The sequence below is a fragment of the Cellulomonas sp. HZM genome (assembly GCF_000708885.1).
GTDB lineage: Bacteria > Actinomycetota > Actinomycetes > Actinomycetales > Cellulomonadaceae > Cellulomonas.
Genome location: NZ_JEOE01000002.1, coordinates 1 through 57671, shown reverse-complemented (window position 1 = coordinate 57671; position 57671 = coordinate 1). Strand labels below are relative to the sequence as shown.

The following is a 57671-nucleotide window of genomic DNA, read 5'->3' as shown; positions in this document are numbered from 1 at the left end:
CGCCGCCTGAAGATCTCGGCCAAGGACGCAGCGACCGAGCGCATCGAGAAGGAGGACGTGCTCGCGGGGCTCACGGCCGTCGTCACGGTCCGCCTCGCCGAGCCGCAGTTCGAGGGCCAGACGAAGGAGGTCCTCGGCACCGCGCCGGTGCGCGCGATCGTCGGCAAGGTCATCGACGCCGAGCTGGCCGCGATCTTCTCGTCGCCGAAGCGTGACCACAAGGCGCAGTCCTCGCTGCTGCTCGACAAGATCGTCGGCGAGATGCGGGCGCGGCTGTCGGCACGCAAGCAGAAGGAGATCTCGCGCCGCAAGAACGCGCTCGAGACGTCGTCGTTGCCGGCCAAGCTCGCGGACTGCCGCATCGACGACGTCGAGCGCAGCGAGCTGTTCATCGTCGAGGGTGACAGCGCGCTCGGCACCGCCAAGCTCGCGCGCAGTTCGGACTTCCAGGCGTTGCTGCCGATCCGGGGCAAGATCCTCAACGTCCAGAAGGCGTCCGTCACGGACATGCTCAAGAACGCCGAGTGCGCCGCGATCATCCAGGTGGTCGGCGCGGGCTCGGGCCGCACGTTCGACCTCGAGGCGGCGCGCTACGGCAAGATCGTGCTGATGACGGACGCCGACGTCGACGGCGCGCACATCCGCACCCTGCTGCTCACGCTGTTCTTCCGCTACATGCGTCCGCTCGTCGAGGACGGCCGCGTGTACGCGGCGGTGCCGCCGCTGCACCGCATCGAGGTGATCGGCGGCGGGGGCCGCAAGAACGAGTACGTCTACACGTACTCGGAGGCAGAGCTCGCGGCGACCCTCAAGAAGCTCGACCGCTCCGGCCGGCGGTACAAGGACGACATCCAGCGGTACAAGGGTCTCGGGGAGATGGACGCTGACCAGCTCGCGGAGACGACGATGGACCCGCGCCACCGCACGCTGCGCCGCGTGACCGTGGAGGCCGCCCAGCGAGCCGAGGAGATCTTCGAGCTGCTCATGGGGTCCGACGTCGCGCCCCGCAAGGACTTCCTCATCGCCGGGGCGCAGAACCTGGACCGCAGCCGCATCGACGCGTGAGGGCCGGCGCCGGCATCCGCGCAAATCGGCTTGCCCGGGTGGCTGACGCCCGCGAGGGTGGCTGGCATGACCTCGACCCTTGCTGACCGCGTCGCAGCACCGCACTCGCTCGACGTCCCCGACGCCGCGCTCGGCCTGGCGTGGCGCCCGCTGGCCCCCGAGCACGTCGCCGAGCTGTTCCGGCTGGTCGCCGCGGTCGAGGACGCCGACCGGTGCCCGTACCGCACGTCGCGCGACGAGCTCGAGGAGTCGCTCGCGGACCCCGCGCTCGACCTGTCCACCGACTCCCTGGGCGGCTGGGACGAGACGGGGACGCTGAGGGCGTGGGCGACCGTGCAGCAGCCGCCCGGTGACACCACGACGGTGCGCGCGTTCCTCAGCGGCGGGGTCGACCCGGCCTGGCGTGGGCGCGGCGTCGGGACGGCGCTGCTCGCCTGGTCGCAGGGTCGCGGGCGCCAGCGCATCGCGGAGTCCGGCAAGGACGTCCCGGCGAGGATCGGCATCTACGTGGAGGACGACGCGACGTCGACCGTCGCGCTCGCCGCGCGGGCCGGCTTCTCGCCCATCCGCTACTACACGCAGATGCGGCGGTCGCTCGGGTCGGGCGTCCCGGTCGGGGGAGCGCCGTCGGGAGTCGTCGTGACGCCGTGGACGCAGGCGCTCGACGACGCGACGCGGCTCGCGCACAACGAGGCGTTCGCGGACCACTGGGGGAGCCAGCCCCAGACGGCCGAGCAGTGGGCGCAAGGACGCACGCTGCAGGTGCCGTCGTGGAGCTTCGTCGCGGTCGACGAGGCGTCGGGCGACGTCGTCGGCTACCAGCTCTCGAGCCGGTACGAGCAGGACTGGGACGTCGTCGGGTACACGTACGGGTACTGCGACCTGCTGGGTGTGCGGCCCGCGCACCGCGGACGGGGGATCGCCGTGGCGCTCCTCGTCGCGGGGATGCTCGCGTACCGCGAGGACGGCATGCAGTTCGCCGCGCTGGACGTCGACACCGCCAACCCGAGCGGTGCGCACGGGCTGTACGCGAGCCTCGGCTACGAGGTGACGCACGGGTCGCGCCTGATGACGATCGAGCTGTAGCCCCGGCGGGTCCCTGGCGGCGCGCGGTCGTGGACCGGCACGTTCCGGTGCCGGCCACGGGGCGCTAGCATCGCGTCCGCGTCGACGACGGGGTCGCGCAGCTGGTCCGGGCGCCGCCGCCGCGGACCGGGAGGGCGGGTCGTGGCAGCGATGACGAGCACGAACCGGGCCCCTGTCGCGGCCGCTCGCTGGGGAGCCTGCTTCGCGGTCGTCGCGCTCGTGCACCTCGGCGCGCTGCTCGCCGGCGCCGACGGTCTCGCGGACCTGACCCAGGTGCTGCTGCTGCCGCCGCTCGCTGCCGCGCTCTGGTCGGCCACCGCGGCGCCGCGCTCGCACCGCGTCCGGTGGACGCTCGCCGCGCTGGTCGCGTCGTGGCTCGGCGACTCGCTCCCACGCCTCGTGACGGGCGATGCGGCGTTCCTCGTCATGGTGGGCTGCTTCCTGGTGGCGCAGGCGGCGTTCGTCGTGGGGTTCGCACCGGACGTGCGGCGCAGCGTCGTGCATCGTCGTCCGCTGCTCGTCCTGCCGTACGCGGCGGTGCTCGTGACGCTCGTCGGCGCGTGCGCACCGGCCGCGGGACCGCTGCTCGTCCCGGTCGCGGTCTACGGTGGCGTGCTCGTCGCGATGGCCGTGCTCGCGACGGGGTGCGGGCCGCTCGTGGCGGCCGGGGGAGCGGTGTTCCTCGTCTCGGACGGCCTCATCGCTCTCGACCGCTTCGTCGACGCCTGGCACCCGCCCGTCCCCGGCTTCTGGGTCATGGCGACCTACGTCGCGGCCCAGTCGCTGATCGCGCTCGGTGTCGCGCGTGCGGACCTGCGCGCGCGCCGGGGCGTGCACGCGGGCAGGGACGACCTCGTCGTCGCCTGAGGCTCAGCCGATCGCGTGCACGGGGGCGCCGAGCGCGACGCCCGACATGTCGCGACGCTGGTCGACCGGCGGGAGCTCCACGGGCTGGCCGGCGGACCCGGTGGCTCGCGCCGGGGCGGGGCCGACCCACGCCAGGATGATCGCGTCCTCGCCCTTGAGGAACCGGTGCGCGCGCACCCCGCCGGTCGCGCGTCCCTTGCCCGGGTACGCGTCGAACGGGGAGACCTTGGCCGATCCTGCCTGCGTGCCGGGCAGCGCGGTCGACGACCCCGAGACCGTCACGACGACCGCGTCCGCCGCACTGCCCGCCGGCACGACGCCGAATGCGACCACGCGGCGTCCGGCAGCGAGCTTGATGCCCGCCATGCCGCCCGCGGCCCGCCCCTGCGGGCGCACGGCGGACGCACCGAAGTGCAGGAGCGACGAGTCGGAGCTCACGAGCACGAGCTCGTCGTCGTCCTCGGCGGGAGCGGCACCGACGACCTCGTCGCCGTCCTTGAGCGCCACGACCTCCCACGCGTCCCGGTTGCCGGGCACGTCTCCGCGTGCGACACGCTTGACCACCCCCTGCGCGGTCGCCAGCGCGAGCGTCGGCGCCTCGGCGGCGAGCGACGTCAGCGCGACGACGCGCTCGTCCCGCTCGAGCGTCACCACCTCGCCGACGGGGACGCCGCCCGAGAGCGATGGCGGACCGTCGGTGGGCGGCAGCGAGGGCAGGTCGAGCACCGAGACGCGCACGAGACGGCCGCGCGAGGTGACCGCACCGATCTCGGCACGTGCGGTCGAGACCACGCCGGAGGTCACGACGTCGTGCCGCGAGCGCCGCGCGCCCTCGTCGCGCACGAGCGGGGCGTCGTCGGCGGTGCGCGCGAGCAGCCCGGTTCCCGAGAGCAGGACGCGCGTGGGCGTGTCGGCGATCTCGAGCGGGGTGGCCGACGCGCGGGCCGCGGGGGCTCCCGTGACCGACGAGCCGCCCGCCGACTCGAGCAGGATCGTGCGGCGCGGCGTGCCGTACGTCGCGGCTACCTCGGCCATCTCGTCGGACACGAGCGTGCGCAGGCGGTGGTCGTCGGCGAGGATCGCGCGCAGGTCCTCGATCTCCGAGCGGAGCTGCTCCTGCTCCTTCTCGAGCTCGATGCGCGAGAACCTCGTCAGGCGCCGCAGCCGTAGCTCGAGGATGTACTCGGCCTGTGGCTCGGACAGGTCGAACACCTGACGCAGGCGGGTCCGCGCTGCGTCGGCGTCGTCCGACGAGCGGATCACCTGGATGACCTCGTCGATGTCGACGATCGCGACGAGCAGGCCCTCGACGAGGTGCAGGCGCTCGAGGCGCTTGGCCAGCCGGTGCTCGGAGCGGCGACGCACGACCGTGAGCCGGTGGTCGACCCACACCACGAGCAGCTCGCGCAGCCCGAGCGTGCGCGGCTGGCCCTCGACGAGCGCGACGTTGTTGATCGAGAACGAGTCCTCGAGCGGCGTGAACCGGTAGAGCTGCTCGAGCACCGCGTCGGGGTTGAAGCCCGTCTTGACCTCGATGACGAGCCGCAGCCCGTGCGTGCGGTCGGTGAGGTCGACCGCTGCGGAGATGCCCGAGAGCTTCTTGCTCTGGACGCCCTCCTTGATCTTCTCGATCACCTTCTCCGGACCCACGCCGTACGGGAGCTCGGTGACGACGATGCCCTTGCGCTTGGGCGTCACGTTCTCGACGCGAGCGGTCGCACGCGTGCGGAACGCGCCGCGTCCCGTCCGGTAGGCGTCGCGCACGCCGTCGAGCCCGACGATCTTCCCGCCGCTCGGCAGGTCGGGCCCGGGCACGAACCGCGTGAGGTCCTCGAGGGTCGCGTCGGGGTGCATCACCAGGTGGCGGGCCGCCGCGACCACCTCGACGAGGTTGTGCGGAGCCATGTTCGTCGCCATGCCCACGGCGATGCCGGCCGCGCCGTTGACCAGGAGGTTCGGGATCGCCGCGGGCAGCACCTCGGGCTGCGTCAGCTTGTTGTCGTAGTTCGGCACGAAGTCGACGACGTCCTCGTCGAGCCCCGTCGTCATCGCGACCGCCGCGGGCGCCATGCGTGCCTCGGTGTAGCGGGGCGCGGCCGGGCCGTCGTCCAGCGAGCCGAAGTTCCCGTGCCCGTCGACGAGCGGCAGGCGCAGGCTGAACGGCTGCGCGAGCCGCACCATCGCGTCGTAGATCGCCGCGTCGCCGTGCGGGTGCAGCTTGCCCATGACCTCGCCGACGACGCGTGCCGACTTCACGTACGGCCGGTCGGGTCGCAGGCCCATGTCGGCCATCTGGAACAGGATGCGGCGCTGCACGGGCTTGAGCCCGTCCCGCGCGTCGGGCAGCGCACGCGAGTAGATGACCGAGTAGGCGTACTCGAGGAACGAGCCCTCCATCTCGGCTGCGACGTCGATGTCGACGACGCGACCGACCGTGTCGTCGGGCGGCAGGTCGGGGGTCGCGGGGCGACGCGCCATGCGTGGGGCTCCTCGGGTGGTCCGTGCGGTCGTGCAGGGGACATTGTCGCCTGCCGGGGCGTGCGGCCGGCGACGGCGCGCGGGGCGCGACGACTAGCCTGGTCGCATGTCGGACGTCGACGTCGCGCCGGACCCTGCGAGCGGTGCGCCGCACGCGCCCGTGTACCCCGCGTCGTGGGAGGCGGACGTCGTGCTCTCCGACGGCTCGACGACGCACGTGCGGCCGATCCGCCCCACCGACGCGGACGCGCTGCAGGCCTTCCACGTCGCGCAGTCCGAGCGCTCCACGTACCTGCGCTTCTTCGCACAGCTCGAGCGCCTCCCGGAACGTGACCTGCACCGCCTCGTCAACGTCGACCACGTCGATCGGGTAGCGCTTGTCGCGGTCGCGTCGGACGAGCGCGGCGACGAGAGGATCGTCGGGGTGGCCCGGTTCGACCGCGTCGACGACGACGAGGCCGAGGTCGCGTTCAACGTCGCCGATGCGCGCCAGGGCCTCGGTCTCGGGTCGGTGCTGCTCGAGCACCTCGCGGCGGCAGCGCGCGAACGGGACGTGCGCAGGTTCGTCGCCGAGGTGCTGCCGCAGAACGGACGCATGATCGGAGTGTTCCGCGACGCCGGGTACGAGGTCCGCCAGCGCACCGAGGACGGCGTCGTCGCGCTGTCGTTCGACATCGACCCGACCGACAGGTCGCTCGCCGTGGTCGCCGACCGCGAGCACCGGGCCGAGGCGCGCTCGGTCCGGTCGCTGCTGAGGGCCCGTCAGGTGGTCGTCGTGGGACCGGGCGCCGACGGCTCCGCGCTGCACCGGCGCATGGCGGCCGTGGCGGCACGCAACCTCGTCGCCGGTTCCACGCAGGTCAGCGTGACCTGCGTGGGCGTCCCCGACGTGCCGCCGGGGGCGACGTCGTTCGACGCGTTGGCGCTCGTGCCCGGACCCGTCGAGCTCGCGGTCCTCGCGACCTCCTCGCACGAGGTCGAGGGAGTCGTGCGCGGCCTGGCCCGGCTCGGCGTGCACGGGGTCGTCCTGCTGTCGTCCGGGTATGCCGAAGACGGCGAGCAGGGCCTCGAGCGCCGTCGTGGGCTCCTGCGGGCCGCGCACGGCGCCGGCATGCGCGTGGTCGGTCCCGCGTCGTTCGGTGCGCTCGCGGCGACCGACGACGGATGGCTCGACGCGTCGCTCGCCGGGTCCGTGCCGCGCCGTGGCAACGTCGGCGTCTTCTGCCAGTCGGCGCCGCTCGCCGTGACGCTCCTGGGTGCCGTGCAGCGCCGCGGGCTCGGCGTGGCGGAGTTCGTATCCGCCGGGCACCGCGCGGACGTCTCCGGCAACGACCTCATGCAGTTCTGGTCCGACGACGACGGGGTCGACGCGGTCGGCCTCTACCTGGAGTCGATCGGCAACCCCCGCAAGTTCTCCCGAGTCGCGCGGCGGCTCTCGGCGACCAAGCCGGTGGTCGTGGTCGCGACCGGCCGCTCGGGCCACGCGGTGCCGCCGGGGCACGCGGTGCGACCGACGCACGCGCCGCGCCGCACGCTCGAGGAGGTCATGCGGCAGGCCGGCGTGATCCGCGTCGACAACACGCACCAGATGCTCGACGTGCTCCAGGTCCTGGCTCACCAGCCGCTCCCGGCAGGTCGACGGGCCGCGGTCCTCGCCAGCTCGACCTCCGTCGCGGCGCTGGTCGCCGAGGCCGCGGCGGCCTCGGGGCTCGTCGTCGCCGGGCGGCCGACGATCCTGGCCGAGGACGCCGGCCCGGACGACGTGCAGCGTGTCGTCGACTCCGTGTTCGACGCGCCGGACGTCGACGCGGTCGTCGCGCTGCGCATCCCGACCGTCGACGGACCGGACGGCGCCGTGGCCGGTGCCGTCGCGCGCGCCGCGGCGCGTACGGGCCGACCGGTGGTCGCGTGCATGCTCGGGCTGTCCGGCGTCACCGACGAGCTCACGGCCCCGGACGGCGAGGGCCGTGCCCGCACGGTGCCCGCCTACGTCACGCCGGAGGACGCGGTGCTCGCGCTCGCGCACGCGGCCCGGTACGCCGAGCGCCGCGCGAGCGACCGCGGGCGCCCCGCACGCCCCGCCGGGACCGACACGCGCGCGGCGCGCCGCCTGGTCGCGCAGCACCTCGACGGCATCGACGAGGCGGTGCTCCAGCCGCACGAGGTCCGCGAGCTCCTCGCGACGGTCGGCGTGGACGTCCTGCCGGCCACGGGTGTGAGCGACGCCGACGAGGCGGTCGCAGCGGCGCGGGCCATCGGGTGGCCGGTCGTGCTCAAGACGACGGTCCCAGCGCTCCGGCACCGCGCCGACCTCGGGGGCGTGCGGCTCGACGTCGCCGACGAGGCCGAGCTGCGCGCCGACGTGGCCCAGGTGCTCGAGCTCGCGCGCGGGCACCTGCCGGAGCCCGGCCTGCCTCCGCTCGAGGTGCAGGCGATGGCCCCGCACGGGTCGGCGTGCGTCGTGCGCACGGCCGAGGACCCGCTGTTCGGCCCTCTCATCAGCTTCGGGCTCGCGGGCGACGCGTCCGACCTCCTCGGCGACGTCGCCTACGCCGTGCCGCCGCTGACGGACGTCGACGTGGCCGAGCTGGTCCGCTCGCCGCGGGCGGCGCCGCGGCTGTTCGGCTACCGGGGGCTGCCGCCGCTCGACGTCGCGGCGCTCGAGGACGTGCTCGCGCGGGTCGCGGTGCTCAGCGACGACCTGCCCGAGCTGCGCTCCCTCGAGCTGAACCCCGTGCAGGTCCACGAGGCGGGGGTCGTCGTCCTCGGTGCGCGCGCGAGCCTCGCGCGAGCCGACCGCACGGACAGCACGCGCCGCCTGCCGCGCGGCTGAGCCGGCCCGGATGCGGGCCTGGGGGCGTCCCTCGGCCGACCGAGCGGTGTGGACCCGCGCCGCGGGCACCCGCACGGTGGTGCGAGGATGAGCACGTGCCCGCACCCTCGACGACTCTGCGCCAGGACCTCGACCGAGCCGGTTACTACCCCGAGCTGGTCGCCGACGTGCTCGACGTCGCGCTGGGGGAGGAGCCGGTCGTCGCGCACCTGGTCCATCCCGAGACGACGTTCGACGCCGCCGAGGTCCGTCGCCACGTGACGGTCCTCGCGCTCACACCGACGAGGCTCGTGGTCGCGCACGTCGACGACCACCCCGCCGACTCCGAGCACCCCTCGGCCAGCGCGTCCGCGACCACCGAGTCCGTCCCGCTCGGTGAGCTCCGCTCGGTCGCTCTGACGCACGTCGTGCCGGACCCCGCCAAGCACCGATCGGGTGCGTCGCCCGCCGAGCTGACGCTCGCGATCGGGTGGGGAGCCGTGTCGCGCGTCGACCTCGAGCCCGCGACCTGCGGCGACCCGCAGTGCGAAGCGGACCACGGCCTCACGGGCACGCTCACGCCCGACGACGTCGTCGTGCGCGTGAGCGCCGCCGCCGAGGGCATCGACTCCGTGCGTGCGGCGACGACGTTCGCCCGGCTCCTGTCGGCGGCGAGCGCACGCCCGTGAGCTCAGCCGCGGGACCGCTCCTCGACGAGCTGGGGCGTGCCGGGCTGCAGGCGCCGGGCGCCGGGCACGCGTGCCTGTCCGGCGTGCTGCCCGCCGCGGCTCGTGCGCTCGGCGTAGAGACCGCCGGCGCCGCGGCCGGGACGACCGGCGCGCACATCGAGCTCCCCGGGGCGCAGCGCGTCTGCGTGGTGCTCGTCGACGGCCTCGGGCACCTGAACCTCTCCGAGCGGGCGGGCCACGCGCCGTTCCTGCGCGGCCTGCTCGCCGACTCCGTGCCGCTGACCAGCACGTTCCCGTCGACGACCGCCACCGCGATGGGCACGTTCGGCACGGGGCTCGCGCCCGGGTCAACCGGGATGCTCGGCTACACCGTGCGGGACCCGCGCACCGGCCGGCTCGGCAACCTCGTCTCCTGGACGGACCTGCCGCCCGCGCAGGAGTGGCAGCCGCACGCGTCCGTCCTCGAGCGGCTGGTCGGCCACGGCGTCGCGGTCACGAGCGTCGGACCCGCGCGGTTCGCGGGCTCAGGACTGACGCAGGCAGCCCTGCGGGGTGCGGCCTACCGTGCGGCCGAGGGGCTCGACGACCGCGTCGACGCCGTGGTGTCGGCGCTGCGCGCTCCCGGCCTGGCCTACCTCTACTGGGGCGACGTCGACAAGACCGGTCACCACCACGGCTGGGGGTCGTGGCAGTGGGGCGACGCGCTCGCAGAGCTGGACCTCGGGCTGCGCCGGCTGGCGCGTTCGCTGCCGAAGGGGACCGTCGTGGCCGTCACGGCCGACCACGGCATGGTGGACGTCGACCCCGCGCGGCGCCGGGACGTCGCGCACGACGACAGGCTCCGTGCCGACGTCGACCTGGTCGCGGGCGAGCCCCGCGCGCTGCACCTGCACCTGCGCCCCGGAGCGACACCGGATGACGTGCGCGCCCGGTGGCTCGACGTGCTCGGTGACGACGCGGTCGTCCTGACGCGTGACGAGGCCGTCGGCGCCGGGCTGCTGGGCGTCGTGGAGGACCGGGTGCTCCCCGTCGTCGGCGACGTCGTCGTCGCGATGACCGGTCGCGCGACCGTCGTCGACTCGCGCACCCAGACCCCCGCGTCGCTCGAGCTCGTCGGCGTCCACGGCTCGCTCACCCCGCACGAGATGCTCGTCCCGTGGCTCGTCGCCGCATGAGCCGCCCCCGCACCATCTGGAGGTCCGAGCGTGGCTGAGCTGGTCTTCTTCTCCGGCACGATGGACTGCGGGAAGTCCACCCTCGCCCTGCAGATGCACCACAACCACGCCGCGCGGGGTCGCGACGGCGTGCTGTTCACGCGCCAGGACCGGGCGGGCGACTCGACGATCTCGTCCCGGCTCGGGCTCGTGCACGGCGCGCACGAGGTGCGCGACGAGACCGACTTCTGGGACGAGGTCGTGGCGCGACGCACGCACGGTCGGCGCGTCGACTACCTGATCTGCGACGAGGCGCAGTTCTACACGGCGCAGCAGGTCGACCAGCTGGCACGTGCGGTCGACGAGCTCGGCGTCGACGTGTTCGCGTTCGGCATCAGCACCGACTTCCGCACGCGCCTGTTCCCCGGCTCGGCGAGGCTCGTGGAGCTCGCGGACCGCGTCGAGACGTTGCAGGTGCGGGCGCTGTGCTGGTGCGGTGCGCGCGCGACCCACAACGCCCGCACCGTGGGCGGCGTGATGGTCGTCGAGGGTGCGCAGGTGGTGGTCGGCGACGTCGGTGCCGACGCGGCGGCCGACGAGGTCGGGTACGAGGTGCTCTGCCGGCGTCACCACGTGCAGCGCATGACGGCGGCGACCGCGCACGCGGCGTCGCCGAGCGCGCAGACGCTCGCGGAGCCCGCCGCGATGCTCCCGCTCGACGCCTGAGCCCGGCTACTCCGGCCGCGCGCCGAACACGATCTCGTCCCAGCTGGGCACCTTCGCGCGACCCTTGCGAGCACGTGAGCGGCCGGGTTCGTCCGGTGCGTCCGCGGCGTCGGTACCGGTCGCGGAGGCGTGCTCGGGCGCAGCTGCCGCACCGGTCGGCGAGGTGGCGGGAGACGTCGCCTCGGGTCGCGACTCGGCAGCCGGTGCGGGGACGACGACCGGGCGCTGCGGCACGGGCAGCACGACGGCCTCGCGCTCGTCGTCCGCGTCACGCGGGTGCGCGCCCGGTACCGAGGCCTCGAGGCGTGAGAAGTCGAACGCGTGCTGCGGGCCGAAGCCCTCGAACTGCTCGCCGTCCTCGTCGTCCTCGCTGAGCTCCTGCCGGACGCCACGGCGGCTGCGCAGGTCGTCCAGGAGTGCTGCCGTCGCGTCCTGCGGCCCGTCTGCGCGGTCGTCGGCGGGCTCGGGTGCGGGGACCACGACCTGCTGCGCCGGCACGGGGGCGGTGACGGTCGTCTGGAAGTCGAAGACGACGTCCCGCACGGCGGCCAGGTGGCGGCGCGCGACGGGCTCGTCGGGCAGCTCGGTCTCGGACAGCCAGCGTGCCTCGTCCTCGTCGGCCGTGAGCGAGCGCGCCGCGACGTCGAACACCCACCGCGCCTCGTGCTGCGTGCCGTCGACGGCGAACCGGGCGACGACGTTCCAGGGGCCGCTCGCGTCACGTGCCGCGTCCCATGAGAGCGAGGCGATGTCGACACCGCGGCTCGCGAGGCGGTCGGTGACGAGGTCGCCCAGCGCGGGGGAGCCGGAGTCGCGCCCGACCCGCGACGCACGAGCCTGCTCGGCGACGTACTCGCGCTCCGCGAGCACCGGTCCCTCGTAGCGGCGCACGTGCTCCACCGCGAGCCCGGACGCCTCGGCGACCTCGAGCGCGGTGGCGCCGGCGCGGATGCGCGCCTGGATCTCGCGCGGGCTCAGCGAGCCGGCGTTCTCGGCGCGCAGCTGCTCGAGCTGCGGGCGGTCGCGACGGACGGCCGCACGCAGCGCCTCGTCGATGCGGACGCGGAACCGCGCCCCGTCGGGGCGGCCCAGGACGAGATGCTCCCCGTCGTCGTGCAGGCCTACCAGCTCGAGCTCTTCCATCCGACCTCCCGGTACCTCGGTACGAGGGTGCCACCCCGCGACGACGATCCGGCGGACCACGGCCGGTGTGCCGCGCGGCGGCCCGAGGCATCGTGCCGCGCACCGCACGCCGCGTCCCACTCCCAGAGCGCCCCCGCCTGCGATGATGCGTCCGTGATCGCCGACCTGCCCTACGAGCCCTGGCTCGAGGTGATCGGCGTGTTCGTCGGCGCGTTGTCGGGAGCGCTCGCAGGAGTGCGCAAGCAGTTCGACGTCTTCGGGATCCTGGTGCTCGGCTGGGCGGCGGGCCTCGGCGGCGGCATCCTGCGCGACGTCCTCATCGGTGCCGTGCCGCCCGTCGGGATCTCCGACTGGAGACTCGTGGCGACCGCGCTCGCCGCGGGACTCGTCATGTACTTCTTCCACCCGCGGCTCGAACGTGCGCGAAGGCTCATCGTGCTGCTCGACGCCGGGGCGCTCGCGCTGTTCACCGTCGTCGGCGCGGTCAAGGGCCTCGAGCTGGGGGCGACCGCCGTCGCGGCGGTGTTCGTGGGGGTGCTCACCGGCGTCGGCGGCGGGGTCCTGCGTGACCTGCTCACGGGTGAGGTGCCCGTCGTGCTGCACCAGCGCCAGCTCTACGCCGTCCCGGCGCTCGTGGGGGCGGTCGCGGTCGCGGTGCTGTGGGAGAACCGGTGGCTCTCGGTCGGGTCCACCGTCGGCGTCGTCGTCGGGATCTTCGCCCTGCGCGTGCTCGCGCTCCGTTTCCAGGTGCAGGCGCCCGGTCCGTGGCGGGGGCTCAACCGACGGTGACGCAGTGCGGGCAGGATGTCTGCCATGGACGACACCTGGGACGTGGACGAGCTGCTCGAGGTCGCGCGCGCTGTCGCCCTCGAGGCGGGTGAGCTGGTGCGGTCGGGGCGCCCCGACCGGGTGGAGGTCGCCGCCACCAAGTCGAGCGCGCAGGACGTCGTCACCGAGATGGACGTCGCCGTGGAGCGGCTGCTGCGCGAGCGCCTCGCGCTGCTGCGGCCCGGTGACGGGCTGCTCGGCGAGGAGGGCAGCTCGACGGCGAGCGCCACGGGCGTCACCTGGGTCGTCGACCCGATCGACGGGACCGTCAACTACCTGTACGGGCTGCCCTCGTACTCGGTGAGCGTCGCGGCAGTGGTCGGCGAGCCGGATCCCTCTGCGTGGACCGTGCTGGCCGCGTGCGTGCACGCGCCCGCGGACGGACGTACGTACACCGCGACGGCCGGTGGAGGCGCCTATCTCGAGGGGCGTCGGCTCACGGTCAACCAGCCCGCGTCGCTGCTCGACTCCCTCGTCGCCACCGGGTTCGGCTACCGCGTCGATCGTCGCAGCGGCCAGGCTCGCGTCCTGACGCACGTGCTCCCGCGGGTGCGTGACATCCGCCGGCTCGGGTCGGCGGCGCTCGACCTGTGCGAGCTCGCGGCCGGACGGGTCGACCTGTACTACGAACGTGGTCTGTCGCCCTGGGACCTCGCCGCCGGACTGCTCGTCGCGACCGAGGCGGGCGCGCGCGTGAGCGGCCTGCGCGGCCTGCCGCCGGGGGCGGCGATGACGGTCGCGGGGCCCGGAGAGCTCCACGCCGAGCTGTGCACGCTGCTCGAGGCGGCAGGGGCGGACACCGACCCTGCACAGTGATGTGCACAGTGACGTGCGACACCCCGGACGACTTCCCGCGAGGCGTTCTGGGTGCAGGCACCCCGGTGCGCTGACCTGCGGCGACGCTCTGCCGATCCGCGCGCTCGCGCTCGCGGGCGAAGTGGTGCACAATCCCCTGCGCACGCGGGAACAAAATGCGCTCCAGCCGCATTGAGCACGCGTACCCAGCGACCACGGCAACAAAGACGGAGTGTGACGCCACACATGGCTACCGACTACGACGCCCCGCGCAAGACCGAGGAGGACCTCAGCGAGGACTCGCTGCAGGAGCTCCAGGCCCGGCGCTCCGACAAGAACTCGGGCGTGGTGGACGAGGACGAGACCGAGGCGGCGGAAGGGTTCGAGCTCCCGGGCGCGGACCTGTCCGGCGAGGAGCTCTCGGTCCGGGTCCTGCCGCGGCAGGCCGACGAGTTCACCTGCTCGAGCTGCTTCCTGGTGCACCACCGCAGCCAGCTCGCCTACGAGCGCAACGGCCAGCCGGTGTGCTCGGAGTGCGCCGCCTGACGCGACGCACCACCTGACAACGACGGCCGGACCCCGCTGCGGGGTGCCGGCCGTTCGTCATGCCTGCGGTGACCGGCGGTCGACCCGCGCCGCGCCGAGGGCCCGCGCGAGCTCGACGGGGCGACGGGAGGACACGACCCAGTACGGCGTGGGATCGGCAGGGTCGGCGAGCTCGACACGAACGCCCGAGTGGATCCAGCCGCGCACGCACAGGTAGGCGCGCGCGTCGAGCCCGGGCCCGAGCTCTGCACGCGTCCCGGCGGCGTCCAGGACGCGCGCGGTGCCCAGGAGCGCGAGCGGGATGTGCGCCGGACCCGCTCGCAGCTCGCCGTCGCGGACCTCGACGAGCGTCGTCGTCGCGAGCGTGAGCGCAGCGAGGCCGGCGAGCGCCGCGACGGTGACACCGACCGCGAGCCGCAGGTCGACGGGGACCGCCGCGACGCCCAGCGTCAGCGCGAGCAGGACGATGCCGCCCCACCCGAGCGGTCCGAGCCACAGGCGCTCGCGGAACGCGGGGGCCGTGGGGGCGGGTGCGGGGACGGAGTCGTGCGGCTGCATGGGCCCAGGATCCCATCTCACGGCACGCGTCCGGGCCGGTAGGGTCGGCCACCGTGACCGACCACCCCAGCACCGAGGTCCTCCTGCTGCGCCTCGATCCCGACCTCCCCTCGCCCGCGTACGCCCATCCGGGTGATGCCGGCGCGGACCTGCTCACGCGCGTCGACGTCGTCGTCCCTCCGCAGGGTCGGGTCACGGTGCCCACGGGGGTCGCGATCGCGCTGCCCGACGGCTACGCCGCGTTCGTGCACCCGCGCTCGGGCCTCGCAGCCAAGCACGGCATCACGATCGTCAACGCGCCCGGGACGGTCGATGCCGGGTACCGCGGGGAGATCTCGGTGACGCTCCTCAACACGGACGTCGAGCACGCGCTCGAGCTGCGCCGCGGGGACCGGATAGCACAGCTCGTCGTGCAGCGCGTCGAGCGCGTGCGCTTCGTCGAGGTGGCGACGCTGCCCGGCTCGCACCGCGGCGAGGGCGGGTTCGGGTCGAGCGGCGGGTGGGCGTCGGCGGCGGGGGCGGCTGACGGCTGGTCCGACGGCCGACCCGGCTAGGTCACGGGTCGTCGGCGGGCTACTGTCGACATGGACAGGTGTGCCGCCACCGTGACGGCCACCGGCATCGAGAGCCGCGCCGTCGCGACGACGGCCAGCGGATGACGAGGAGTGAGCACGTGGGTCTGTTCCGGCGCAACGCCAAGGACGGTGCCGAGGACCGCACGCCCGACGAGGCGACCGACGCCGTCGACGACCTCGCGGTCGAACCGGCTCCGGGCGACGGCGCGACGAAGCGCGACGGACGCGGCCCCTGGGACTCGGCCGATCAGGCGGGCGAGCGGCCCCGCGTCGACCTGGGCGCCCTGCTCGTGCCCGGCGTCGAGGGCATGGAGCTACGGATGGAGATCGACAAGGCCACCGAGGTCGTGTCGGCCGTGAACGTCTCGCTCGCCGGCTCGTCGCTGCAGCTGCAGGCCTACGCCGCGCCGCGTACCGAAGGCATCTGGGACGAGATCCGCGAGGAGATCGCCGCGTCCGTCGTGCAGCAGGGCGGTTCGGTCGACGACCTGCCCGGGCCGTTCGGGCGCGAGCTGCTCGCGCGGATGCCGGTCCGCACCAACGAGGGCCGCACCGGTCACCGCCCCGTGCGCTTCGTCGGGGTCGACGGGCCGCGCTGGTTCGTGCGCGGCGTGATCACGGGCCGCGCCGCGGTCGAGCCCGAGGCCGCGTCGGTGCTCGAGGACCTGCTCGCCGACGTCGTCGTCGTCCGGGACGCCGATGCGCGTGCGCCTCGCGACCTGCTCCCGCTGCAGCTGCCCGGTCGGGTCATCGGCGGCCCGCAGGAGACGGTCGCGGAGGCCGACGAGCTCGAGTTCGACCCGCTCACGCGCGGTCCCGAGATCACGGAGACACGGTGACGATCGCCGAGCGGCTCAAGCACCTCGCGGCGGGCCAGGCCGAGATCGAGGCCGACGAGGAGCGCGCCGACGCGGTGCGGGCCAAGGGCTGCACGCCGGTCGACCAGCTCCCGGTGCGGGCACGCGCACGCGTCTCGGGCGTCGTGCGCTCGGTGACGTTCCGCCCGCGCGAAGGCGTGCCCGCTCTCGAGGCCGAGCTCTACGACGGCAGCGGGACCCTCGTGCTGGTGTGGCTGGGGCGTCGCGAGATCGCGGGCATCGTCCCCGGGCGGCGCCTCAAGGCCGAGGGGCTCGTGTGCCTCGTCGACGGCCGCCGCACGGTGTTCAACCCCGGGTACGAGCTGCGGCCGCGTCCCGGTGAGTGACGTGACCCGCGCCCACCGCGAGGACGACGGGCCGCTCGACGCGATCGACGACGTGGTGCAGCCCGAGGAGGGCGGCCTGCGCGGCATGCGCGCGCTCACGGCCGACGAGTTCTCGGCCTCGGACGCGGTTGGCGGCGTGCGCGGTGTCGTGGAGTCCGTCGCGCCCGGGCTGCTGTTCGTCGTCGTCTACCTCGTCTCGGGTCAGCGGCTCACGCCCGCGCTCGTCGCGGCCGGTGCCGCGGCGGTGCTCGCGGTCGCCGCGCGGCTCGTGCAGCGCACGCCCGTGACGCAGGCGTTCTCCGGCCTGCTCGGCGTCGGCATCGGCGTCGTGTGGGCGTGGCGCACGGGCGATGCGAGCGACTACTTCGCATACGGGCTGTGGGTCAACGGCATCTACCTCGCCGGCACGCTCGCGTCGGTCCTCGTGGGCTGGCCGCTCGTGGGTCTCGTGATGGGGCTCTTCGCCAAGGGCGGCCCGCTCGGGGGCGGGACGTGGTCGTCGGCGGTCTCGTGGCGGCGGGACCCCGTCGCGCGCCGGCGGTACGCCCTCGCGACGTGGCCGTGGGTCGCGATGTTCGCGCTGCGCCTCGTGGTCCAGCTGCCCCTGTACCTGGGCGGCGACGTGGGGTGGCTGGGTACCGCGAAGCTCGCGATGGGCCTGCCCCTGACGGCGCTCGCGCTGTGGGTCAGCTGGCGTCTGGTGCGGCCGGCCCGTCCCTGAGGACGGCGGCCAGCGCGGCCTCGTCCGAGTCGCGGCTCGTGACGAACAGGAGCTCGTCGCGTCCCTCGAGCGTGTCGTCGACGCTCGGGGCCATGGGCCGGGCGTCGCGGATGATGCACGCGAGCACGGTGTCCTGCGGCCACTCGACCTGACCCACGCGCACGCCCGCGAGCGGTGAGGTGTCCGGCAGCGTGATCTCGAGGATGCCGGCGCCGGACTGGTGGAACGTGAAGATCCGCACGAGGTCGCCGACGGACACGGCCTCCTCGACCATCGCCGTCATGATGCGCGGCGTGGAGACCGCCACGTCGACGCCCCACGCCTCGTCGAACATCCACTCGTTCTTCGGGTTGTTGACGCGCGCGACCGTGCGCGGCACGCCGAACTCCGTCTTCGCGAGCAGCGAGATGACGAGGTTCGCCTTGTCGTCACCCGTCGCGGCGACCATGACGTCGCACTCGTCGGCGCGCACCTCGCGCAGCGTGGGGAGCTCGCACGCGTCCGCGAGCAGCCAGTCGGCCTCGGCGACCTGTGCGATGCGCATGGCCGTGGGGGAGCGGTCGACGAGCGTGACCTCGTGGTCGTGCGCGAGCAGCTCGCGGGCGATGGACCGGCCGACCGAACCGGCCCCCGCGATGACGACCCTCACGCTGTCTCCTCCGGTGCGTGCGCGAGCGCGCGCTCGACGCGGTCGGCGTCGTCGACGCGCAGCAGCACGTGGACGGTGTCGCTCTCCTGCAGGACGGTGTCCGGCCCGGGCAGCACGCCGTCGCCGTAGCGCGTGACGAACGCGACGCGCGCACCGCTGGCCTCTTCGAGCGCGCGCAGCGGCCGGCCGACCCACTGCGCGTGCACGTCGACCTGCGCGAGCTGGATCTGGCCGGAGGCGTCGCGGAACTCCTCGCTCGCGCCGAGCGGCAGGAGGCGGCGCAGCACCTGGTGCGCGGTCCACCGGACGGTCGCGACGGTCGGGATGCCGAGGCGCTGGTAGATCTCGGCGCGGTGCGGGTCGTAGATGCGCGCGACCACGTTCTCGATCCCGTAGGTCTCGCGTGCGACGCGGGCCGCCAGGATGTTCGAGTTGTCGCCGTCGGCGACGGCCGCGAAGCCGAACGCGTCGTCGATCCCCGCCTTGGTCAGCGTGTCACGGTCGAACCCGAGCCCGGTGACCTTGTTGCCGCCGAAGTCACCCGGCAGGCGCCGGAACGCCTCGGGGTTCTGGTCGATGACGGCGACGGAGTGGCCGTGCTCCTCCAGGTTCTGGGCGAGCGACGCCCCGACCCGGCCGCAGCCCATGATGACGAAGTGCACAGGCGGTCACGCTACACGCGACGTCGCGTCGTGTCCGGCGTGCGCACCCGGCGATGGGGCCGGGGCGCCCAGGGCCACGGACCGTCGACGCCCCCTGGACGCATCGACGGCGGATCACCGGCGGACCGGTGCGTGGCGGGGGCCCACGGGGCCTAGCATCGGTGCTCGTGTCGGACCTCTCGGATGCCGCCAAGCGGCTGCTGATCGGACGCCCCGTCCGCAGCGACAACCTGGGGCACACGTTGCTGCCCAAGCGGATCGCGCTGCCGGTCTTCGCGTCGGACGCGCTGTCGTCGGTGGCGTACGCGCCGGACGAGATCCTGCTCACGCTGTCGATGGCCGGGATCAGCGCGATCGTGATCTCGCCGTGGGTGGGCCTCGCGGTCGCGGTCGTGATGGCGACCGTCGTCGCGTCCTACCGGCAGAACGTGCGCGCGTACCCGTCGGGCGGCGGCGACTACGAGGTCGCGACGGTCAACCTCGGCCCCAACGCCGGCGTCACCGTCGCGAGCGCGCTGCTGGTCGACTACGTGCTGACGGTCGCGGTGTCGATCTCGTCGGGAGCGCAGTACGCCGCGACCGCGTTCCCGCCGCTGCGCGGGCACGAGGCGGTGTTCGCGATCGTCCTCGTCGTGCTCCTCACCGTCGTGAACCTGCGCGGTGTCAAGGAGTCGGGCCGCGCGTTCGCGGTCCCCGTGTACCTGTTCATGATCGCGATCGGGCTCATCGGCGTCTTCGGCTTCGTCCGCTACGTGACGGGCCACCTGCCGATGGCGGAGAGCGCGGACCTGAGCCTCGCGCCCGAGAGCGCCTACCAGCAGGGCATCGTGGGGCTCGCCGGGTTCTTCCTGGTGCTGCGCGCGTTCGCGTCCGGCTGCGCGGCGCTCACCGGCGTCGAGGCCATCAGCAACGGCGTGCCGGCGTTCAAGAAGCCCAAGTCGAAGAACGCGGCGACGACGCTCGCGCTGCTCGGCGGCCTGTCGATCACGATGATCATGGTCATCCTGCTGCTCGCGCGCGTCACGGGCGTGACGTTCGCCGACGACCCGTCGACCCAGCTGCTGCGCGACGGCGTCCCGGTGGGCGACACCTACGTGCAGCACCCCGTGATCAGCCAGCTCGCCGGGACGGTGTTCCAGGGCGTCCCTGTGCTCTTCGTGCTCGTCGCCGTCGTCACGGGGCTGATCCTGGTGCTCGCGGCGAACACCGCGTTCAACGGCTTCCCGGTGCTCGGCTCGATCCTCGCGCGCGACGGGTACCTCCCGCGCCAGCTGCACACGCGCGGCGACCGGCTCGCGTTCTCGAACGGCATCATCACGCTGGCCGCGGTCGCGATCGTGCTCATCTGGGCGTTCGACGCGCAGGTCACGCGACTCATCCAGCTGTACATCGTCGGCGTGTTCGTGTCCTTCACGCTGAGCCAGCTGGGGATGGTCCGGCACTGGACCCGTGAGCTGCGCACCCAGCCGGACCCCGCGCGACGCGCGCAGATGAAGCGCGCACGCGTCGTGAACTCGATCGGCTTCGGCATGACCGGCACGGTGCTCGTCGTCGTGCTCCTGACCAAGTTCACGCACGGCGCGTGGATCGCGATCCTCGCGATGGCCGTGGTGTTCGTGACGATGCGCGCGATCCACCGGCACTACGCGACGGTGCGGGCCGAGCTCGCGCTCGGGGTCGACGCCGAGGCCTCGCGTGCGCTGCCCAGCCGCGTGCACGCGATCGTCCTGGTCTCGCACCTGCACCGCCCGACGATGCGAGCCCTGGCGTACGCACGGGCGTCGCGCCCGAACGTGCTCGAGGCCGTCACGGTCGCTGTCGAGCCCGACGACGTCTCGGCGCTGCGTGCGCAGTGGGACGCGATGGACCTCCCGGTGCCGCTCCGGATCCTCGACTCGCCGTTCCGGGAGATCACGAGGCCCGTGCTCACCTACGTGCGCTCGATCCGACGCGAGAGCCCGCGCGACCTCGTGGTGGTCTACATCCCCGAGTACGTGGTCGGCCACTGGTGGGAGCAGCTCCTGCACAACCAGAGCGCGCTGCGGCTCAAGGGGCGCCTGCTGTTCACGCCCGGCGTGGTCGTCGCGTCCGTGCCGTGGCAGCTCGCGTCGACCGAGGGGCAGACCGGGCTGGAGAACCTCGGCAAGGGCAAGACGCGGGGAGGCAAGCGTGCCTGACGACCTCGTCGAGCTCGAGATCGGCCCGGTCGCGCACGGTGGGCACTGCGTGGCGCGGCACGACGGCCGCGTCGTGTTCGTGCGTCACACGCTGCCCGGTGAGCGCGTGCTGGCGCGGCTGACGGACGCGGGTGACGGGGCGCGGTTCTGGCGCGCCGACGCGGTCGAGGTGCTCGAGGCGTCACCCGACCGCGTCCCGACCGCGTGGCCCGCGGCGGGGCCTGGGGGCGTCGGCGGCGGCGAGCTGTCGCACGTCGCGCTCCCCGCGCAGCGCACCTGGAAGGCGGCGGTGCTCGACGAGCAGCTGCGCCGGCTCGCGCACCTGGAGCGGCCCGTCGAGGTCCGCGGCGCCCCCGGCGACGACGAGCGCGGCGGCCTGCGCTGGCGCACGCGCATCGACCTGCACGTCGACGCACAGGGCCGCGCGGGCATGCGCGGGTTCCGGTCGCACGACGTCCACGCACTGGACGACATGCCGCTCGCGACCGAGGCGATCTCGGAGCTCGGTCTCTTCGAGCGCCGCTGGCCGGCCGGTGCCCGCGTCGAGGCGGTCGCGCCGGCCGCTGGCGACGCCCCCGTCGTGCTCGTGGACGGCCTCCCGTTCGACGTGCGGCGCGGACGCGTCGACGGCCGTCCGAACGCGCGCACCTCGGTGCGCGAGGAGGTGGGCGAGCAGACGTACCGCGTGCGAGCGGCGGGCTTCTGGCAGGTGCACCGCGAGGCGCCCGGTCTGCTGGTGCGAGCGGTGCTCGACGGCGTCGGCGACGTGGAGGGCGCGACGGTCCTGGACCTCTACGCGGGCGCTGGCCTGTTCACGGCCCCGCTGGCGGACGCCGTCGGTACGGGCGGCAGCGTCGTGTCGGTGGAAGGCGACGAGCGTGCCGTCAAGGACGCACGCCGCAACCTGCACGACCGTCCGGACGTCGAGCTGCACGCGGGGGACGTCGCGCGCGTGCTCGACGGGCGCCAGGACGAGGGTTCCGCGGTCGTGCACGCGGACGTCGTCGTGCTCGACCCGCCGCGCACCGGTGCCGGACGAGCCGTCGTCCAGAGGCTCGCGGCGCTGCGGCCCGAGCGCGTCGTCTACGTGGCGTGCGACCCGGCGGCGCTCGCGCGTGATGTCGCGCTGCTCGGCGACGAGGGCTACACGCTCACAGGGCTCGACGCGTTCGACCTGTTCCCGATGACGCATCATCTCGAGGCCGTCGCCGTGCTCACGCGCTGACGGGCACCCGGGATAGGCATGGCTGGACGGACTCGTCCGGCATGTCCGGCGGCGCTCGCGGGTGCGGCGCGGTCGTCCTACGGTGGAGACGAGCGGACCTCGCCCGGGTCCGGGACGCACAGAGAGGTCGTGACGTGAGCGACGAGACCACGCAGGAGAAGCTGGCTCAGGCGAAGCGGACGGCGACGCAGGAGCTCTTCAAGTCCGGCACGCCCGACTACGACCCCCGTGCGCAGCAGCGGGCCGTCGAGGCGCAGCGCAAGGCGCAGCTCGCCGCCGACGACGGGCGCGAGGGGGAGTAGCCCGACGCGTCGACCGCTCGCGCGCGTCGAGGTCGCGCGTAAGCGCGTCGTGATGTATCTTGACATCAAGATACTTCGGTGCGGCCACTAGGCTGTCCGCATCGTCTCGTGCCGGGCCCCCACACACGCTCCCGGCCGACTCGCCCCGATGAAGGAGTCCTGCGTGAGCACTGTCGACAGCTTCGGATCGAAGGGGACGCTCGAGGTCGGTGACGCCTCGTACGAGGTCTACCGCCTCGCGGCGGTGCCTGGGCTCGAGCGGCTGCCCTACTCGCTCAAGGTGCTCGCCGAGAACCTGCTGCGCACCGAGGACGGCGCCAACATCACGGCCGACCACATCCGCGCCCTGGCCGAGTGGGACCCGGACGCGCAGCCGAGCACGGAGATCCAGTTCACGCCGGCGCGCGTGATCATGCAGGACTTCACCGGTGTGCCGTGCGTCGTGGACCTCGCGACGATGCGCGAGGCGGTCGTGGCCCTCGGCGGCGACGCGGCCCGCATCAACCCGCTCGCGCCCGCCGAGATGGTGATCGACCACTCGGTGCAGATCGACGTCGCCGGCCGCGCCGACGCGTTCGAGCGCAACGTCGAGCTCGAGTACCAGCGCAACCGTGAGCGCTACCAGTTCCTGCGGTGGGGCCAGACGGCGTTCGACGACTTCAAGGTCGTCCCTCCGGGCACCGGCATCGTGCACCAGGTCAACATCGAGTACCTGGCGCGGGGCGTCATGGTGCGCGACGGCAAGGCGTACCCCGACACCTGCGTCGGGACGGACTCGCACACCACGATGGTCAACGGCCTCGGTGTGCTGGGCTGGGGCGTCGGTGGCATCGAGGCCGAGGCGGCGATGCTCGGCCAGCCGGTCTCGATGCTCATCCCGCGCGTCGTCGGCTTCAAGCTGACCGGCAGCATCCCCGCCGGTGTGACCGCTACGGACGTGGTGCTGACGATCACGCAGAAGCTGCGTCAGCACGGCGTCGTGGGCAAGTTCGTCGAGTTCTACGGCGAGGGGGTCGCGGCCGTCCCGCTCGCGAACCGCGCGACGATCGGCAACATGAGCCCCGAGTTCGGCTCGACGGCCGCGATCTTCCCGATCGACGACGTCACGATCGACTACCTGCGCCTGACCGGTCGTCCGGAGGAGCAGCTCGCGCTCGTCGAGGCGTACGCCAAGGAGCAGGGCATGTGGCTCGACCCGACGGGTGCGGGCTACACCGAGCCGGTCTACTCCGAGTACCTCGAGCTCGACCTCTCCACCGTCGTGCCGTCGATCGCGGGCCCCAAGCGGCCGCAGGACCGCATCGAGCTGTCGAAGGCGAAGGAGCAGTTCCAGCGCGACCTGCCGACCTACGCGCCCGAGCTGAACCTGGTCGACGAGGCGGAGCGCGAGTCGTTCCCGGCGTCGGACGCCCCGGCGATCTCGTCGGGCGCGAACCGGACGTTCGCCGTCACCGACTCGGAGGGTCGGGAGTTCGAGCTGTTCCACGGCGCGGTCGCGATCGCCTCGATCACGTCGTGCACCAACACCTCGAACCCGTCGGTGATGCTCGCCGCCGCGCTGCTCGCGAAGAACGCGGTCGAGAAGGGCCTCGTGGCCAAGCCGTGGGTCAAGACGTCGATGGCGCCGGGCTCCCAGGTCGTCACGAACTACTACGAGAAGGCCGGCCTGTGGCCGTACCTCGAGAAGCTCGGCTTCCACCTCGTGGGTTACGGCTGCGCGACGTGCATCGGCAACTCCGGTCCGCTCGACGAGAAGGTCTCGGCGGCCGTGCAGGAGCACGACCTTGCTGTCGCGGCGGTGCTCTCCGGCAACCGGAACTTCGAGGGTCGTATCAACCCGGACGTCAAGATGAACTACCTGGCGTCGCCGCCGCTCGTGATCGCGTACGCGCTCGCGGGCACGATGGACTTCGACTTCGACTCGGACCCGTTGGGCCGTACCGAGGACGGGCAGCCGGTGTTCCTCAAGGACATCTGGCCGGCGCCGGAGCAGGTGCAGGCGACGATCGACGCGTCGATCGACCGCAAGATGTTCGAGCAGGACTACGCCGACGTGTTCACCGGCGACGAGCGCTGGCGTGCGCTCGAGACCCCCGCGGGCGACACGTTCGCATGGGACGAGCAGTCGACCTACGTGCGCAAGCCCCCGTACTTCGAGGGCATGGGCGCGCAGCCCGAGCCCGTCACGGACATCACCGGTGCGCGCGTGCTCGCGAAGCTGGGCGACTCGGTCACGACCGACCACATCAGCCCCGCGGGCTCGATCAAGGCGGACAGCCCCGCCGGCCTGTACCTGGCGGAGCACGGCGTCGAGCGTCGTGACTTCAACTCCTACGGCTCGCGCCGCGGCAACCACGAGGTCATGATCCGCGGCACGTTCGCGAACATCCGCCTGCGCAACCAGCTCGTTCCCGGCACCGAGGGCGGCTTCACCAAGAACCTGCTCACGGGCGAGGACACGACGATCTACGACGCCTCGGTCGCCTACCAGGAGGCGGGCGTCCCCCTCGTCGTCCTCGGCGGCAAGGAGTACGGCTCGGGCTCGTCGCGCGACTGGGCCGCGAAGGGCACGCGCCTGCTCGGTGTCCGGGCCGTCATCACCGAGTCGTTCGAGCGCATCCACCGCTCGAACCTCATCGGGATGGGCGTGCTGCCGCTGCAGTTCCCCGAGGGCGAGTCGGCCGACTCGCTCGGGCTGGACGGCACCGAGACGTTCGACATCGCCGGCGTCACCGCGCTCAACGAGGGCACGACGCCGAGCACGGTCCACGTCACCGCGACCAAGGAGTCGGGCGAGGTCGTCGAGTTCGAGGCGGTCGTCCGCATCGACACCCCCGGTGAGGCGGACTACTACCGCAACGGCGGCATCCTGCAGTACGTCCTGCGCCAGGTGGCCGGCGTCGCCTGACGCCCGCCGCGCACGCGACCGGCCCGTCCCCGCCCACCGGCGGGGGCGGGCCGTCGCCGTGCCGGAGAGGGCCGCGACGAGCGCTCTCCGGCGCGTCAGCCGGGCGTCAGCGGTGAGGGAGCTCGATGCGTCCGAGTGCCTCGGGCAGGTCTCGGAGCACCGAGACGTGCCCGTCCTCGGGACGCAGCCACAGCTCGGCGTCCGGCAGCAGCTCACGCAGCCGCTCGCCGTGGCCCGGCGGGACGACGCCGTCTCGACCGCCGTGCACGAGCAGCACGGGGACCTTCACGTCGTGCAGCGCGAACCCCCCAGGGACCGGCGAACGCCACGTCGTCGTCCACCATGCCGTCGGGGCTCGCCTCGCCTGCCGACCCTGCGTCGGCGCCGAGCGTCGCCCAGTCCGTCGCGAGCGCCTCGAGATCGGCGTCGACGAACCCCGGCGGCATCCCGGGCACCGCGACGACCGCGGCGCGCGCGGCCCGTCCCCGCTGCGCGGCACGGAGCTCTTTGGACGACGCCATGCGGTCCGCCCAGTCGAACCCGTCGAGGGGTGCGAGACCCGCGAGGCACAGTGCTGCCGTGACCCGGCCAGACAGGAGCGCGGCGCACGCGAGGGCGTGCGGTCCGCCGCCCGAGGCACCCACGCTCACTGCCGCGTCGACCCCGAAGGCGTCGAGCACGGCCGCCGCGTCGGCCGCGGCGGAGGCGACGTCTCGACCCGGGCGCGGCGTCGAGCCTCCGTACGACGGGCGGCCGTAGGACACGAGTCGCAGGCCGTTCCGGCGAGCGGCGTCGAGGACCGGGGGCAGCAGGGCACCGGACTGCGGCGTCCCGTGGTGCCACAGGAGCCCGGGGGAGCCGATGGTGTCGTCGTCCGCGTGCGCGTGCAGCACGCGTCCGTCGGGCAGGACGATCGCGGTGGAGGCCATCGTCCGAGCATCGCACCTTCGGTCAGGGCTGCTGCGGGTGCGCGACCTGGTCGGCCGCGTGCCGGCCGACGGCAGCGAGCAGCGGGTACTCGTGCGGGTGCGCGAGCAGGACCGGGACGAGCGCGGCGGCCCAGGCGCGTGCCCGGACCCAGGTCGCGTCGTCCCACGCGCGCAGCTCGCGCGTACGCACGACGAACGCCTCGCGGCCGGCCGCGTCGAACGTCAGCCACGCCGTCGCGAGGTCGCTCGCGGGGTCGCCCGAGGTCAGGTCGCCGAAGTCGATCAGTCCGGTGAGCCGGCCGGGCTCCGCCAGCAGGTTGGCGGGGTGCGGGTCGCCGTGCAGCCACACCGCGGAGCCGGCGTGCCGTCGTGCTGCGAGTCCGTCCGCCCATGCGTCCCGCAGGGCGGCGGCGTGCGGGAGGTCGTCGGCGAGCCGCGCCGCGACGACGGCGTCGCGCTCGGCGAGCGGCACGCCGCGGAAGGGGTTGGCCGGGGCGTCCGGCGGCGCCGGCGTGTGGAGTGCGGCGAGCGCGACGGCGAGCTCGCCGGCCCATGTGGTGCGCTCGGCGACCGGCACCTCCGCGACGACCGTGCCCTCGACCCATCGCACGACGTGCCAGGGCCACGGGTACGACGGCCCGGGAGCGCCGGCCCTGACCGGGACCGGGATCGCGACCGGGAGCCGGGGCGCGAGCGTCGGCAGCCAGTGAGCCTCGTGCTCGAGCAGCGGCGCGGACGACGCGCGGACGGGGAACCGCAGCGCCAGTTCGTCGCCGAGCCGCCACGTGATGTTGTCCCAGCCGTTCGACCGGTCGTGCACCGGCAGGTGCGCCAGGTCGGGGTGCTGCTCCGCCACGAGCGCGCGTGCGAGGGCGACGTCGACGTCCACCTCGATCTTCGGGTGCCGGGGGAGGCCGGTCACGGCTCGACCGTCCGCCGCGTGTCCCACGGCACCGACCAGCCCACCTCGTCGAGCAGCCGGGCGAGCACGATCGCGGTGAAGCCCCACACGGTGACGTCCCCGACGACGAACGCCGGCGTGCGGACCACGGAACCGGCACGGCGGTGCTCGACGCTCGCACGGTTCGCCGGGTCGGCGAGGTCGGCGACGCCGATGCGGAAGACGTCGACGGTCTCGGCGTGGTCCACGGCTGCGACGCGCGACGGCCTGGTCCACCACGCCGGGACGGGCGTGACGAGGTGGTCGCTGACCGGCACGGGGAGCGGCGCCAGCGTGCCGAGCACCTCGACGCCCGTGATGTCGAGCCCGACCTCCTCGTTCGCCTCGCGCAGCGCGCACGCGGCGGGACCGTCGTCGGTGGGCTCGAGGCGCCCGCCGGGGAAGGCGACCTGGCCCGCGTGGTGCCCCAACGTCCCGGCACGCCGCTGCAGCAGGACGTCGAGGTCGGCGGGCACGGACGGCACAGCGCCGGGCGAGGCGTCCGACGGCGCGTCGTCGAGCCGTCCGAACAGCACGAGCACCGCGGCGGGTCTCGTGGCAGGTCCGAGCGTGATGGTGCGCGACGCGTCGAGCCGCCAGTCGACGCCGCGCGCGCACAGCTCGACGAGGTCGGCGCGTGCGTCGCGACGCGCACCCTCGCCCGTGCGCGGCGCACCGGACGCGGTCACCCGCGGGCCCGGACCTGCTCCGCGAAGCGGCGCACCAGGTCCCGCGCGGCCGGTGCAAGGTCGGGCAGGTACTTCGCCCCGTCGGCGCGGATCGCCGCGCGTTCCTCGTCCGTCAGCGCGTCGGCCATCGCCGGCGTCCCGAGCCACAGGTCGAGCATCCCGGGGTCGACCTCGGGATGGAACTGGACGCCGAGAGCGGACCCCGCGCGGAACGCCTGCACGGGTGTCGTCGCGGTCGAGGCGAGCAGCGTCGCGCCCGGCGGCAGGTCGACCGCGTCGTCGTGCCAGTGCAGCACCGTCGGACGGTCGCCGAGCGCACCCAGCACGTCGTCGTCGCCCACGACGTCGACGGGCGCGAACCCGACCTCCGTGCCGTGCCGGCGCAGCAGCCGTCCCCCGAGCGCGAGCGCGAGCAGCTGCATCCCCAGGCACACGCCGAGCACCGGGACCTCGGCGTCGACCGCGGCCGCGAGCAGCCGTCGCTCGGCGGCGAGCCCCGGCAGGTGCTCGTCGTCGGCGTCCATCGGGCCGCCCATGACGACGACGCCCGCGAGCTCGTCGAGCGCGGGGAGCACCGGGTCCGGTGTCGCCAGCACGGTCCGGACGCGCACGGGAGCGTCGAGACCGCTCGCGATCAGACCGGGCCCCTCGTGGGGGGCGTGCGTCAGGACGAGGACCGGGCGCACGCGCGTCACCAGCCGTCCGGCAGCGGGCGACCCTCTTCGTAGCCCGCAGCGGACTGGATCCCGACGTGGGCACGGTCGTGCAGCTCCTCGAGCGAGGAGGCGCCGACGTACGTCGCGGCCGAGCGCACGCCCGACGTGATGTGGTCGAGCAGGTCCTCCACGCCGGGGCGGCGCGGGTCGAGGTACATGCGCGAGGACGAGATGCCCTCCTCGTAGAGCGCCTTGCGCGCACGCTCGAAGGCGGAGCCGCCGCGCGTCCGTGCCGCGACCGCACGCGCCGAGGCCATGCCGAACGACTCCTTGTAGAGCCGCCCGTTGCCGTCGTCGTGCAGGTCGCCGGGGGACTCGTGCGTGCCGGCGAACCACGAGCCGACCATGACCTGCGAGGCGCCGGCCGCGAGGGCGAGCGCGACGTCGCGCGGGTGGCGGACCCCGCCGTCCGCCCACACGTGCCTGCCGAGGCGCCGCGCCTCGGCCGCGCACTCGAGCACCGCGGAGAACTGGGGACGGCCGACGGCCGTCATCATGCGGGTCGTGCACATCGCGCCGGGCCCGACGCCGACCTTCACGATGTCCGCGCCGGCCTCGACGAGGTCGCGCGTCCCGGCCGCGGTCACGACGTTGCCGGCGACCACGGGCACCTGCGGGTCGAGCGCGCGCACCGCGGCGAGCGCGTCGAGCATCTTGCGCTGGTGGCCGTGCGCGGTGTCCACGACGATCGTGTCGATCCCGGCCTCGAGGAGCTCGGCAGCCTTGGCCTTGACGTCGCCGTTGATGCCCACGGCCGCGGCGACCCGCAGGCGCCCCTGCGCGTCCACGGCGGGGGTGTAGATCGACGAGCGCAGCGCGCCGACCTGCGTCACGACGCCGACGAGCAGCCCGTCGCGCACGACCGGCGAGAACTTGTGGCGCGACGCGTGCAGCTGCTCGAACGCGGCCTCGAGGCCGCGAGGCCCGGCGTCCTCGAGCACGGCGAGGTCGACGGTCGTCGGGTCGGGCGTCATGACGTCCTCGACCTGCGTGAACCGGTCGACGCCCTGGCAGTCGGCCTCGGTGACGACGCCGACGGGTCGACCGTCGCGGACCACGACCGCGGCGCCGTGCGCGCGCTTGCCGATGAGGGTCAGCGCGGTGTGCACCGTGTCGTGCGGGCCGACGACGACCGCGCTCTCGACGACCGTGTGCTTCGCCTTGACGGACGCGACGACGTCGGCGACGACGTCCGCGGGGACGTCCTGCGGGATGACCGCGATCCCGCCGCGGCGTGCGACGGTCTCGGCCATCCGGCGGCCTGCGACCGCCGTCATGTTCGCGACCACGACCGGGATGGTGGTGCCGGTGCCGTCGACGGACGTGAGGTCGACGTCGAAGCGGGAGGTGACCTCGGAGCGGGACGGGACGAGGAAGACGTCGCCGTACGTGAGGTCGGAGGTGGCCTCGTGGCCGGGCAGGAAGCGCATGTGGGGTTCCCCTTTCCGCCCCATGGTAGTCGTCGGCCCGGCACCGACGCCCGCGACCGACGATCGCCCCGCTAACGTACGGACATGCTGGCGCTGCTCACGGGGACGGGCCTGTCGGCCGCTGCCGGCCTCAACGCGTACATCCCGTTCCTCGTCGTGGCGCTGCTCGCACGGTTCACCGACGTGCTCGAGCTCCCGTCGTCGATCGGCTGGCTGGGGTCCTGGTGGGCGATCGGGATCGGCACGGTGCTGCTGCTGTCCGACGTGGTGCTGGACAAGATCCCGGCCGTCGACTCGCTCAACGACGCGATCCAGACCGCGATCCGGCCCGCGATGGGCGGCGTGATGTTCGCCGCGACCTCCGCGGCGGCGGACGCCGACGGGTCCGCATGGGTGCACGACCACCCGTGGGTGTCGTTCGTCGCGGGAGTCGTCGTCGCCGGCGTCGTGCACGTCGGCAAGGCGACCGTGCGCCCGGTCGTCAACGCGACGACGTTGGGCCTCGGTGGTCCGGTGGTCTCGACCGTCGAGGACGGCACGTCGGTCGGGCTGAGCCTCGTGGCGGTGTTCGTGCCGTTGCTCGTCCTCGTCCTGCTCGTGGCGCTCGTCGTGGCGTTCGTCGTGCTGCGCCGTCGCCGACGGCGCCTGCGGGCCGCAGGACCCGGGACCGCGGCGTGAACGTCCGGGGCGGGGCGTGTGCGCGCGGTGCCGACGTGCGGGCGCGTGCACGTCGGTCGGCCTAGAGTGGGACCTCGCCCCGTCGCCGACCGGCACGTGGGCGCGCGGCGGGTCGGCCGGGACGACGAGGGGGCGGGCATGAAGCGGACGGTGCTGTCCGGGGTCCGCACCCCCGCGGACGTGCGTGCGCTGAGCCCCCGCCAGGTCGACCAGCTCGCGGGTGAGGTGCGCACGTTCCTCGTCGAGCAGGTCTCGCGCACGGGCGGCCACCTCGGCCCCAACCTCGGGGTCGTCGAGCTCACGATCGCGCTCCACCGCGTGTTCGAGTCGCCCCAGGACACGCTGGTGTTCGACACCGGCCACCAGGCCTACGTGCACAAGCTGCTCACGGGGCGGCAGGACTTCTCCGCGCTCCGCAGCCGCGACGGGCTGTCGGGCTACCCGAGCCGGGGCGAGTCGGAGCACGACGTCGTCGAGAACTCGCACGCGTCGACCGCACTGAGTTGGGCGGACGGCATCGCCAAGGCGAACGAGCTGGGCGGACGCGGCGACCGGCACGTCGTCGCGGTCATCGGCGACGGCGCGCTCACGGGCGGCATGGCCTGGGAGGCGCTCAACAACATCGCGGCCGGCCAGGACCGGCGGCTGGTCGTCGTCGTGAACGACAACGGGCGCTCCTACGCGCCGACGATCGGCGGGCTCGCGCACCACCTCGACACGCTGCGCACGACGCAGGGCTACGAGAACGTCCTCTCGTGGGGCAAGCGCACGCTCAAGCGCTCCGGCCCCCCGGGCAGGGCGGCGTACGACGCCCTGCACGGCCTGAAGAAGGGCATCAAGGACGTCGTCGCCCCCCAGGGCATGTTCGAGGACCTCGGCATCAAGTACGTCGGCCCGGTCGACGGGCACGACGAGCCGGCGGTCGAGCGTGCGCTGCGTCGAGCGCGGGCGTACGGCGGCCCCGTGATCGTGCACGTGATGACCGAGAAGGGCCGTGGCTACTCGCCCGCGGAGCAGGACGTCGCGGACCGGTTCCACGCCGTCGGCAAGATCCATCCCGAGACGGGGCTGCCGGTCGCGCCGTCGCGCTTCGGATGGACGAGCGTCTTCGCGGACGAGATCGTCCGGATCGGGCGCCGCCGTCCCGACGTCGTCGCGATCACCGCCGCGATGCTGCAGCCCGTGGGGCTCGCGCCGTTCGCCGCGGAGTTCCCCGGGCGCGTCTTCGACGTGGGGATCGCCGAGCAGCATGCCGCGACCTCCGCGGCCGGCATGGCGTTCGGCGGGCTGCACCCCGTGATGGCGGTGTACGCGACGTTCCTCAACCGCGCGTTCGACCAGGTGCTCATGGACGTCGCGCTGCACCGCGCGGGTGTCACGTTCGTGCTCGACCGGGCGGGGCTCACGGGCGACGACGGCGCGAGCCACAACGGGATGTGGGACATCGCGCTGATGTCGATCGTGCCGGGGCTGCGCCTCGCGGCGCCGCGTGACGAGGCGACGCTGCGCACCGCGCTGCGTGAGGCGGTCGACGTCGACGACGCCCCCACCGTGGTGCGCTACCCGAAGGGCGCGATCGGCGACCCGGTCCCGGCCGTGGACGAGGTCGACGGCATCGACGTCCTCGCACGGCACGACGGCGACGGGCGGAGCGTGCTCGTCGTCGGCGTCGGCGCGATGGTCCCCACCGCGCTCGAGGTGGGTGACCTGCTCGCCGCGCACGGGCTCGCCGTGACCGTCGTCGACCCGCGCTGGGTCCTGCCGGTGCCGTCCGCGCTCGTCAAGCTCGCGGGGGAGCACTCCCACGTGGTGACGATCGAGGACGGGCTCGTCGACGGGGGAGCCGGAGCGCTGCTCGGGCAACGGGCGGCGGAGGCGGGCGTGCACGTGCCGGTGCAGACGTTCGGGATCCCGCGTACGTTCCTCGAGCACGCGACGCGCGACCAGCTCGTCGGGTCCCTGCGCCTGCGTCCCGCGGACGTCGCGGCCGAGGTGCTGCGCGAGCTCGCCGAGGACTGAGCCCCGGCCGGGACCCAGGTCCCAAGACATCCCATCATTCGCTCCGTAGGTTCGAGTTGTCCGGCTCGAACGAAGGAGCGACCAGATGTCCACCACCGCGGTTCCCCCGGTGCACGCCAGCACCGACACCGACCTCCCCGCCGCCTGGAGCGGCTTCGTCACGGGCCCGTGGGTCGACCACGTCGACGTGCGCGACTTCATCCAGCGCAACTACACGCCGTACGACGGTGACGCGTCGTTCCTCGCAGGACCGACGCCCCGCACGACCGGCATCTGGGACAAGCTCTCCGCGATGTTCCCGGCCGAGCGCGCCAAGGGTGTCTACGACATCGACCAGCACACGCCGTCGACCATCACCTCGCACGCCCCCGGCTACATCGACGAGGCCAACGAGGTCATCGTCGGTCTGCAGACCGACGCTCCCCTCAAGCGCGCGATCATGCCCAACGGCGGCTACCGCATGGTGCTCAACTCGCTCGCGACCTACGGCTACGAGCCCGACGAGCAGGTCACCGAGATCTTCACGAAGTACCGCAAGACGCACAACGACGGCGTCTTCGACGTGTACCCGCCTGCCGTGCGGGCCGCGCGCAGCAGCCACATCATCACCGGCCTGCCCGACGCCTACGGCCGCGGCCGCATCATCGGCGACTACCGCCGCGTCGCCCTCTACGGCGTCGACGCGCTGATCGCCGAGAAGAAGCTCGAGCGTGCCGGGCTCGACATGGAGCGCTCGGTCGAGGACGTCATCCGGGCTCGTGAGGAGCTGGCCGAGCAGGTCCGAGCGCTGGGCGAGCTCAAGACGATGGCCGCGACCTACGGCATCGACGTCTCCGGCCCGGCCACCACCGGCCAGGAGGCCGTGCAGTGGCTCTACATGGGCTACCTCGCCGCGGTGAAGGAGCAGAACGGCGCGGCGATGTCGCTCGGCCGCACCTCCACGTTCCTCGACGTGTACCTGCAGCGCGACCTCGAGGCCGGCGCGATCACGGAGGAGCAGGCGCAGGAGATCATCGACGACTTCGTCATCAAGCTCCGGATCGTGCGCTTCCTGCGCACTCCCGAGTACGACGCCCTGTTCTCGGGCGACCCGACGTGGGTGACCGAGTCGATCGCCGGCATGGGCGAGGACGGCCGCCCGCTCGTCACGCGCACGTCGTTCCGGTACCTGCAGACGCTCTACAACCTGGGCCCGGCACCCGAGCCGAACATGACCGTGTTCTGGAGCGACCAGCTGCCCGAGGGCTTCAAGCGGTTCTGCTCGCAGGTGTCGATCGACACCTCGGCGGTCCAGTACGAGTCGGACGACCTGATCCGTGAGGCGTGGGGCGACGACGCCGCGATCGCGTGCTGCGTGTCCCCGATGCGGGTCGGCAAGCAGATGCAGTTCTTCGGTGCGCGGGTCAACCTCGCGAAGGCGCTGCTGTACGCGATCAACGGCGGACGCGACGAGGTGACCGGCAAGCAGGTCGCGCCGGTGACGGCGCCCGTCGAGGGCGAGGTCCTGGACTACGACGACGTCATGGCGAAGCTCGACACGACGATGGACTGGCTCGCCCAGACCTACGTGGACGCGCTCAACTGCGTGCACTACATGCACGACAAGTACGCGTACGAGCGCATCGAGATGGCGCTGCACGACCGCGAGGTCCTGCGCACGATGGCCTGCGGCATCGCCGGCCTGTCGGTCGTCGCCGACTCGCTGTCCGCGATCAAGCACGCGAAGGTCCGCGCGCTGCGCACGGCCGACGGCCTGGTCACCGAGTACGCGATCGAGGGCGACTTCCCCGCGTACGGCAACGACGACGACCGCGCCGACGACATCGCGGTGGCGCTCGTCCGCTCGTTCATGGAGAAGATCCGCCGGTACCCGACCTACCGCGGTGCGCTGCACACGCAGTCGGTGCTGACCATCACGTCGAACGTGGTCTACGGCAAGGCGACGGGCTCCACGCCCGACGGCCGCCGTGCGGGCGAGCCCTTCGCGCCCGGCGCCAACCCGATGAACGGGCGCGACACGCACGGCATGCTCGCCTCGGGTCTGTCGGTCGCCAAGCTCCCGTACGACCAGGCGCAGGACGGCATCTCGCTGACCTCGTCGGTGGTCCCCTCGGGACTGGGCCGCACGCGCGACGAGCAGGTGACGAACCTCGTCGGGCTGCTCGACGCGTACACGCTCTCGTCGGGCTACCACATGAACGTCAACGTCCTGAACCGCGAGACGCTCCTCGACGCGATGGAGCACCCGGAGAACTACCCGCAGCTCACCATCCGGGTGTCCGGCTACGCCGTGAACTTCGTGCGGCTGACGCGCGAGCAGCAGCTCGACGTCCTGTCGCGCACGTTCCACGGCGCGGTCTGACCGCACCACCCCGACGACACCCGCGTACCGGACCGAGGAGAACGACCATGACGACCCTGACCGACGAGCGGCAGCCCGGCGCACCCGTGGTGCCGCTCGGCATGCCGCTCGTCGGCGGGGCGCACGGGCGCGCCCACGGGCACGGCACCGCCGGTCTCGACGCCGCGGAGGCCGACGACCGCTCCGCCCGGCTCGCCGCCGTGCGGGCGGGCGAGGTCGGGTCGGTGCACTCGTGGGAGCTCGTGACGGCGGTCGACGGCCCCGGTACGCGCCTGACGATCTTCCTGGCGGGCTGCCCGCTGCGGTGCCTGTACTGCCACAACCCCGACACCATGGAGATGCGCCGGGGTACCGACGTCGCGGCCGACGAGCTGGTCGCGAAGATGCGCCGCTACGCGCCCGTCCTCAAGGCGACCGGCGGCGGGGTGACCATCTCGGGCGGCGAGCCCCTGATGCAGCCGGCCTTCGTGCGGCGGCTGCTGCGAGCGGCCAAGGAGCTGGGGCTGCACACGGCGCTCGACACGTCGGGCTTCCTCGGCACGCAGCTGTCCGACGCGATGCTGGACGACGTCGACCTCGTGCTGCTCGACGTCAAGTCCGGCCTGCCGGAGACCTACCGCCGCGTCACGGGTCGTGAGCTGCAGCCGACCATCGACTTCGCGCACCGCCTCGACTCCGCCGGGACGCGAGCCTGGATCCGCTTCGTGCTGGTGCCCGGCCTCACCGACGCACCCGAGAACGTGCAGGCGGTCGCCGACGTCGTCGCGACCCTCGGCAACGTCGACCGTGTCGAGGTGCTCCCGTTCCACCAGATGGGCCGGGACAAGTGGGCCGACCTGGGGATGCGGTACGAGCTCGAGGACACCGAGCCGCCGAGCGCCGAGCTCGTCGAGAGCGTGCGCGAGCGGATGCGGGTCACGGGGCGCACCGTCTTCTGACGTCTGGTGCGTCAGGGTCCCGGGCGCACCTGGTGCCACGGGGTGCCACGCGGGTCTAGCGTGCGGAGCATGAGCAGACACTCGCTCGTCGTCGCCGGCACGTACGTCGTGATCGTGGCGGTGCTCGCCGCCCTGGGGTGGCGCGGAGCGGAGCAGGACGTCGACCCGGCCGAGGTGGCCGCGCTGGTGCTCACGCTGCCCGCGCTCGTCGTCGGCCTGCCGTTCGTGTACGTGATCGGTTCGTCGGCCTGGAACATCACGGGCGCCGACGCCGGCGGCCCGATGTGGCCCGTGACGCTCGCCTACGCGCTGACGTTCGCCGTGATCGCCGCCGGGAACGCCGCCCTGGTGATGTGGCTCGCGTCGAGCGTGCGGCGGCGCCGAGCAGCTGCGGCCCTCAGAACGCGCTGATCGACCCCGGCGCGCGCTGCGGGCGCGTGAGGGTGCGCACGAGCGCGTCCTGGCCGTGCCGGCGCAGCGCAAGCCCCGTGAGCAGCGTGAGGACGGGCTCGAGCACGACCGGCGGGAAGTCGGGCGTCTCGACGCCGACGCTCGCCGCGAGGTCGTCCGCGTGCACCACCATCTCCATGAGACGGGTGACGAGGAAGTCGTCGGTGCTCAGCGCCCAGCCGGCCCAGGGGAGCGCCACGGTCGCGGCGGCCGCCGCGAGCGCCGGTCCGACGGCGTCCAGGGCCTGCCGTGCGGCCGAGACGGCAGCGTCCGCGCCTGCGCGTGCCTGGTCCTCGCCGCGCGTGCGCACGCCCACGTTGGCGGGGCCGTCGAGGTCCTCGACCACCCAGGCCGATCGCACGTAGTGCTGGTCGAGCGTGGTGACCTCCGCGTCCACCGGTTCGGCGCCGAGCACCTCGACCAGGCGCTGCGGCTGGTTCACGAGGTGCCACGCGAGCGCCCCGACGCTCATGCCCGCGCACGCCGACTCGTCGTCCCAGCGCGCGGCCACCTCGGGTCGGCCCAGCAGCTCGATCACGAGCGCCGTCGCCTCGACGGCGGCGGAGCGGTCGACGGACCCGGTGAGCGTGAGATCGGTCATGGCGACCATCATGCCGGTGGTCGGCCCGTCCGGGGACGACGCGACGAGAGCCGCCCACCGGGTGGTGGACGGCCCTCGTCGGGCGTGCTGTCGGCGACTGGTCAGGCGGTGGGCACGTCGGCCACACCGTCCGGCAGGAGGCGGCGGCCCAGGACGCGCTCGCTGTAGCCCGTGCGGTCCAGGTACGGCGTGATGCCGCCCAGGTGGAAGCCCCACCCGGCGCCCAGGATCATGCACAGGTCGATCTGCTGCGGGGTCGCGACGACGCCCTCGTCGAGCATGTGCCCGATCTCGACCGTGAGGGCCGTGAGCACCTCGTCGCGCACTCCGTCCTCGTCGAGCGCGACGGCGCCCTCAGCAGGGACGAAGACGTCCTGGATCGCGGGGTCCACCGGCTTCGGGAGCCCCTTGGCCGCGGCGGGCAGCACGGTCGTCGTGCCGTCCGCGACGAGCTTGCTCAGCCCGGGCGACGCGGGGAACCGGTCGCCCAGGTCCTCGCGCAGCGACGTGAGGACGTGCAGGCCGACCGCGGGGCCCACGAGGTCGAGCAGCTCGAACGGCGGCATCGGCAGGCCGAGCGGGCGCAGCGCGCGGTCCGCGACCTCCACCGGCGTGCCGTTCTCCGCGGCCTCCATGATCTTGCCGAGGAGGAGCACCAGGAGCCGGTTCACGACGAAGCCCGGGCGGTCGGCCACGAGGACGGCCGTCTTGCGCAGCTTCGAGGCGACCGCGAAGCCCGTCGCGAGCGCCTCGGCCGACGTGTGCTCGGCGTGGATGACCTCGACGAGGGGCATCGCCGCGACCGGGTTGAAGAAGTGCAGGCCGACGACGCGCTCGGGGTGCTGCAGGTGGGCCGACATCTCGGTGACCGACAGCGCGGACGTGTTCGTCGCGAGGACCGTCGTGGGGGAGACGATCGTCTCGAGCTCGGCGAACACGCGCTTCTTGAGGTCGAGCACCTCGGTCACGGCCTCGATGACGAGGTCGCACGACGCGAGGTCCTCGATCTTGGTCGTGCCCGTCACCGAGCCGAGCAGGCGCGCGGCCTTGGCCTCGGAGGTCCGTCCGGTCGCGACCAGCCGCTCCACGGTGGAGCGCACCGCGGACAGGCCGTGCTCGACGCGCTCGTCGTCCAGGTCCCGCATGACGACCGGCACGCCGAGCCGCTGCGCGAACAGCAGCGCGATCTGCGCGGCCATGAGGCCGGCGCCGACGATGCCGACGCGCGTGACCGGCTGAGCGAGCGACCGGTCGGGCGCGCCCTGCGGCTTCTTGCCGCCCGACACGAGCCCGAACGCGTACACCGACGCGCGCATCTCGTCGCTCATGATCAGGTCGGCGAGCGCCTCGTCCTCGGCCGCGAACGCGGTCGCGCGGTCGGCGTCGCGGGCTGCGGCCACCAGGTCGAGCGCGCGGTAGGGCGCCGGGCGGGAGCCGTGCACCACCGCGTCGAGGCGCTGGCGTGCACCAGCGACGTAGGCGTCCCACGTCGCGGCGTCGTCGAGCGGGCGGCGCTCGACCACGACCTCGCCGGACAGCACGCGCGCGGCCCAGCGGATGGACTCCTCGAGGAAGTCGGCCGCGTCCAGCACCACGTCGACGAGCCCGACCTCGGCCGCCTGCTGCGCGGTGTACGGCTTGTTGGTCGCCGGACGTGTGAGGATGACGTCGAGCGCCTTCTCGATCCCGACGAGACGCGGGACGAGGTACGCACCACCCCAGCCCGGCACGAGCCCGAGGCCGGTCTCGGGCAGAGCGAGCGCACGCACGTCCGCGCCGACCGTGCGGTAGTCGCAGTTGAGCGCCAGCTCGAGGCCGCCACCGAGGGCGACGCCGTTGACGAACGCGAACGTCGGCACGCCCATGTCGTGCAGGAGCTCGTAGGCCGCGTGGCCGCCCCGGCCCAGCTGGAGCGCGTCGGCGCGGTCGGTCACCGCGGCGACCTGCGTGAGGTCGGCGCCGGCGGCCAGGAAGTAGGGCTTGCCGGTGACGGCGACGGCCGCGACCTCGCCGGCGTGCGCGCGCTCGCGCACGGCCTGCAGCGCGGTGGTGAGCTCGGCGATGCCCAGGGGGCCGAACGTCGTCGGCTTGGTGTGGTCCAGGCCGTTGTCGATCGTGACGAGCGCGAGCGTGCCCGCGCCGGCGGGGAGCGTGACGTCGCGGACGAACGCGTGCGCGACGCGCTCGGCGCGCGCCGGAGACGCCTCGGTGGGCTGCGTGGTGGTGGTGCTCACTTGGCGTCTCCCTCGACGAAGTGGGGGTTCTCCCAGATGACGGTGCCGCCCTGACCCAGGCCCACGCACATCGTCGTGAGGCCGTAGCGGACCTGCGGGTTCTCCTCGAACTGGCGCGCGAGCTGCGTCATGAGGCGCACGCCCGACGACGCGAGCGGGTGCCCCGTGGCGATCGCGCCGCCGTACTGGTTGACGCGCGGGTCGTCGTCCGCGATGCCGAACGCGTCCAGGAACGCGAGCACCTGGACCGCGAAGGCCTCGTTGATCTCGAACAGGCCGATGTCGTCGATCGTGAGACCCGCACGCTCGAGCGCCTTGGTGGTCGCAGGGACCGGGCCGATGCCCATGATCTCCGGCTCCACACCCGCGTAGGCGAACGAGACGAGACGCATGCGCACGGGCAGTCCCAGCTCCTCGGCGACGTCCTCGGCCGCGAGCAGGCAGGACGCGGCGCCGTCGGTCAGGGGCGCGGCGGTGCCGGCCGTGACGCGGCCGCCGGGGCGGAACGGCGTCGGCAGGCCCGCGATCGCCTCCACGGTGGTGCCGGGGCGCGGCGGCTCGTCGGCCGTCGCGAGGCCCCAGCCGTGCTCGGGGTCGCGCAGCGCGACCGGCACGAGGTCGGGCTCGATCTTGCCTGCCGCCAGCGCGGCGGCGTACTTCTCCTGGCTCGCGACGCCGTAGCGGTCCGCGCGCTCGCGCGTCAGCGCGGGGAAGCGGTCGTGCAGGTTCTCGGCGGTGACGCCCATGTTGAGCGCGTCAGGGGCGACGAGCTGCTCGGACATGAAACGGGGGTTCGGGTCGGCGTCGAAGCCCATCGGGTGGTGCCCCATGTGCTCGACGCCACCGGCCAGCACGACGTCGGCGGCGCCCACGCCGATCTGCGCGGCGACGTTGGTGACGGCGGTCATCGCGCCCGCGCACATGCGGTCGATCGCGTAGCCGGGGACCGTGCGGGGCAGGCCGGCGAGCACGCCGACGGTGCGGCCGAGCGTCAGGCCCTGGTCGCCCTGCTGCGTCGTCGCCGCGATCGCGACCTCGTCGATGCGCGCGGGCTCGAGCTGCGGGTGGCGACGCAGCAGCTCGCGGACGGTCTTGACCGACAGGTCGTCGGCTCGGGTGCTCGCGTAGATGCCGTCCTTGCGGGCACGCCCGAACGGGGTGCGCACGCCGTCGACGAAGACGACGCTGCGGACGGTGGTGCGGGCGGATGCGGTCGGCATCGGGCCTCCAGGGACGACGGTGTCCAGCTCGGGTGCGGAGCGAGCCCTGACCGTGGCTCGCGGTGGCCGACGTTACCCGCTACCCGCGGTACTACGCCAGAGGAAGTTACTCCGGAGTAACAGCCGTGTCCTCGGGTACCGCGAAGGCCCGCGCGAGAGCGGGCGCCATGAGCCCGACCTGCCAGGCGCGCGCACCGCCCGCCGTCAGGGCGGCCGCGATCGACCCCTCGTCGAGCGCCGACGGCGGTGACCAACACAGACGCCGCAGCAGATCCGGCTGCAGGAGGTTCTCGGCCGGCACGGAGTGCTCCGCGCTCAGTGCCGTGACCGCATCGCGAGCCGCCGTGAGCCTGGCCGCCGCGGCCGGCTCCTTGTCCGCCCATGCGCGTGGCGGGGGAGGCGCGTCCGACTTGGGTCCGCGCACCGACGGGAGCTCGGCGTCGGGCAGGGCCAGGCCCGCGTCGATCGCCGCCTGCCACAGCGGCGCGCGCCGGCGCGTGCCCTTGCCGCTGAACGCGGGCAGCGCGGTGAGCTGCGCGACCGAGCGCGGGAGAGCGACCGCGGCCGCGACGATCGCGGCGTCCGGCAGCACCCGACCGGGGGAGATGTCGCGCTGGCGCGCGTTGCGGTCGCGCGTCGTCCACAGCTCGCGCACCACGGCCAGCCGGCGCGCGTCACGGATCGCGTGCAGGCCGGACACCCGGCGCCACGGCTCGACGCGGGGCGCGGGCGGCGGCGCCGTGCGCACGGCCTCGAACTCCTGCGCGGCCCACTCCGCCTTGCCCGCGACCGCGAGCCGCTCCGCGAGGACCTGGCGGACCTCGACGAGCACCTCGACGTCGAGCGCCGCGTACCGCAGCCACTCGGTGGGCAGCGGACGTGTCGACCAGTCGACGGCCGAGTGCTCCTTGGCGAGGCCCAGCCCGAGCGTGTCCGCGACGACCGCCGCCAGCCCGACGCGCTCCATGCCCAGCAGGCGCGCGGCGAGCTCGGTGTCGAACACCCGCGAGGGTCGCATGTTCTGCTCGAGCAGACCCGGCAGGTCCTGCGACGCGGCGTGCAGCACCCACTCGACGCCGACGAGCGCGTCCGAGAGCGCCGACAGGTCCGGCAGCGCGGCCGGGTCGACGAGCGCCGTGCCGGCGCCCTCACGGCGAAGCTGCACGAGGTACGAACGCTGGCCGTAGCGGTACCCCGACGCGCGCTCGGCGTCGACCGCGACGGGGCCGGTGCCCGCACCGAACGCCTCGACGACGGCCGCGAGGGCCTCGGGCGTGTCGACGACCGGGGGGATGCCGTCGGCAGGCTCGGTCAGGGGGACGACGACGGGCGCCTCGGGGGCGCCACCGTCGCCGGTGGCCGTCCCGTCCTGGGCGTCGTCGGCTCGCATGGGGCCAACGCTAGGCGAGGTCGGGGCCGACGACCGGCAGGCGTGCCGCACGCGGACGGCACGAACGACGTGGCGTTCGCCTCAGTCGAGGATCCCGCCGCGGATCGAGATCGCGACGAGCTCGGCCCGGTCGCCCGTGCCGAACTTGCGCGAGATGCGCGCGAGGTGGCTCTTGACCGTGAGGGCCGAGAGCCCCAGCTCCTCGCCGATGAGCTTGTTGCTGCGGCCGTCGGCGACGAGTCGCAGGACGCTGACCTCGCGAGCCGTGAGCTCGGGGAGGTCGGACGGCGGGACCGGCGGCGGGGGCGTGCGCACGACGCTGGGCGCCGTCGCGCTCGCGACCGCACCGCGCAGGCCGCCCGCGAGCATGACGCCCAGCTCGGCACGGCTCGCGCGACGCGTCAGGACCACGACGCGCTGGTTGCCACGGCGGCGCAGGTTCGCGACGAGCGCCGAGCCGTCGCCGTCGGCGACCTCGGCCACCACGACGCACATCTGGTGGCCGGCCGGACGCTGGGCGGGGCGCGCGACGCCGGGGTGGCGCGCGGTCTCGGTACGCAGCGGCTCGACGGTCATAGCACGCTCATCGGCAGCAGGGATGCGCCACTTGAGCGAATCTTCGCAGCGCGCCGACCCGTGCGGGGTCCGGCACGGGTCGGTGCTCAGCGCAGCGGCGAGATGGGCACGACGCCGTCGGGCAGCGGCGGCAGGCCCGCCGCGGTGCACAGCAGCGTGGTCCACGCCCGCAGGTGGGGCGCGAGGTCCTCGTCGGACGCGGTCCACGAGCTGCGGATCTCGAGCTCGGTCTGCTCCTCGCGCACGTCGAGCGCGCCGAAGCTCTGCGACAGCACGCGCGTCACGGTGCCACCCGCGGCGAGCGGGTCGAGATCGGCGGAGGCGAGCGCGTCGGTGAACCAGCTCCACGCCACCTCGGCGAGCAGCGGGTCGTCGCCCACCTCGGGCTCGAGCGTCGCCCGCACGAGCGTCACGAGCCGGAAGGAGCCCTCCCAGGCCTCGTGACCCGCGGGGTCGTAGAGCACGACGAACCGGCCTGACGCGAGCTCGGCAGCGGAGACGGAACGACGTTCCGAGCGCACCTCGGCCGTGAGCGCGGCGGAGAACGGTGCGATGCGCGCGGGTCCGGGCACCTCGTCGAGCACGACCTCCGGGCGCACGTGCACCGAGCGCAGCGAACGCAGCGAGCGGACGAACTCGGCAGGCACGTCCTGCGAACCGGCGGGGGTCACGGTCGCAGGTTAGGGCGCGAGGGCGTCGTCTTGCGGTGCGGCACGCCGCATCCGGCACGGCGCCCGCGCACTACGCTGGTCGGGCACCCATCACCCGGCCGTCACCCGGCCCGTCCCCGCGCTGCGCGGGGTCCGGTGGCCAGGACCGGCCGACGACCAGAAGGAGCACCCCGCGCATGTCTGAGAACGCCTCCGCCGGTACCGCACCCGTCGTCGGGACCGCGCAGATCGGCGTGACCGGCCTGGCCGTCATGGGCCGGAACCTCGCGCGGAACTTCGCGCGCAACGGCTACACGGTCGCGATCCACAACCGCTCGTTCGCCAAGACCCAGTCGCTCCTGGACGACCACGGCGACGAGGGCACGTTCGTCGCCTCGGAGTCGGTCGAGGACTTCGTCGCGTCGCTCGAGCGCCCGCGCAAGGTCGTCGTCATGGTCAAGGCCGGCGACGCGACCGACGCGGTGATCGACGAGCTCGTGCCGTTCCTCGAGGAGGGCGACATCGTCGTCGACGCGGGCAACGCGCACTTCCCGGACACGATCCGCCGCGAGAACGCGCTGCGCGACAAGGGTCTGCACTTCGTCGGCTCGGGCGTCTCCGGTGGCGAGGAGGGTGCGCTGCTCGGTCCGTCGATCATGCCCGGCGGCACGCGCGAGTCGTACGAGAGCCTCGGCCCGATCCTCGAGAAGATCTCGGCGAAGGTCGACGGCGTGCCGTGCTGCACCTACGTCGGTCCGGACGGCGCCGGCCACTTCGTCAAGATGGTGCACAACGGCATCGAGTACGCCGACATGCAGCTCATCGCCGAGGCCTACGACCTGCTCAAGCAGGGGCTCGGCGCGTCGGCTGCGGAGATCGGGAAGATCTTCGAGGAGTGGAACACGGGCGACCTCGAGTCGTTCCTCATCGAGATCACCGCGGACGTCCTGCAGCACGTGGACGCGGTGACGGGCAGCGCGTTCGTCGACATCGTGCTCGACCAGGCCGAGCAGAAGGGTACCGGCCGCTGGACCGTGCAGAACGGGCTCGACCTGGGCGTGCCGATCACCGGCATCGCGGAGGCCACGTTCGCACGTGCGCTGTCCGGGGGCGTCCCGCAGCGTGAGGCCGCTCGCGGTGTGCTCCCCGCGAGCACGACGCCCTGGGACGTGACCGACCGGGACGCGTTCGTCGAGGACGTGCGCCTCGCGCTGTACGCCTCCAAGGTGGTCGCGTACTCGCAGGGCTTCGACCAGATCGCGGCCGCGTCCGAGCAGTTCGGCTGGGACATCGACCGCGGGGCCATGGCCCGCATCTGGCGCGGCGGCTGCATCATCCGCGCGCGGTTCCTCAACCGGATCACCGAGGCGTACGAGCGTGACGCGCACCTGCCGCTGCTGCTGGCCGACGAGTACTTCACGGGCGCCGTCGGCAACGGCGTCGAGGCGTGGCGACGGGTCGTCGCGGGTGCTGCGCTGCACGGCGTGCCCACTCCGGCGTTCTCCTCCTCGCTCGCGTACTACGACGGCGTGCGCGCCGAGCGGCTGCCCGCCGCGCTCATCCAGGCGCAGCGCGACTTCTTCGGCGCGCACACCTACCGGCGCACCGACCGCGAGGGCACGTTCCACACGACGTGGTCGGGCGACCGCACCGAGCAGGACGCGTGAGCCACGCCGTCCACGGGCTGCAGGGCGTGCCCCTGCAGCCCGTGATCCTCGGCGCCGACATCGGCGTCTACGCGCTGGCCCGCTCGTTCCACGAGCAGTACGGCGTGACGTCGGTGGTCGTCGCCGGTGCGGCCCTCGGGCCGGTCGCGCACTCGCGCATCGTCGAGCACGAGATCGTGGCCGACGGCCACGACCCGCGTCAGCTCGTCGACCGCCTGCTCGAGGTCGCGGCGCGTATGCCCGACCGGAGGCTGCTGCTCATGGCGAACTCCGACTGGCTCGTGCGCGTCGTCGTCGAGCACCGCGCGGAGCTCGAGCAGCACTACGTCGTACCGTTCCTCACGGCCGACCTGCTCACGCGCATCTCGGACAAGGCGACGTTCGCGGAGATCTGCGACGAGCTCGGGATCTCGGTGCCGCGCACGCTCGTGCAGACGTTCGGCGACGGCTCGCCGGACGTCGAGGTGGACCTGGAGTACCCGCTGATCGCCAAGGCGGCGAGCAGCGCGGACTACCAGGACGTCGAGTTCGTCGGGAAGAAGAAGGTCTTCGAGATCGCCTCGCCCGACGAGCTCGCGACGCTGTGGTCGGCGTTGCGCGGCGCCGGGTACCGAGGGCGGTTCGTCGTGCAGGAGCTCGTCCCGGGCGACGACACGCAGATGCGGTCGGTCACCGCGTACGTCGACACGCACGGCACGGTGACGCTGCTGTGCTCGGCGCACGTGCTGCTCGAGGAGCACACGCCGTCCGGGCTCGGCAACCCGGCCGCGATGTTCACCTACCGCGACGACGAGATGCTCGCGCAGGCGCGCCGGTTCCTCGAGGCGACGGGCTACCGCGGGTTCGCCAACTTCGACGTGAAGGTCGACCCGCGCGACGGGCGGTTCCGGTTCTTCGAGGTCAACCCGCGCATCGGCCGGAACAACTACTACGTCACCGCGGCCGGCGCCAACCCGATGCGGTTCGTGGTCGAGGACGCGGTGCTCGGCGAGCGGGTCGAGCCCGTCGTCGTCGAACGCTCGGTCCTGTACTCGATCCTGCCGCACCGCCTGCTGCTGCGGTACGTGCTCGACCCGCGGCTCGCGGCGCGCGTGCGAGCGCTGGTCAGGGCCCGCGCCACGGTGCATCCCTTGCGCTACCCGCGCGACCTGTCGCCCCGGCGCCGCGCCTACGTGTGGGCGGCTCTGGTCAACCAGGTCCGCAAGTTCCGCCGCTACTACCCGCAGGTGACGAGCACCGGGTTCTGACGGCGTCCGTGGGCGCAGCGGTGCCGGGCACGAGCGCCCGGCACCGCGGGCGTCAGCCCAGCTCGGACGTGCCCGAGTACACGTGGAGCACCGGCAAGTGGAGCTCGTCGCGCGCACGCGACGCCCAGTCGCGGTGGAACGTGTCCTCGACCATGTGCGGGTAGGTGACGACCGCGACCTCGCGGACGTCACCGGCAGCCACGGCCGCCCGGAGCGCGGGCAGCGGGTCGTCGTCGACGACCTCGCCCGAGGCCTCCCGGCCCGCGGCACGGAGCTCGGCGAGGCTGGACTCGAGCTGCTCGGACGCGGTCGCCTTCGCCTCGCGGACGCTGGGCTCCTTGCCGACGAGGCGCTCGAAGGCCTCCTTGAGCTCACCGAGCCCCAGGTTGTCGACGATCGTCGGGATCAGCGGCCGGTCCGAGTCCGCAGGGACGAGCACGCGGTACGCCAGCACCTCGCCCTCGTGCAGCGCGAGCAGGTGCTCGATGTCGACGGGGGCGAGCGTGTCCTCCGTGAGGACCAGGATCGTGTCGGTCACGGGCCGAGCCTAGTCGGCGGCCGACATGCCCGGCGTCCGCGGCTCAGGCGACGATCGGGTCCGGGACACGCGACGCGGCGACCACGCGGTGCACGAACGCGAGCTTGCGCGCGACCGCGTCGACGATGCCGAACGGGTACAGGTCCGCCTTGCCCATCGCGCGGTTGACCCGGTTGAAGAACGCCGCGAGCGGGAGCCAGTCGTCGAGCAGCTCGGCCATCGTGGCGTCGGCGTAGCTCGCACGTGGTGCCACCGCGCGGCGGTCCGGGTCGAGCGACGAGTCGAGGACCGCGTCACCGTGGAGCTCGAGGCCACCGGCGGCAGCGACCGTGAGGGTGTCGTGCATGTGCAGGTAGTGGGCGAAGCACTCCGCGAAGTCCTCCCACGGGTGCATCGTCGCGTACTCGGAGATGTGGGTGTCGACCCAGTCGGCCGGTGCTCCCTCGCGGTAGTGACGGGCGATCGCGTCGCGGTACGAGGCGCGTTCGTCCCCGAACAGCTCGCGGCACTCGTCGATCCACGCGGTCTGCTCGACGAGGACCCACTCGAAGTAGTGCCCCACCTCGTGCCGGAAGTGCCCGAGCATCGTGCGGTACGGCTCGCCGAGGCTGACGCGCAGGGCCTCGCGGTGCGCGTCGAGCGACTCGGCGAGGTCGATCGTGACGATGCCGTTCGCGTGCCCGATCGTGACGCGCTCGCCGTCCGAGCGCGACGACACCAGGTCGAAGCCCAGACCGCCCTCGCGCTCGTACCACGGGCGCACCGGCAGACCCAGCTCGGCGAGCTGCAGCAGGAGGCGGCGCTTGTCGGTCGACGTCGTGGCGAGCGCCTCGAGCGCGAGCGTGTCGCCCTCGTCGGGCCTGCGCCGCGTCAGCCGGCAGGAGAAGCACGTGCCGGCGCCCGAGTCGGCCCGGACGAGCCAGTTGCAGCCCCACGGCCGGTTGCCGCACGGGTACCACCACTGCCCGTCGACCTCGGCGCCCTGGGTCGGCGCCGGGTGGAACGTCCGGCTCGTCGGGTGCAGGCCGACCTCGAGCCCGCAGGCGTCGCACGTGGTCGACTCGATCAGCGTCGTCGCCCCGCACCGGGGACAGCGGAAGTCGCGCACGCGCGCGAACCTACCGGGTGACCAGGGTCAGCCGCGCAGCGTCCACCGGCCGAGCAGCACACCGTCCGCGTGGAGCAGGTGCACGGGACGCAGCTCGCGCACGGGTCGCAGCCACTGTGCGGTGTCGAGCACCCGCGGCGCGGGGCCGCCCACGACGACCGGGCTCCACGTGAGGAAGAGCTCGTCGAGGAGATCGGCTGCGACGAGCGCCGACAGCAGCGTCGGGCCGCCTTCCGTGACGACCCTCGTGAGCCCGTCGGCCGCGAGGACGTCGAGCGCCGCCGGGAGGTCGACCCCGTCCGGGCCGCCGGTCACGACGACGTGGTCGTCACCGACGCGCGCCCGCAGCTCGTCGAGGGCGGGGCAGCCGGGGGTCGTGAGGACGTACGGCGGGCGGTCGGACGCGAGGAGCCGGTCGGGGACGTCGCCGGTGAGCGTCGCCACGGCGAGCTCGACGGTCTCGCGGCGACCACGGGCCCGACGCTCGGCGGCGAGCGCGGCGGGCAGCGAGAGGCTGCCGTACCGCTCCTGGCGCACCGTTCCCGCGCCCACGAGGACCACGTCGGCGAGCGTGCGCAGGGCCTCGAACACCCGCAGGTCGGCGGGCCCGTTGATCGAGCCCGTGACATGGTCGGGACCCGTCGCGCCGCCGTCGAGCGTCGAGATCATGTTCGCCCTGACCCACGGGCCGTCCGCGTCGAGCAGGTCGAGAAGCTCGTGCTCGCCGGCCGCGGGTGCGATGCGCGCACCCGCGCGGTCCGTGGGGAGCAGCACGTCGAGCGCGGGGGAGTCGGTCACGTCGGTCACGCTAGGCGACCCGGCGCACGGGTGCGCGACGTGAGGGGTGCTCGCACGGTGTGCCCGGGCCGCGGTGTCGGCGCGTGCGCGCGTCAGCCGCCGAGCACGTCGGCGAGCGCGGCGACCTCGCCGACGACGACGACGGCGGGATTGCCCACGCCTCGCGCGAGGGCGACGTCGGCGATCGTCGCGAGCGTGCCCGTCGTCGTCCGCTGGGCGGGCAGGGTGCCGTTCTCGACGACGGCGACCGGCGTGGCGGGGTCCTTGCCGTGCGCTACGAGGGCCGCGGTGTGCGCGGCGAGCCGCCCCACACCCATGAGCAGCACGAGCGTGCCGTCGAGACGCGCGAGCGCCGACCAGTCGGGCTCGTCGTCGTGCGCGGACAGGATCGTCACCTGACGCGAGAGCCCGCGATGCGTCACGGGCACGCCCGCGGTGCCGGGCACCGCGATCGCCGACGTCACGCCGGGGACGACGTCGACGTGCACGCCCGCCTCGAGGCATGCCGCGAGCTCCTCGCCACCGCGTCCGAGCACGAACGGGTCGCCACCCTTGAGCCGGACCACGCGCAGGCCGGCCCGCGCACGCTCGACCAGCAGCTCGTTGATCTGGTGCTGCGTGAGGGTGTGCGCGTGGGGGGCCTTGCCGGCCTCGACCACCTCGACCTCCGGGTCGAGCTCGTCGAGCAGGGCCCGCGGTGCGAGGCGGTCGACGACGACGACGTCGGCCTCGGCGAGCGCTCGTCGGCCGCGCGTCGTGATGAGGCCGGGGTCGCCGGGACCGCCGCCGACGAGGGAGACGTGGCCCGCGCCCGGCCGTCGTCGGCGCACGGGGAGTGCGCCGGTGTCGAGCAGCAGCGCGATCGCGGAGCGGAGCGTGGCCGCGCGTCGAGGGTCGCCGCCGGTCGTCACGGCCACGGCGACGTCGCCCGAACGTGCGACGGCGGGCGTCCACGCGGGGGAAGCCGTGGCGTCGTCGGCCCGCACGCACCACACGCGCGACGCCTCGGCGTCGGCCGCCACGGCGTCGTCGACCGCACGGTCCCCGGTCGCGGTGTGCACGAGCCACGCGCCGTCGAGGTCCGTCGCGAGGTAGTCGCGCTGCGCCCAGCGGACGGCGCGGCGCGCGACCAGGTCGGCGACGTCCTCGCACACCGCGGGCGCGACGACGAGCACGTCGGCGCCGTCCTCGACGAGGCGTGCGGCACGCCGTGCCGCGACCGGACCGCCGCCGACGACGAGCACGCGCCGACCGGCGAGGTCCACCCACAGGGCGTGCCGGTCGGTCATATCCCGGCCCCGGCCAACCAGTCGGCCTCGTCCGCCGGGTCGTCCTGCGGCGCGAGCCGGTCCAGCAACGTCGCGCCGACCATGCCGGCGGCGAGCGTCGAGCCGTCCGCGGGGTCGACGAGGAGGAACCCGCCCGTGCGGCGGTGCTCGGCGTAGTCGTCGAGCGGCACGGCGTCCGCGAGCCGCAGCGTCACGCGGCCGATCGCGTTGAGCCCGAGCGCGCTCGGCGCGGCGTCCGACGAGGTGTCGGTCGCATCGACAGCGTGCAGCGTGTCCACGCCGGTGAAGCGTTCGACGACCAGGCCGTCGACGTCGAGGCGCGCGTCGACCTCCCGCAGCAGCGCCCGCACCGTGCGGGTGCCGATGCGGACCAGGACACGCTGGCCCAGGACCGAGCGGCGCTCGGCCAGCCAGCACACGGTCCCGCGCAGCTCCTGCGCGACCGTGACCTGCGCACCCGTGGGCACGACGAGGTCACCGCGTGCGACGTCCACGTCGTCGGCCAGCCGCAGCGTGACCGAGCGGGGTGCGTGCGCCTCGTCGAGCGGGCCGTCGAACGTGTCGATGCCGGTCACGACGCTCGACTTGCCCGAGGGCAGGACCGTGACCTCGTCGCCCACCCGGACGACGCCCGACGCGATCTTGCCCGCGTAGCCGCGGTAGTCCGGGTGCTCGCTCGTGCGAGGCCGGATGACGACCTGGACGGGGAACCGGAACGCCTCGGTGCCCGGGTCGCGCAGCACGGGGACCACCTCGAGGTGCTCGAGCAGCGTCGGTCCGTCGTACCAGGGCGTGCGCGCCGAGCGCTCGACGACGTTGTCGCCGTCGAGCGCCGAGAGGGGGACCGCGACGACGTCGTCCAGGCCGACCTGCGCGGCGTACGCGGCGAACTCGTCGGCGATCGAGCGGAACGTCGCCTCGTCGAAACCCACGAGATCCATCTTGTTGACCGCGAGCACCACGTGCGGCACGCCCAGCAGCGCGGTGATCGTCGCGTGCCGGCGTGTCTGCTCGAGCACGCCCTTGCGGGCGTCGACGAGGACGATCGCGAGCTCCGCGGTCGAGGCGCCGGTGACCATGTTGCGCGTGTATTGCACGTGCCCGGGGGTGTCCGCGAGGACGAAGGCGCGCGTGGCGGTCGAGAAGTAGCGGTACGCCACGTCGATCGTGATGCCCTGCTCACGCTCGGAACGGAGCCCGTCCGTGAGCAGCGCGAGGTCGACAGCGCCGCCCCCGCGCGCTGCGGTCGCCCGCTCGACGGCCGCGAGCTGGTCGGCCAGGACCGACTTCGTGTCGTACAGCAGGCGACCGATGAGGGTGCTCTTGCCGTCGTCGACCGATCCCGCCGTGGCGAGGCGCAGCAGGTCGCGCTGCGTGTGGTCCGCCGTGCGCTCGGACGCGACGACGGTCTCGTCAGCGAGGTCGGTGGTGCCGGGTGCCGTCGTCATCAGAAGTAGCCCTCACGCTTGCGGTCCTCCATGGCGGCCTCGGAGGCCCGGTCGTCGGCGCGCGTCGCCCCGCGCTCGGTGAGGCGGCTCGCCGCCACCTCGGCGATGACGTCGGCGACGGTCGACGCGACCGACTCGACCGCGCCGGTGCAGCTCATGTCGCCGACCGTGCGGTAGCGCACGGCGCGGGTCTCGAGCACCTCGTCGGCGCGCGGGCCGCCCCAGTCCCCGGGGGCCAACCACATCCCGTCGCGCAGGAACACCTCGCGCTCGTGCGTGTAGTAGATCGACGGCAGGTCGATCTCCTCGCGCTCGATGTAGCGCCACACGTCGAGCTCGGTCCAGTTGGACAGCGGGAAGACGCGCACGTGCTCGCCGGGCTTGTGGCGGCCGTTGTACAGGTCCCACAGCTCGGGGCGCTGACGGCGCGGGTCCCACTGGCCGAACTCGTCGCGCAGGGAGAACACCCGCTCCTTGGCGCGGGCCTTCTCCTCGTCGCGGCGTCCGCCGCCGAACACCGCGTCGAACCGGTGCTGCGTGATGCCGTCGAGGAGGGGCACGGTCTGCAACGGGTTGCGCGAGCCGTCGGGGCGCTCGACGACGCGGCCGTCGTCGATGGCGTCCTGGACGCTCGCGACGACGAGGCGCAGGCCGTACCGCTCGACCACGTCGTCCCGGTAGTCGATGACCTCCGGGAAGTTGTGGCCGGTGTCGACGTGCATGAGCGTGAACGGCACCGGCGAGGGCCAGAAGGCCTTGCGCGCCAGGTGCAGCATCACGATCGAGTCCTTGCCGCCGCTGAACAGCAGCACCGGACGCTCGAACTCGCCCGCGACCTCGCGCATCACGTGGACCGCCTCGGACTCGAGTGCGTCCAGCTGGGTGAACGTGGGGGAGAGCGTCATGTGTGCAGACCGCATTCCGTCTTGGAGGTGCCGGACCAGCGACCGGCCCGCGGGTCCTCGCCCGGGGCCACGGCGCGCGTGCAGGGGGCGCAGCCGATCGACGTGTAGCCGACCTGGCGCAGCGGGTTGAGGACCACGTGCTCGGCCTCGACGTACTCGTCGACCTGCTCCTGCGTCCACGCCGCGAGGGGGTTGAGCTTGACCATGTGCCGCTTGTCGTCCCAGCCGACGACCGAGATGTCGGTGCGCGTCGGGGCGTCCTCACGGCGCATGCCGGTGACCCATGCGGTGTAGGGCGCGAGCGCGCGCTCGAGCGGCTCGACCTTGCGCAGTGCGCAGCACAGGTTGGGGTCGCGGTCGTGCAGTCGCGGACCGTGCTCGGCATCCTGCTGCTCGACCGTCGCGAGCGGCAGGATCGTGCGCAGCGTGACGTCGGTGAACTCGGCGTAGTAGTCGCGCGTGCCGAGCGTCTCCGCGAAGTGGTAACCGGTGTCGAGGAACACGACGTCGATGCCCGGCGCTGCCTTGGCGGCCATGTGCACGAGGATCTCGTCGCCCATCGACGACGCGACCACCACGTCCTGCCCGAACGTGCGGGCGGCCCACGCGAGGATCTCCTTCGGGTGCGCACCCTCGAGCTCGCGGCCCGCCTGCTCGGCGAGCTGCCGCAGCGCAGGCAGGTCCCGCACCTCGCTCTCGTGCTTCCGGTCGGTGACCGTCATGCCTTCACCCCCACGAATCGCAACCCGAACACCCGTGCGCACGAGCGGCACTCCCACTCGCCGTGCTTGTCGCCAGCGGGGAACAGGTCCTCGCTCGCGCAGAACGGGCAGAAGTAGGGGACGGCGCGCTCGGTCATCGCAGGTCCTCCTCGTCGGCCCGGGCTGCCCACTGGGCGAACAGCTCGCCCTCGGTGCGCTGCTCGTCGAAACGTCGCGTCACGCGCTCCACGTAGTCGGGCAGCTCGTGAGCGGGAACGCGCAGGCCGCGCAGGGTCTTCCCGAGGCCGCTCGTGAGCCCGAGCCCGCCGCCGAGGTGGACCTGGTAGCCGTCCTCGCCGCCGGCGAGCGCACCCTTGAGGCCGATGTCGGCCGTCTGGATGCGCGCGCACGAGTTGGGGCAGCCGTTGAGGTTGATCGTGATCGGCTGGTCGAACGTGGGCAGCCGGTCCTCGAGCTCGGCGACGAGCGCCGTGGCGCGCGCCTTGGTCTCGACGATCGCCAGCTTGCAGAACTCGATGCCGGTGCACGCGAGCGTCCCGCGACGGAACGTCGACGCGCTGCGCACGGCGAGCCCGAGGTCCTCGAGACCCTCGACGAGCTCGTCGACCAGGTCCGGCGCCACGTCGAGCACGACGAGCTTCTGCTCGACCGTCAGCCTCAGCCGGTCCGAGCCGGCGCGCTCCATGACGTCCGCCAGCCGCAGGAGCAGCGGGCCCGACACGCGACCGACCGTGGGCGCGGCACCGACGTAGAAGTTCCCGTCGACCTGCGGGTGCACGCCGACGTGGTCGCGGCGGCCCGTCGGCGGCGGCGGAGGCTCGGGCCCGTCGGGCAGCGTGTAGCCGAGGTACTCGCCCTCGAGCACCTGCCGGAACAGCTCGGCGCCCCAGTCCGCGACGAGGAACTTCAGGCGGGCGCGGGTGCGCAGCCGGCGGTAGCCGTAGTCACGGAAGATGCCGACGACACCGGTCCACACCTCGGGGATCCGCTCGAGCGAGACGAAGGCGCCGAGGCGCACGCCCAGCTTGGGGTTGGTGGACAGCCCGCCCCCGACCCACAGGTCGAAGCCGGGGCCGAGCTCGGGGTGCACCACGCCGATGAACGCGACGTCGTTGATCTCGTGCGCGACGTCGTGGTGCGGCGAGCCGGAGATCGCGGTCTTGAACTTGCGCGGGAGGTTCGAGAAGCGCGGGTCGCCGATGAAGTTCTCGGCGATCACGCGGACCGCGGGCGTGCCGTCGATGATCTCGTCGGCCGCGACGCCCGCGACGGGGGAGCCGAGCACGACGCGCGGGGTGTCGCCGCACGCCTCCTGCGTCGAGAGCCCGACGGCCTCGAGCCGCTCCCAGATCGTCGGGACGTCCTCGATGCGGATCCAGTGGAGCTGGATGTTCTGACGGTCGGTGATGTCGGCGGTGTCCCGGCCGAACTCGACGGAGATCTGCGCGATCGTCCGCAGCTGCTCGAGCGAGAGCGCCCCGCCGTCGCACCGCACCCGGAGCATGAAGTACTCGTCGTCGAGCTCGTGCGGCTCGAGCGTCGCGGTCTTGCCGCCGTCGATCCCGGGCTTGCGCTGCGTGTACAGGCCCCACCAGCGCATGCGGCCGCGCAGGTCGTTCGGGTCGATCGACGCGAAGCCCTCACGCGAGTACACGTCGATGATGCGCTGACGGACGTTGAGCCCGTCGTCGTCCTGCTTGAACTGCTCGTTGCCGTTGAGGGGCTCGCGCTGGTCGAAGGCCCACTGGCCCTCGTTGCGGGCCGCGGGGGGTGCGATGCGGGTCTGCGCCATGTGGCGCTACCTCCGGAGAAGGTCGTGGACGTGCGGCTGCACCCTGACGTCCGGCGAGGACGTCACCATGGGGCGCGGACCGCGCGCCCGTGGATCTGGGGGGACGGGGCGGGTCAGAGGCTCCGCTGACAGCAGCACATGCACATGTGACCGCCGAGAGCGCGCACGGCTCCGCCACGACAGCAGCGGGGGGCGCTCGAGGGGGTCACGTGACGAGGCTGACAGACGATCCGCATCACCGGAACCGCTCTTCCGACATGTGAGACGAGTGCGCCGAAGTATGGACAACGGTCCGTCTCACTGCGTTGCCCGGAGCGCGGCTGAAGGGCCGTGATCATCGCGCTCCGCGCGGGCGGGCGCGTCGGTCACGCGCCGTCGTCGCACGGTTCGGTCGGCGGACGTGTGGCGGGGACCACGTCGCGCGCGGCCTCCCATGATCGCGCCGCGTACGTACCCTGGGTCACCGTGAGCCTCGCACCCGACCAGCGTCCGGCGCAGCCCCGTGCGACCGACGACGCTGCGGCACCTGCCCTCGTCGGCCGGCTGCCGCACGTGCCGGCCGACCGGCTCGTCGCCGAGCTCGTCCCGCCTCGTCACTTCGCCGGCGCATCGTTCGACTCGTACGTCCCCGACCCGCGCTTCGGCTCGCAGGCGACGACGGTCACCCGCCTGCGACGCGCGGCGGACCAGATCGACGCCGCGGGTCGGCGTCGGCTGCTGCGCCGTGCCGAGCCGGTGGCGATCTACCTCGACGGCGGGTTCGGCGTCGGCAAGACGCACCTGCTCGCATCGCTCGCGCACGCCGTCGGCACCGAGCGCACGGCCTACGGCACGTTCGTCGAGTACACCAACCTCGTGGGCGCCCTCGGATTCCTGCCGACCGTCGAGGCGCTCGCCGCGCACCGACTCGTGTGCATCGACGAGTTCGAGCTCGACGACCCGGGGGACACCGTCCTGATGTCGCGGCTGCTGCGCGAGCTAGCGGATCGTGGGGTCGCGCTCGCGGCGACGTCCAACACGCTGCCGGACGCGCTCGGCGAGGGAAGGTTCGCAGCGGACGACTTCCTGCGTGAGATCCAGGCGCTGTCCTCGCGGTTCGAGGTCACGCGCGTGGACGGGGAGGACTACCGGCACCGTGCGGTCCGCACGGACGAGGCGGTGCTGTCGGACGACGACGTGCGTGCGGCGGTCGCCGGGCTCCGGGCCGACGACGCGAGCACGCACGTCGCGGGCGCCGTGACTCTCGACGGGTTCGCCCAGCTCCTCGAGCACCTGAGCCGCGTCCACCCGAGTCGGTACGGTGCGCTGCTCGACGGTGTCGGCCTCGCGGCGATCACCGGCCTCGGCCCGGTGCCGACGCAGGACGTGGCGCTGCGGGTCGTCGTGCTCGTCGACCGGCTCTACGACCGCGACATCTCCGTGCTCCTCGGCGGTGCCGGGGCGGGTGCGCTGTTCTCCGCGGAGATGCTGGCCGGGGGCTACCGCAAGAAGTACTTCCGCGCGTTGTCGCGTCTGGGCGAGCTCGCAGCCGTGGGAGCGGCGCGCATCGCTCGCTGAGCCGAGCGCGCGGGCGACGGCCAGAACGCTGTCGGCCGCGGTGGACCAACCAAGCCGTTGCTCGTCGCTGATCATCGCTCGGCGACGTGCCTCGCGGCACGTGTCTCAGGCCGCGGCGCCGGGTCGTCGTGGTTCGTTGACGACGGTGCCGTCGCTGGTGCGTCGGAACGTGTAGGTCGAGCGAGGTCGGCCGAGCGGTGGCAGCCCGTCCGTGGCGTGGTCGTCGCTGTCCGTGACGTGATCGCGAGGTCCTCGCGGGTGGTGGGGGAGCACGGAGCTGCCGGGCGTGTCGGGGCCACCGGCTGTCACGTGTGCGGGCGCGCCGGGTTGGCCGACCGGGTGGTCGGGTGGTGTGTCGCTGTTCTCGATGCGTGGTCGTCGCCGCCCGGGCTTCCGTGGGGGCGGTGGTTGGTGGCGTTCGATGGTGAGGTCGTGTTCGTGGACGCGGTGGTGGTGGTAGTCGCAGAGCATCACGGCGTTCTCGAGGGAGGTTTCGCCGTTGTCTCGGTCCCACCAGCGGATGTGGTGGATCTCGGTGAACCGGGCGGGTGTCTCGCACCCGTTCCATGCGCATCCTTGGTCCCGCACGGTCACGGCCCGCCGGTGCGCCCCGGTGTACACCCGGGCGGTCCGTCCCAGGTCGACGGGCACGTTGTCCGCGGTGATCGCGATCCTCGTGATGTCGCAGTCGCACAACGCCTTGGCCAGCTCCGAGAGCGCCACCGGTGTCCCGTCCTCCAGCGTCGGTGCGGGCACCCCGGCGAGCCCGGCGGCCAGGTGCCCCGCAGCCGAGCGGGTGGTGATGAGCTCACCGTCGGCGGTGCGCGGACCGGGCAGCTCGGAGAACAACGAGTTGGTCTCGCCCGCAACGTCGGGCACGCCGCTCACGCCACCGCCGCTGCTGCCGCGTGGCGCGGGACGTGTGTCGTCCTGCGGCCGGCCGCGGCCGTCGGCGCGGCGGGCGTGGTGGATGCGGCCGGTCTCTCCGGCCAGGCCGGCACGGTGCAGCTCGACCATGGTCTCGGCAGGGACGATCAACGAGATGTGCGGCCGGTTGCGCACCCCGGACAGCCCGCCACCGGTCTTGCCGGTGCGCGCGCCAGCGCCAACGCCGGTCGAACCGACCAGGCCCGCACCGGTCGTCCCACCGGCACCGCTGCCGACGGCGTCCTTGCCGCCGGCGCCGGTACCGGCACCCACGCCCGTGCCGCCGCCACTCGCACCGCTCTCACCCGTGCCGCACCCGAGCGCGTGGGCTGCGATCGTCCCCAGGGCGTCGGCGCGGCGTTGCTGCCCGGTGCGTTCGTCCCCCTCGACCCGCGGCGAGGCCGCCTCCAGGGCGAGGCGTAACGCGTGCCCGGTGGTGGCGTCCAGGAACCCGGTGACCTTGACCCCCGTGCCGTGACCGGACAGGTTGAAGAACCGGTCCCGCCGGGCCTGGTCGTGCTCGTCCTGCACCCGGCCCGGGTCGAAGACAGCCGCGTACTCCAGGATCGTCCTGCGGGTCTGCACCGGTGTCATACCCGTGACCGCCTCAGTGAACCTCGCCTGCGCGGCCGGGTCCGCCAACGCCTCCCGCAACCCCTGCGGCCCCTCAGCGGTGACCTG

General features: G+C 73.5%; 52 protein-coding genes and 1 pseudogene (1 of these 53 running past the window's edge). 26 read left to right on the top strand and 27 right to left on the bottom strand.

The genetic code is table 11. The features are described 5' to 3' along the window. The 3 genes from AW16_RS0102105 to AW16_RS0102095 form a co-directional block, all read left to right on the top strand. Positions 1-1065, top strand: partial view of a type IIA DNA topoisomerase subunit B gene (locus AW16_RS0102105; protein WP_029287776.1) — the end only. It extends 1065 nt beyond the left edge of the window; only the last 1065 of its 2130 coding nucleotides appear in the window; the start codon falls outside the window, past its left edge; it ends in the stop codon at positions 1063-1065. Between the two features lie 66 nt (positions 1066-1131). After that, complete coding sequence (locus tag AW16_RS0102100) at positions 1132-2151, top strand: GNAT family N-acetyltransferase (protein ID WP_029287773.1); 1020 nt, start codon at positions 1132-1134, stop codon at positions 2149-2151. Between the two features lie 150 nt (positions 2152-2301). After that, a complete protein-coding gene (locus AW16_RS0102095) occupies positions 2302-3018 on the top strand; it encodes a lysoplasmalogenase (RefSeq protein WP_051681585.1) in 717 nt (238 codons plus the stop codon). A gap of 3 nt (positions 3019-3021) precedes the next feature. On the opposite strand, the gene AW16_RS0102090 is transcribed toward AW16_RS0102095, so the two are convergent. Then, positions 3022-5496: a DNA topoisomerase (ATP-hydrolyzing) subunit A gene (locus AW16_RS0102090; protein WP_029287769.1), complete on the bottom strand. Its 2475-nt coding sequence runs from the start codon at positions 5494-5496 to the stop codon at positions 3022-3024. Between the two features lie 106 nt (positions 5497-5602). Between AW16_RS0102090 and AW16_RS0102085 the strand changes: the two genes are divergently transcribed. From AW16_RS0102085 to AW16_RS0102070, 4 genes are all read left to right on the top strand, one after another. After that, positions 5603-8329: a GNAT family N-acetyltransferase gene (locus AW16_RS0102085; RefSeq protein ID WP_029287767.1), complete on the top strand. Its 2727-nt coding sequence runs from the start codon at positions 5603-5605 to the stop codon at positions 8327-8329. 95 nt (positions 8330-8424) lie between these two features. Continuing rightward, a complete protein-coding gene (locus tag AW16_RS0102080) occupies positions 8425-8997 on the top strand; it encodes a DUF5998 family protein (RefSeq protein WP_029287765.1) in 573 nt (190 codons plus the stop codon). Then, the gene (locus tag AW16_RS0102075) at positions 8994-10172 is read left to right on the top strand and encodes an alkaline phosphatase family protein (RefSeq protein WP_081861410.1); all 1179 of its coding nucleotides are present in this window, start codon (positions 8994-8996) and stop codon (positions 10170-10172) included. Before AW16_RS0102080 ends, AW16_RS0102075 begins: the two co-directional genes overlap by 4 nt. A 30-nt stretch (positions 10173-10202) precedes the next feature. Next, entirely contained in the window at positions 10203-10877 is a 675-nt protein-coding gene (locus tag AW16_RS0102070) for a thymidine kinase (RefSeq protein WP_029287761.1), read from the top strand. A gap of 6 nt (positions 10878-10883) precedes the next feature. Here AW16_RS0102070 and sepH read toward each other — a convergent pair whose 3' ends face one another. Then, positions 10884-12020, bottom strand: coding sequence for a septation protein SepH (sepH, locus tag AW16_RS0102065; protein WP_029287759.1), 1137 nt, complete (start codon positions 12018-12020; stop codon positions 10884-10886). A gap of 153 nt (positions 12021-12173) precedes the next feature. On the opposite strand from sepH, the gene AW16_RS0102060 reads away from it, so the two are divergent. The 3 genes from AW16_RS0102060 to AW16_RS0102050 all read left to right on the top strand — a co-directional run bounded on the left by AW16_RS0102060 (position 12174) and on the right by AW16_RS0102050 (position 14189). Then, positions 12174-12809, top strand: a complete 636-nt coding sequence (locus tag AW16_RS0102060) for a trimeric intracellular cation channel family protein (RefSeq protein WP_029287757.1) — start codon at positions 12174-12176, stop codon at positions 12807-12809. A 24-nt stretch (positions 12810-12833) separates the two neighbouring features. Continuing rightward, positions 12834-13664, top strand: a complete 831-nt coding sequence (locus AW16_RS0102055) for an inositol monophosphatase family protein (RefSeq protein ID WP_029287755.1) — start codon at positions 12834-12836, stop codon at positions 13662-13664. 225 nt (positions 13665-13889) lie between these two features. Then, positions 13890-14189, top strand: coding sequence for a DUF4193 domain-containing protein (locus AW16_RS0102050; RefSeq protein ID WP_029287753.1), 300 nt, complete (start codon positions 13890-13892; stop codon positions 14187-14189). Positions 14190-14246: 57 nt separating this feature from the next. On the opposite strand, the gene AW16_RS0102045 is transcribed toward AW16_RS0102050, so the two are convergent. Then, a complete protein-coding gene (locus AW16_RS0102045; RefSeq protein ID WP_029287751.1) occupies positions 14247-14747 on the bottom strand; it encodes a DUF3093 domain-containing protein in 501 nt (166 codons plus the stop codon). A 53-nt stretch (positions 14748-14800) separates the two neighbouring features. Here AW16_RS0102045 and dut point away from each other — a divergent pair, with 53 nt between their 5' ends. The 4 genes from dut to AW16_RS0102025 all read left to right on the top strand — a co-directional run bounded on the left by dut (position 14801) and on the right by AW16_RS0102025 (position 17247). Beyond that, on the top strand, positions 14801-15301 hold the full coding sequence (gene dut, locus AW16_RS0102040) for a dUTP diphosphatase (protein ID WP_051681584.1): 501 nt from the start codon (positions 14801-14803) through the stop codon (positions 15299-15301). 119 nt (positions 15302-15420) lie between these two features. Continuing rightward, entirely contained in the window at positions 15421-16161 is a 741-nt protein-coding gene (locus AW16_RS0102035; RefSeq protein ID WP_029287748.1) for a DUF3710 domain-containing protein, read from the top strand. Further along, positions 16158-16526, top strand: a complete 369-nt coding sequence (locus tag AW16_RS0102030; RefSeq protein WP_029287746.1) for an OB-fold nucleic acid binding domain-containing protein — start codon at positions 16158-16160, stop codon at positions 16524-16526. The genes AW16_RS0102035 and AW16_RS0102030 overlap by 4 nt, the downstream gene beginning before the upstream one ends. Before the next feature lies 1 nt (position 16527). After that, positions 16528-17247 (top strand): DUF3159 domain-containing protein, encoded by a 720-nt coding sequence (locus tag AW16_RS0102025; RefSeq protein WP_369794742.1) that lies wholly within the window; start codon positions 16528-16530, stop codon positions 17245-17247. On the opposite strand, the gene AW16_RS0102020 is transcribed toward AW16_RS0102025, so the two are convergent. Then, the gene (locus AW16_RS0102020) at positions 17213-17896 is read right to left on the bottom strand and encodes a TrkA family potassium uptake protein (RefSeq protein WP_029287743.1); all 684 of its coding nucleotides are present in this window, start codon (positions 17894-17896) and stop codon (positions 17213-17215) included. The two genes, AW16_RS0102025 and AW16_RS0102020, sit on opposite strands and share 35 nt — an antisense overlap. Next, positions 17893-18543, bottom strand: coding sequence for a TrkA family potassium uptake protein (locus tag AW16_RS0102015; protein ID WP_029287741.1), 651 nt, complete (start codon positions 18541-18543; stop codon positions 17893-17895). The genes AW16_RS0102020 and AW16_RS0102015 overlap by 4 nt, the downstream gene beginning before the upstream one ends. Positions 18544-18725: 182 nt before the next feature. On the opposite strand from AW16_RS0102015, the gene AW16_RS0102010 reads away from it, so the two are divergent. The 4 genes from AW16_RS0102010 (at position 18726) to acnA (ending at position 25170) form a co-directional block, all read left to right on the top strand. After that, a complete protein-coding gene (locus AW16_RS0102010; protein ID WP_029287739.1) occupies positions 18726-20735 on the top strand; it encodes an APC family permease in 2010 nt (669 codons plus the stop codon). Then, positions 20728-21960 (top strand): class I SAM-dependent RNA methyltransferase, encoded by a 1233-nt coding sequence (locus tag AW16_RS0102005; protein WP_029287737.1) that lies wholly within the window; start codon positions 20728-20730, stop codon positions 21958-21960. Before AW16_RS0102010 ends, AW16_RS0102005 begins: the two co-directional genes overlap by 8 nt. 134 nt (positions 21961-22094) lie before the next feature. Further along, positions 22095-22262: a hypothetical protein gene (locus tag AW16_RS0102000; RefSeq protein WP_029287735.1), complete on the top strand. Its 168-nt coding sequence runs from the start codon at positions 22095-22097 to the stop codon at positions 22260-22262. Between the two features lie 163 nt (positions 22263-22425). After that, positions 22426-25170, top strand: coding sequence for an aconitate hydratase AcnA (acnA, locus tag AW16_RS0101995; RefSeq protein ID WP_029287733.1), 2745 nt, complete (start codon positions 22426-22428; stop codon positions 25168-25170). A gap of 106 nt (positions 25171-25276) precedes the next feature. Here acnA and AW16_RS18935 read toward each other — a convergent pair whose 3' ends face one another. The 6 genes and pseudogenes from AW16_RS18935 to AW16_RS0101970 all read right to left on the bottom strand — a co-directional run bounded on the left by AW16_RS18935 (position 25277) and on the right by AW16_RS0101970 (position 29874). Beyond that, positions 25277-25669 carry an alpha/beta fold hydrolase gene (locus AW16_RS18935; protein ID WP_369794748.1) on the bottom strand — a complete coding sequence of 131 codons (393 nt, stop codon included), beginning with the start codon at positions 25667-25669 and terminating at the stop codon, positions 25277-25279. Between the two features lie 85 nt (positions 25670-25754). Next, positions 25755-26099, bottom strand: a pseudogene (locus AW16_RS18930) (alpha/beta fold hydrolase); the annotation flags it as partial. 22 nt (positions 26100-26121) lie between these two features. Further along, entirely contained in the window at positions 26122-27021 is a 900-nt protein-coding gene (locus AW16_RS0101985) for an aminoglycoside phosphotransferase family protein (RefSeq protein WP_029287732.1), read from the bottom strand. Further along, a complete protein-coding gene (locus tag AW16_RS0101980) occupies positions 27018-27728 on the bottom strand; it encodes a CoA pyrophosphatase (protein ID WP_051681583.1) in 711 nt (236 codons plus the stop codon). The genes AW16_RS0101985 and AW16_RS0101980 overlap by 4 nt, the downstream gene beginning before the upstream one ends. Then, positions 27725-28414, bottom strand: coding sequence for a type 1 glutamine amidotransferase (locus tag AW16_RS0101975; RefSeq protein WP_029287728.1), 690 nt, complete (start codon positions 28412-28414; stop codon positions 27725-27727). Before AW16_RS0101975 ends, AW16_RS0101980 begins: the two co-directional genes overlap by 4 nt. A gap of 5 nt (positions 28415-28419) precedes the next feature. Then, the gene (locus AW16_RS0101970) at positions 28420-29874 is read right to left on the bottom strand and encodes a GuaB1 family IMP dehydrogenase-related protein (protein ID WP_029287726.1); all 1455 of its coding nucleotides are present in this window, start codon (positions 29872-29874) and stop codon (positions 28420-28422) included. An 84-nt stretch (positions 29875-29958) separates the two neighbouring features. Here AW16_RS0101970 and AW16_RS0101965 point away from each other — a divergent pair, with 84 nt between their 5' ends. From AW16_RS0101965 to AW16_RS0101945, 5 genes are all read left to right on the top strand, one after another. Next, the gene (locus AW16_RS0101965) at positions 29959-30552 is read left to right on the top strand and encodes a DUF4126 domain-containing protein (RefSeq protein WP_029287724.1); all 594 of its coding nucleotides are present in this window, start codon (positions 29959-29961) and stop codon (positions 30550-30552) included. Between the two features lie 138 nt (positions 30553-30690). Beyond that, positions 30691-32571, top strand: a complete 1881-nt coding sequence (gene dxs, locus AW16_RS0101960; RefSeq protein WP_029287722.1) for a 1-deoxy-D-xylulose-5-phosphate synthase — start codon at positions 30691-30693, stop codon at positions 32569-32571. 85 nt (positions 32572-32656) lie between these two features. After that, positions 32657-34933, top strand: coding sequence for a formate C-acetyltransferase (gene pflB / locus AW16_RS0101955; RefSeq protein ID WP_029287720.1), 2277 nt, complete (start codon positions 32657-32659; stop codon positions 34931-34933). Between the two features lie 47 nt (positions 34934-34980). After that, positions 34981-35871 (top strand): pyruvate formate-lyase-activating protein, encoded by an 891-nt coding sequence (gene pflA / locus AW16_RS0101950; RefSeq protein WP_029287718.1) that lies wholly within the window; start codon positions 34981-34983, stop codon positions 35869-35871. Between the two features lie 69 nt (positions 35872-35940). Next, on the top strand, positions 35941-36282 hold the full coding sequence (locus AW16_RS0101945) for a hypothetical protein (protein ID WP_029287716.1): 342 nt from the start codon (positions 35941-35943) through the stop codon (positions 36280-36282). Here AW16_RS0101945 and AW16_RS0101940 read toward each other — a convergent pair. From AW16_RS0101940 to AW16_RS0101915, 6 genes are all read right to left on the bottom strand, one after another. Further along, positions 36269-36922, bottom strand: coding sequence for a maleylpyruvate isomerase N-terminal domain-containing protein (locus tag AW16_RS0101940; RefSeq protein ID WP_034648014.1), 654 nt, complete (start codon positions 36920-36922; stop codon positions 36269-36271). The genes AW16_RS0101945 and AW16_RS0101940 overlap by 14 nt on opposite strands. Positions 36923-37023: 101 nt before the next feature. After that, positions 37024-39156 (bottom strand): 3-hydroxyacyl-CoA dehydrogenase NAD-binding domain-containing protein, encoded by a 2133-nt coding sequence (locus AW16_RS0101935; protein ID WP_029287713.1) that lies wholly within the window; start codon positions 39154-39156, stop codon positions 37024-37026. After that, positions 39153-40376 (bottom strand): thiolase family protein, encoded by a 1224-nt coding sequence (locus AW16_RS0101930; protein WP_029287711.1) that lies wholly within the window; start codon positions 40374-40376, stop codon positions 39153-39155. Before AW16_RS0101930 ends, AW16_RS0101935 begins: the two co-directional genes overlap by 4 nt. A gap of 106 nt (positions 40377-40482) precedes the next feature. Beyond that, positions 40483-41766, bottom strand: coding sequence for a ribonuclease D (locus tag AW16_RS0101925; RefSeq protein ID WP_029287710.1), 1284 nt, complete (start codon positions 41764-41766; stop codon positions 40483-40485). An 81-nt stretch (positions 41767-41847) separates the two neighbouring features. After that, positions 41848-42342, bottom strand: a complete 495-nt coding sequence (locus AW16_RS18905; protein ID WP_304412818.1) for a LuxR C-terminal-related transcriptional regulator — start codon at positions 42340-42342, stop codon at positions 41848-41850. Between the two features lie 86 nt (positions 42343-42428). Next, the gene (locus AW16_RS0101915) at positions 42429-43013 is read right to left on the bottom strand and encodes a DUF3000 domain-containing protein (protein WP_029287706.1); all 585 of its coding nucleotides are present in this window, start codon (positions 43011-43013) and stop codon (positions 42429-42431) included. Positions 43014-43189: 176 nt separating this feature from the next. Here AW16_RS0101915 and gndA point away from each other — a divergent pair, with 176 nt between their 5' ends. Together gndA and AW16_RS0101905 are read left to right on the top strand one after the other, a co-directional pair. Beyond that, a complete protein-coding gene (gene gndA / locus AW16_RS0101910; protein ID WP_029287704.1) occupies positions 43190-44659 on the top strand; it encodes an NADP-dependent phosphogluconate dehydrogenase in 1470 nt (489 codons plus the stop codon). Beyond that, on the top strand, positions 44656-45906 hold the full coding sequence (locus AW16_RS0101905) for a hypothetical protein (protein ID WP_029287703.1): 1251 nt from the start codon (positions 44656-44658) through the stop codon (positions 45904-45906). The genes gndA and AW16_RS0101905 overlap by 4 nt, the downstream gene beginning before the upstream one ends. 52 nt (positions 45907-45958) lie before the next feature. Here AW16_RS0101905 and AW16_RS0101900 read toward each other — a convergent pair whose 3' ends face one another. The 9 genes from AW16_RS0101900 to AW16_RS0101860 all read right to left on the bottom strand — a co-directional run bounded on the left by AW16_RS0101900 (position 45959) and on the right by AW16_RS0101860 (position 54506). Then, positions 45959-46444: a hypothetical protein gene (locus AW16_RS0101900; RefSeq protein WP_029287700.1), complete on the bottom strand. Its 486-nt coding sequence runs from the start codon at positions 46442-46444 to the stop codon at positions 45959-45961. A gap of 43 nt (positions 46445-46487) precedes the next feature. Further along, the gene (locus AW16_RS0101895; RefSeq protein WP_029287698.1) at positions 46488-47552 is read right to left on the bottom strand and encodes a putative zinc-binding metallopeptidase; all 1065 of its coding nucleotides are present in this window, start codon (positions 47550-47552) and stop codon (positions 46488-46490) included. Between the two features lie 27 nt (positions 47553-47579). Then, the gene (locus AW16_RS0101890) at positions 47580-48350 is read right to left on the bottom strand and encodes a dihydrofolate reductase family protein (protein ID WP_029287697.1); all 771 of its coding nucleotides are present in this window, start codon (positions 48348-48350) and stop codon (positions 47580-47582) included. A gap of 92 nt (positions 48351-48442) precedes the next feature. Continuing rightward, positions 48443-49639: a uroporphyrinogen-III C-methyltransferase gene (gene cobA, locus AW16_RS0101885; protein ID WP_029287696.1), complete on the bottom strand. Its 1197-nt coding sequence runs from the start codon at positions 49637-49639 to the stop codon at positions 48443-48445. Beyond that, positions 49636-51087 carry a sulfate adenylyltransferase subunit 1 gene (locus tag AW16_RS0101880; protein WP_029287694.1) on the bottom strand — a complete coding sequence of 484 codons (1452 nt, stop codon included), beginning with the start codon at positions 51085-51087 and terminating at the stop codon, positions 49636-49638. Before AW16_RS0101880 ends, cobA begins: the two co-directional genes overlap by 4 nt. Continuing rightward, a complete protein-coding gene (gene cysD / locus AW16_RS0101875) occupies positions 51087-51992 on the bottom strand; it encodes a sulfate adenylyltransferase subunit CysD (protein ID WP_029287692.1) in 906 nt (301 codons plus the stop codon). The genes AW16_RS0101880 and cysD overlap by 1 nt, the downstream gene beginning before the upstream one ends. After that, the gene (locus AW16_RS0101870) at positions 51989-52714 is read right to left on the bottom strand and encodes a phosphoadenylyl-sulfate reductase (RefSeq protein ID WP_051681582.1); all 726 of its coding nucleotides are present in this window, start codon (positions 52712-52714) and stop codon (positions 51989-51991) included. The genes cysD and AW16_RS0101870 overlap by 4 nt, the downstream gene beginning before the upstream one ends. After that, entirely contained in the window at positions 52711-52851 is a 141-nt protein-coding gene (locus AW16_RS18560; RefSeq protein ID WP_197021533.1) for a hypothetical protein, read from the bottom strand. The genes AW16_RS0101870 and AW16_RS18560 overlap by 4 nt, the downstream gene beginning before the upstream one ends. After that, on the bottom strand, positions 52848-54506 hold the full coding sequence (locus AW16_RS0101860) for a nitrite/sulfite reductase (protein WP_029287689.1): 1659 nt from the start codon (positions 54504-54506) through the stop codon (positions 52848-52850). The genes AW16_RS18560 and AW16_RS0101860 overlap by 4 nt, the downstream gene beginning before the upstream one ends. A 465-nt stretch (positions 54507-54971) precedes the next feature. Here AW16_RS0101860 and zapE point away from each other — a divergent pair, with 465 nt between their 5' ends. Further along, complete coding sequence (gene zapE / locus AW16_RS0101855) at positions 54972-56063, top strand: cell division protein ZapE (RefSeq protein ID WP_034648008.1); 1092 nt, start codon at positions 54972-54974, stop codon at positions 56061-56063. Between the two features lie 105 nt (positions 56064-56168). On the opposite strand, the gene AW16_RS17435 is transcribed toward zapE, so the two are convergent. Next, the coding region (locus tag AW16_RS17435) for an HNH endonuclease signature motif containing protein (RefSeq protein WP_081861408.1) at positions 56169-57671 on the bottom strand (1503 nt) is incomplete at its 5' end.

Bases quoted from the DNA above. Each gene is read 5' to 3' on its own strand.
- AW16_RS0102100 (WP_029287773.1), top strand. From the start codon at position 1,132: ATGACCTCGACCCTTGCTGACCGCGTCGCAGCACCGCACTCGCTCGAC.
- AW16_RS0102095 (WP_051681585.1), top strand. From the start codon at position 2,302: ATGACGAGCACGAACCGGGCCCCTGTCGCGGCCGCTCGCTGGGGAGCC.
- AW16_RS0102090 (WP_029287769.1), bottom strand. From the start codon at position 5,496: ATGGCGCGTCGCCCCGCGACCCCCGACCTGCCGCCCGACGACACGGTC.
- AW16_RS0102085 (WP_029287767.1), top strand. From the start codon at position 5,603: ATGTCGGACGTCGACGTCGCGCCGGACCCTGCGAGCGGTGCGCCGCAC.
- sepH (WP_029287759.1), bottom strand. From the start codon at position 12,020: ATGGAAGAGCTCGAGCTGGTAGGCCTGCACGACGACGGGGAGCATCTC.
- AW16_RS0102055 (WP_029287755.1), top strand. From the start codon at position 12,834: ATGGACGACACCTGGGACGTGGACGAGCTGCTCGAGGTCGCGCGCGCT.
- AW16_RS0102050 (WP_029287753.1), top strand. From the start codon at position 13,890: ATGGCTACCGACTACGACGCCCCGCGCAAGACCGAGGAGGACCTCAGC.
- AW16_RS0102045 (WP_029287751.1), bottom strand. From the start codon at position 14,747: ATGCAGCCGCACGACTCCGTCCCCGCACCCGCCCCCACGGCCCCCGCG.
- AW16_RS0102015 (WP_029287741.1), bottom strand. From the start codon at position 18,543: ATGGGCTGCGGCCGGGTCGGGGCGTCGCTCGCCCAGAACCTGGAGGAG.
- AW16_RS0101970 (WP_029287726.1), bottom strand. From the start codon at position 29,874: ATGCGCTTCCTGCCCGGCCACGAGGCCACCTCCGACCTCACGTACGGC.
- AW16_RS0101965 (WP_029287724.1), top strand. From the start codon at position 29,959: ATGCTGGCGCTGCTCACGGGGACGGGCCTGTCGGCCGCTGCCGGCCTC.
- dxs (WP_029287722.1), top strand. From the start codon at position 30,691: ATGAAGCGGACGGTGCTGTCCGGGGTCCGCACCCCCGCGGACGTGCGT.
- pflB (WP_029287720.1), top strand. From the start codon at position 32,657: ATGTCCACCACCGCGGTTCCCCCGGTGCACGCCAGCACCGACACCGAC.
- pflA (WP_029287718.1), top strand. From the start codon at position 34,981: ATGACGACCCTGACCGACGAGCGGCAGCCCGGCGCACCCGTGGTGCCG.
- AW16_RS0101945 (WP_029287716.1), top strand. From the start codon at position 35,941: ATGAGCAGACACTCGCTCGTCGTCGCCGGCACGTACGTCGTGATCGTG.
- AW16_RS0101940 (WP_034648014.1), bottom strand. From the start codon at position 36,922: ATGACCGATCTCACGCTCACCGGGTCCGTCGACCGCTCCGCCGCCGTC.
- AW16_RS0101930 (WP_029287711.1), bottom strand. From the start codon at position 40,376: ATGCCGACCGCATCCGCCCGCACCACCGTCCGCAGCGTCGTCTTCGTC.
- AW16_RS0101925 (WP_029287710.1), bottom strand. From the start codon at position 41,766: ATGCGAGCCGACGACGCCCAGGACGGGACGGCCACCGGCGACGGTGGC.
- AW16_RS18905 (WP_304412818.1), bottom strand. From the start codon at position 42,342: ATGACCGTCGAGCCGCTGCGTACCGAGACCGCGCGCCACCCCGGCGTC.
- gndA (WP_029287704.1), top strand. From the start codon at position 43,190: ATGTCTGAGAACGCCTCCGCCGGTACCGCACCCGTCGTCGGGACCGCG.
- cobA (WP_029287696.1), bottom strand. From the start codon at position 49,639: ATGACCGACCGGCACGCCCTGTGGGTGGACCTCGCCGGTCGGCGCGTG.
- AW16_RS0101880 (WP_029287694.1), bottom strand. From the start codon at position 51,087: ATGACGACGGCACCCGGCACCACCGACCTCGCTGACGAGACCGTCGTC.
- cysD (WP_029287692.1), bottom strand. From the start codon at position 51,992: ATGACGCTCTCCCCCACGTTCACCCAGCTGGACGCACTCGAGTCCGAG.
- AW16_RS0101870 (WP_051681582.1), bottom strand. From the start codon at position 52,714: ATGACGGTCACCGACCGGAAGCACGAGAGCGAGGTGCGGGACCTGCCT.
- AW16_RS18560 (WP_197021533.1), bottom strand. From the start codon at position 52,851: ATGACCGAGCGCGCCGTCCCCTACTTCTGCCCGTTCTGCGCGAGCGAG.
- AW16_RS0101860 (WP_029287689.1), bottom strand. From the start codon at position 54,506: ATGGCGCAGACCCGCATCGCACCCCCCGCGGCCCGCAACGAGGGCCAG.